Source organism: Leptolyngbya sp. FACHB-671 (genome assembly GCF_014695745.1).
Classification (GTDB): domain Bacteria; phylum Cyanobacteriota; class Cyanobacteriia; order Elainellales; family Elainellaceae; genus JAAUTN01.
In genome coordinates this window covers 1-57,671 of the sequence record NZ_JACJOV010000010.1, presented here as the reverse complement: position 1 = coordinate 57,671, position 57,671 = coordinate 1, and the positions used below count along the sequence as shown (strand labels likewise).

Sequence of the window (57,671 nt, the reverse complement as noted above, 5' to 3'; positions counted from 1 at the left end):
GAAGTAGTAAGTCATCGCGAAGGGGGAGATCCTAGTAGCCAACGCCATTCACCAGGCGCAACTAAATATGAAGCCATTACCCTAGAACGAGGTGTAACTCACGATAAAGAATTTGAACAATGGGCGAATAAGGTTTGGAACTATGGCTCTGGTTTGGGTGCAGAGGTGTCTTTGAAAGACTTTCGCAAGGACATCATTATTGAACTGATGAACGAAGCGGGACAAGTTGCGATCTCATACAAAGTCTTTCGCTGTTGGGTATCGGAATTCACAGCCATGCCGGAACTCGATGCCAATGCGAATGCGGTTGCCATTCAAAGCATTCAGTTGCAAAACGAAGGCTGGGAACGCGACTACGCCGTAAACGAACCAACAGAACCCAGTTTCCTCGAACCTAGCTAATCGATGCGTCCCTTATCTGCTCATCACATTCTGCAAATTTGGGAAATCGGGCAGAGTCAGCACCTTCTGGATCGAGCGCTGACTCTCCTCACCTTTGCTTGCTCAGACATAACGGCTACTGAACTAGCATCCCTCAGTATTGGACAGCGAGATGCTTATCTGTTGACAATCAGAGAGATGACCTTTGGTTCTAAGCTCAATGGGTTTGCCGAGTGTCCGCAGTGCTGGGAACGCTTAGAATTTGGCATGAACGTGGCAGATATCCGCATTGCTGAACCCGTTGCACCCCAAGTAGAAGAATATTCTTTGGCGGTGGAAGGGTTGGAGTTGCAATTTCGCTTGCCAAATAGCTGGGATCTGGCGGCTATTGTGGGGTGTCAGGAGGTTGGTGTGGCTAACTCCCAACTCATGCAGCGCTGTCTTGTCCAAGCAAGCCGGGATGGGGCTACGGTTGACTACAGAGAATTGCCACCGGTTGCAATCGCACAACTAGCTGCACAAATGGCAGAATGCGACCCCCAGGCGGAAATACTACTAGACCTCAACTGCCCGGCCTGTAACCACTCTTGGCAAGTCTTGTTCGATATAGTGTCATTTTTCTGGACAGAACTGAGTGTCCAGGCCAAGCGCTTGCTGCGGGAAGTCCATCTACTGGCCCGGTTCTATGGCTGGCGAGAGGCAGATATTTTGTCCATGAGTGCTATGCGACGACAGTTTTATCTGGACATGGTTTCCGATGGCTGATTTTCTCACCCGATTGGTAATGCGCCATCTAGGCTTAATCCCTGTGGTGCAACCGCTCATTGCTTCGATGTTTGCTTCAGAGGGAGTGCTATTAGGTAACGATTCGCTGGGCTTTGAGGCTCAAACGAGTAGTATTGACTCTTTCTCGGAGGAGGAGAGGAACTGGGAAGCTGGCAAGACGGGAGACGGGGAGACGGGGAAACGGGGAGACGGGGAGACGGGGGGAGCAGAATTTAAAGCTGATTCTATCCGTACTAAAACGGGCAAGATGCCCATCTTACAAGCAGAACTATATAGCTCTAGTAGGGTAGGCGTCTCGCCTGCCCAGGCTCTGAGTACAAGCTCTGAGATTTACATCAGCAAACAGGAAGATACCGAGATACAGAGGACGGGCAAGATACCCATTCCACGAGCAGAAACATCCAGCTCTGATGGGCTAGATGTCTCACCTGTCCAAGCTATGGATGCAAGCTCGTCTTCCCAACCCAGTAAGTTGGTGCCATCTCCAGAACCGTCGGATAGCTTCAGTGAAGCTATTTCTGCGATCTCTTCGGAGGCAACACCGATTCAACCAACGGCTGAAAACCAAGGAAATCGAGTTCAACCGTTAGTTGAGTTGGTAGGAGAAATTCAGCCAAATACTTTTCAGCCATTAGACACCATCATCTCTTCAGAGGCAACACCGATTCAACCAACGCCTGAAAACCAAGAAAATCGAGTTCACCCGTTGGTTGAGTTGGTAGGAGAAATTCAGCCAAATACTTTTCAGCCATTAGACACCAATCGATCGCCAAATATACATGAAATGCGATCGTACTTGCCAACTTCCTCTGAACAGCAAGACTCCTCACCGCTGACTGAACCAAGTTTCTCACAAACATCCAAAGTCAATACTCCTCAAAATCCCGTTGCTAACTTCATTCCCACGCCACTGACGCAGCCAACCGCCTCCCCAGGGGGAATAATTCAGCGGCAAGTTGATGCAAGTATGCGATCGCATTCCTCCACTGACAGTCCAGCCAATCCCCCGAACTTAGGTGAGTCCAGTAGTTTCGTGGTGGAAGACATCCCGCTTGAGCAACCGAGTCCGGTAAAACCAACTCTGCCTCTGGTGTCTCCTGAAGCAATTCCATCCGTTCAACCGACGACAATAAGCGTGCCAAGTCGAGTAGAACTATTGTTCAACGAGGTTTTAGAAACAGGACAGCCAAGGGAGCATACCCAATACGGTTCAGATCAAACAAGCTTAACCCCCCCCTACGAGGGCAGGAGAGAGTCTAGCTTCCCTAGCCTTGTAGGAGAGGAAAAGGGGGAGAGGTTAACGGAACCCGATTGGGATAATACGGAAGTGTTGGAACGCGATCGCTCAACCGCTCAAATGGATTTCCAGATATCCAACCTTGGACAACGTAATGCACCGGGGGAAACCCAGGCAACATCATCTCTTCAGGCATCCCCCGCATCGGAGATAATTCAGCCACTCAGAAGTGCCGAGTCCCCGATGTCATCGCCAATCCAAGCACCGGATAACCAATCTTCGCGCCGCCCTAATTCTGTGCAAGACGTTCCTTACACTGCACCCAGTTCCAAGTATTCAACAACACCGCAGGTACAGAACCAGGGAACTGTAGCGAATGTAAATTCACCAGAATTGCCGCTAGTCCGTTCTGAGATTGTCCTACCCTTCCATCCCTCTGGTGAATCTCAACCGAGTCGAGTTGAACCGCTAATTAATGATGTAGCGCCAAGTGTCCAGCCAACACAAAAACCGATTGAATTAGATTTAAATCAGTTCTACAAAACTGTGCAAGAGTCAACAAATCGGCAGCAAAACACTCCAACTGCACGGTCAAGTGAACAGGCGTGGGGAGGCACAGAGGGGCAGATGGGGAGACGTTTACAAAAGGATTCTTCGTCTCAACCGGCTCCTACAGTTCCCTCGCGAACCTTCTTTCAGCCACTAAAGACATCTACAGGCAGCAATCCACCGCTTCGTGCTACTGCACAGAGGCGAGAATTCATTCAATTAGTGCCACAGGGATCGCTCAGTGCGAGTCAATCGGTGCCAGTTTCGGGTATCGCTAACGGGGAGACGGGGAGACGTGGAGACGGAGAGAAAACAAGTGTAGGAAGTTTGACAACAGGAGAGGAAGGGATGTCTAAGCAGTCGTTTTTGCCACACCCCAACGTGGATGCTCCACCTAAATCCCCCGTAAACAGGGAGACTTTAAGCAATATCGTTCCTGCCTTAAACAGAAAGACTTTAAGCAATATTATTCCTCCCTTAAATAGGGAGGCTTTAAGCAATATCGTTCCTGCCTTTTTAACCGAAGCTTTAGTGAGAAAAGCTAAGGGAGATCGAGTCATGTCTAGCACTTTTGAGACACCCTCTGAGTCCTCTAGCGTTATGCAAGTACAGGTTCAGAGTGAGAAGTTGAGTTCTCTCATACGGCGATCGCTTTCTGTATTATCTGAGTCATCTTCTAGGGAATCAAGAGTTTATCCGAATACGAACGATGTGCCGGCATTCCCCTCTTCTAACCCAATCTATCGGCGCAACGCCGCAAATTTCAACCCAACAAATCAGTTAAATTCTGTAGAGACAACCCCAACGATTCAAATCAGTATCGGTCGAATCGAGGTACGGGCCAGCCAGCCGCCCACTCCCCCGCCACGAACTAAATCCGCTCAACGGGGGCCAACGCAGTCTCTGCAAGATTACCTCAAACAGCGTCACGGAGGGAAGTCATGAGTAACTCACTGGCGATCGCGGCTGTCACTACTACACTGCGAAACCTACTCGCTCGAAGTATTGGAAGTGAACTGGGAAGTGGTGTTGTTACTGCCCGTCCTCCAGATAAGGCGCGGGAAAATGGAGATAGCAGCAATCAGGTGAATTTATTCCTCTATCAAACCCTGCCAAATGCCTCCTTGCGGAATGCAGATGTAACAGGACGAGTGAGGCCGGGAGAAACGGGACGTTTTCCCTTAGCCCTGAATCTGTACTACTTGATTACAGTTTACGGTCAGGATAACGAAGACATTATTAGTCATCGTCTGTTAGGGGGAGCGATGCGTGTTCTCCACGACTATGCCATTCTCAACCCCGATCATATTCGTGCTGCCCTACCGGAGAGCGATTTGCACAATCAGGTAGAACGGGTGCGAATTACACATCAGCATCTAAATATAGAAGAGCTTTCCAAATTATGGGCAACGTTTCAAACTCAGTATCGAATTTCAGTGGCTTACGAAGTTTCGGTCATCTTAATCGATAGCAGTAGCCCGACAAAAGCTCCCTTGCCCGTCTTAATGCGGGGGTCTGATGATAAGGGGATGCTGGCACAGACGGGTTTGATTCCACCGTTTCCGACACTGCAACTGGTGCAAATTCTCAATCAGCAAGCAAGTGTGCGGTTGGGTGAACGGTTGATTTTGAAGGGATACCATCTCCAAAGTCAGGGGGATGTTATCGTTCGATTCCTGCATCCACGTTGGTCAAGACCATTCGATTTGACCTCGCAACCAGGGGCGGCGGATACGGAAGTGGTGGTTGAACTGCCGGCGCGATCGCAAGACTGGCCTGCTGGATTTTATACCGTCATGGTGCAGGTGCGGCAAGGGCCACAAGAGCGGGTGACGAATGAACTGTCTTTTTCCCTCGCGCCTAAAATTCTGCGGTTTGACATCAGTCCCCCAGGTACGCTGACTGTAACTTGTGAACCCCATATCTGGCCGGGACAACGAGTGGTTTTGCTGGTGGGTGATCGCGAATTGTTGCCGCAAGCCGATTTAGACGCATCCCCTCGGACTGAAAAGACGAATACCCTGGTCTTTAACCTCAGAGACATTCCATCGGGCGATTACTTCCTCCGGTTGCGGGTGGATGGGGTGGATAGTTTGTTAATAGATCGCTCCGTTCAGCCGCCAGTGTTTGATGGGAGTCAGAAGGTGCAGGTGCCATGACGCAGTTAAAACGCTGGCAGGTGAGCAACGATCAATATTTGGGGGCAGCGCTAAACTGGCTGCGTCTCCGCCTAAGATGGTTAGCGCAATCAGCGGAGATGGAACAAGAGAAGAACAGTGGGTCGTCTCAACCTGAGATTCGGTGGGAGGAGATTGAGCAAGCGGAGAATCTGATGGCAGCAGCGGATTGCGACCCACCGCCAGCACTGATATTGCTAAGTTACAAGTTGGGATTGTCGGAGTTTGAGCAATGGGTGTTGCTGCTGTGTGTGGCGATGGAGTTTGATACCGGTATTGCTCATCTTTGCGCTGAGGCTCAAGATCATCCTAATCGACCTTATCCGACATTTGCGCTGGCGCTAGCGTGTTTTGATCAACCGGAATGGGGTGTAGTGTTGCCGGAAAGTCCTTTGCGCTATTGGCGGTTGATTGAGATTCATCAGGTGGGGAATCAACCTTTAATGGCGAGTGCTTTGCGGGCGGATGAGCGGATTGTTAATTATTTGAAGGGGATAAATTATCTCGATGACCGCTTGGAGTCGTTGGTGTTTCCTCTCAATCCTTGGGAGAAAGGGGCGAAGGAGGGGATTTTACCGTTGCCGGCTTCTGGGCGCGAGGTGGCGGAAACTATGGCTTTGCAGATTAAAACGGCGGTTGAAGAGCAGGAGTTTCCGATTTGGCAGTTAACGGGAATTGATAAGGATAGTAAGGTTAGCATAATTCGGCAATTTTGTCAAGATTTGGGGCTGCGTTTGTATCGGTTGCCCTTGGAGTTGTTGCCGGCGCAGGGGACGGAGTTGGAAACGTTGGCGCGGCTTTGGGAGCGAGAAAGTTTGTTGTTACCTTTGGCGCTGTATGTAGATGTGCAGGGGTGGGATGAGGTGGCGAATGCGGGGGGAATGGCGGGATTGCGGCGTTTTTTGAGTCGCAGTCAGGGGATTTTCTTTTTGGATGTGCGGGAGAGTGGGTTGGCGCTGTCTCGTCGGACGGTGACGTTTGATGTTGCCAAGCCTACGCCTGTGGAACAGCGAGAGGCTTGGGAGTTGGCGTTGGGGATGCCCCCTGCGCCTCTCCTGGAAAGAGAGGGGAGTAATACAACTTCTCCCCCCTTCCCTAGCAGAGAAGGAGGGCTGGGGGGGTTAGGTCTGTTTTCGGCTAAGAGTATTTCGGGGCAACTGGCGAATCAATTTAACTTGAATTTGGTGGAAATTGGGCAGATTGCCGAGAAAGCACGGGGGGAGGTGGGGGAAGAACCTGAATTGCTGGCACATTTATGGCAAGGGTGTCTGGCTAGCACTCGTCCGCGTTTGGATTCGCTGGCGCAACGGTTGGAGGTGAAAGCGACCTGGGATGATATTGTACTGCCGGATGAGGAGAAAGGGTTACTGCAACAAATTGCCGACCAAGTGCGAAATCGTGGGGTGGTGTATGACGAGTGGGGGTTTCGGGGACGGATGAATCGGGGGTTGGGGGTGAGTGCGTTGTTTGCGGGGGAAAGCGGGACGGGGAAGACGATGGCGGCGGAGGTGATAGCGAATGTATTGCAGTTGAATTTGTACCGGATAGATTTGTCGGCGGTGGTGAGCAAGTATATCGGGGAAACAGAGAAGAATTTACGCAAGTTGTTTGATGCGGCGGAAGATGGGGGAGCAATATTGTTCTTTGATGAGGCGGATGCGTTATTTGGGAAACGCAGTGAAGTGAAGGATAGTCATGACCGCCATGCAAATATAGAGATTAATTATTTGTTACAACGGTTGGAAGCGTATCGCGGGTTAGCGATTTTGGCGACGAATATTAAGAGTGCAATGGATGTGGCGTTTGTGCGACGGTTGCGGTTTATGGTGGATTTTCCTTTTCCAGGGGTGAAGGAACGCAAGCAGATGTGGGAGAAAGTGTTTCCACCACAGACACCGACGGAGGAATTAGATTGGCAACGGTTGGCTCAATTTAATGTGACGGGGGCGAATATCCATAATATTGCTTTGAATGCGGCGTTTTTGGCAGCAAAGGCGGGGACTCCGGTGGGGATGGCGTTGGTGTTGGCGGCGGCGCGGACGGAGTTTCGCAAGTTGGGAAGACAGATTAATGAAGCAGATTTTCGGGTTACGGGAGGGAGGTAGGGGATGAAGATTGATATTCAGATTGAGCGGTTGATTTTGTCAGGGGTGGATGTGTCACCGAGTCAGAGGGTGAAGTTGCAAGGGGCAATTGAGGTGGAGTTGGCGCGACTGGTGAAGGTGTTTGGGTTGCCTGTGCATTTACAGGGAGGCGGGAGGATTCCCAAGTTGCCTGCGGATTTGAGTTTGACGAATACAAGCAATCCTGTGCAGATAGGACAGGAAATTGCTCAAGCTATTTATGGAGGAATGAAGTTATGAGTCGCCAAGTTGGTCGGGTTAATCAGCAGTCTAAGGGTGAAACTCCTTTGATGAGTGGGGTTTTACAGCGTGCGGCGGTGCGTGCGCTGGCGGATAAGGAGGTGGAGGCGACTGAGGATGTGGAGTCGGGAAGGTTGAGGGAGTCGCGGTTTCGGCAAGATTTTAGTCAGGTGGGGATTGATAGAGGAGGGTTGCCACCGATACAGGCAAAGTTGACCATTGGGGAGCCAGGGGACAAGTATGAGCAGGAAGCTGATCGGGTTGCATCCCAGGTGGTACAACAGATGAATACACCAACGGTTGTGCAGTCAACTCAAGGGCAGTCGGTACAGCGTCAGGAGGAAAGGAAAGAGGAACTTCAGGCGAAACGGAGGATTTCTGAACTACAGCGACGCCCCAACCAAACGGGCTTACCAGATGGCCTCAAAACAGGTATTGAATCCATTTCCGGCATCTCCATGGACAACGTCAAAGTCCATTACAACTCATCCCAGCCCGTGCAACTCAACGCCTATGCCTACGCACGAGGTAGCGAAATCCACATCGCGCCGGGACAAGAACGTCATCTGCCCCATGAGACCTGGCATGTAGTGCAACAGGCGCAGGGGCGGGTGCAGCCGACAATGCAAATTAAGGATGGGGTTCCGGTTAATGATGACGAGGGGCTGGAGCATGAGGCGGATGTGATGGGGGCAAAGGCATTGGTCAACGCCGCACAACTTCAAGGCGCGCCGGAGCAACAGGAATCGTTGCAGGGTAAGTTCGCACCGGTGCTACGCATGGAACCGGAGCAAGGAGAGCTTCACGAGAAGGAGTCCCCGTCGGCACCGACCCAATCAGACCCCGCTGATTTTTCCTATCGTCTGCACGTTGTACCAGATGCCAATGCTCCCCAAGAGAAAGCGACACCTTTGATACATACGCAGGACAGCCCGATGCAAATGCGCTGGATCATTCATAACGAGAAGCAAACTTATTTCTGGGAAGAAGATGGGAGCATCAGGGACAGCGCACCCAGCGCGCTACGCCAATTTACGGAGGAATCGGCACCTGAAAAATCGACCTACAATGTGGACAAAGGTCCTCGCAGCAAACCGCTTTACTACTCGCTGGAGGGATGGATAGCGATGAAGCGAGCTGGCGAGAGCACACGAGATCAGTCGGATTTCTACAATCCGTTCGGTCGCTTCGATTCCGGTGCCAATGTCGTCGCCTTTATTCCAGCCTCCTCCTTGCCACAGGACGCGAGCCAACGCGCAATTGCCCATCTGCGCGAAAATGTCCCCTATCTGGCCACTATCGCCAAGGCTAGTCAGGACACGCATAATGGGTATCCGCAATGGGTGATCACCACGGAAGGGGTTAAGTTAGCGATCATTTCAGCCACCCCCCTAGGCGCGATGTACAGTGATCGCGAGCCAGCACCACGGCGTGCCCAACAAGATCAAAGCCGCGCACAGGCTCCAATAATAAGCGGCTTGTCCCCGGGTTCGGATCGCGTAAGAATCGCGACGAATGAGCTGACGGCAGAAAGTTTGAAATACTGGTCGGGCGAAGATCGTTCCGAAAGCCAAATCCAAGTTATGGGAGGTAGTGCAGCAGATGCCGCGGAAAATGCGGGTTTTGATCGCAACGATGGGCAGGGTTGGGAATGGTTGCACCTCATCGCGCACAGCATGGGAGGGATGGAGGTCGTCGGCCCGCAGGTGGCGGAAAACCTGGTGTGCGGCACCTCCGAATGCAACACGGAGATGATCATTGTCGAAGAATTCATCAAGGATCTTGTGAGACGTGGTCAATATGCGCGCCTAGCCGTATTTGCCAGAATGACCGATCCGGAGCGACACATCGCTGAGAGCATTACTTATGATTTTCTGATTCTCGACCGCGAGAGAAGGCCCATCGAAGCCTTTCATTGGGAATTCGATCCATTAAGCAGAACGCAGCCGATTGTCGAGGCGAATCGCGGCTTGCGCTATGTCGCCCGTGAGCTGCTGGACAAACGCACTGGAACCAAATTGGGCAGTGGCGATTCAACGCTTGATCTGGACGAACAAATGGAAGTCAGTGAGGAAGCTCCAGGAGCGGAGGAAATTCTCAGGGAACGCGGACTGTATGTAGGAGATGCCGACGGCGTTGGCAATATGTGCCTATTGAGCACACTGGCCCAGTTGCTTGTGGCCAATAACCATCAAACGACGATTGACCATCTACTGGCCTTTTTCTTGGGAGCCAACCTCGTACAGATTGGTCAGATGATCGACGTGTACAACCCAGTGATTGCACAAAGTATAGTAGCCAACTTTAACATCCGCTTGCAGATTCACCAATGGAATGGTGCGGCCATGATCGATCATCCAGTGATAGGTCATGTCGGCAACATTCTCCATATTTTTCACTCCGAAGCTCATTTCATGCCGCTTTGGAATGGTATGTAATAAAATAGATAGGCTCAGGCATCATGGAATTACTTTTACCCAGCATTTTAGGATAGACGTGCTACTACACCCCCAAAGCTTAGGAGAGAGAGCTCGCCCAAAGAAGAGGTTTGGGATATGCGATCGCCTATATTGGCCACTGACTCGCCCCAGAGTGCGCTCGCCCTTTGACTAAATTTTAAGATATAGTGCGATGTTTTTCTCTGCAATACACGCGCAATCGTATCCTCAACTACAATCAGATTACCCAAGGTGAGAAGTGCGATCATACTTGCAAGTCGGAAGCAAATTCAGCAGCATCGCCCCCCATCCCAACCGACAACTGCCATCACCAAAGTACAAACCAACCCCACTTCTCACCCACCGCCACCACCGCCGAACGTATTCCTCAATGTGGTTCTCCCCCGCACCTTGCTCATAAAGCTGAGAAACCCGTTCAACAAACCTATCCACCGTCGCTTTGCTCCAATTCAAAATTCAAAATTCAAAGTTCAAAAGCTATTTTTTTTAATTCAAAATTCAAAGTTCAAAAGCTATTTTTGACGATTCTGCTTTTTTTTAAGGATAATTGCCGCTAGGATTTTAATTAACTCGTTCGCTTCTCCCAAAAACGGTAATAGGCGATTTTCAGAAATTACTTCAGCAGCGATTAATAGCTTTAACCAATATCGGGTTTCTCTTGCTTCCTTTAGCGCAATCTCTAGTTTATGAATAAAATCCGCTGTACTTTGTGCAGCTTGAGACTCCTCAACATTTGCACCTATTGAAGTTCCAGAACGGATTAACTGCTTGGCAAGTGTTTTACCAACTCCCGGTTGTTCATCTAAAAACTTGCAGACATTGACGACGCGAACCGCAAAATCAAAACTTCTCTCCGTAATTGGTATTAGATTATTCCCCATTTTGAACTTTCAATTTTGAATTTTGAATTGATTAATATCCGTATCCGCCGCAACTCCCGAAACCGATAAGTCCCCGCCAAAAGTTGCGCCTACACCAGCGCCGCACCTGCCACACATCATTGTTGAAGTAATAGTGAGTTGTCTGCGGCTAGCGCTGCGATAAATCAGCCTCTATTAACTTCAACAGCTTGCCATCCGACAGCAGCTTATCAATTTCTAAGAGTTCCTCGTCCAGCTCTCCAATAAAATGGAGGATAGCGCCAAAATCTGGGTCAATATTATATCGAATTCGCAACACCTGAGTTCAGCCTGAGTGAGAAGGTAGAAAAATTTATTCTTATCTCAATCACTGTAAGGCTTTCAGGTTTCGTATTGAGAGATAGCCTAAACTTTAGTTCATACAAGTGCGACTGTCGTAATAATAGCCGCATCTCTGATATCCATAGCACTGTCAGAAGAGCAAGTTCTCAACAAAGCTACAATTCATCATTACTTAAAGCACGTCCGCGAGCTGCCGTTGAACATAGACACTGGATCAATCCACAGCTTTAGCGTATTGGTTGGCATCCATCAAATCCAGTTTGTAAGCTTCTTTTAAGACGCAGCGCAGAGCCGAAGCATTTTGACTGCCGGTGCGGTCGCAATTTTGTCCATCAGCGCCACCCGCACCGCTGCCGTATGGTGATAGCGCAACTTTGACCAGTCGCTAGTGAACACATAAGACTCACCCCCAGTGAGCAGGGCGGCAATTGTATTCAAAGCGTAGCAAATCGTCGCCTGTAACCCCTTCCCCAGACTAGACAAATACACCGCAAATGGATGCCGCTGAACCGGCATCGGTTGATTGAGCTTGAGGTCATACTCAACACTCCCATCCAGCGCTATTGACATGATTACTCGTTAAAGATCCTCTTCTCAATAGTAATTCTGGCACTGAATGGGCGAGCTTAATCAGCAATTTACACGACACTTAACCAAAATCCTCGCTCAATAGTCCTGGGGCAAGTCCCCGACAATTCGTTTGTTCTCTGCGGCTATTGATATGCCGGCGTTTGTGTTGATAGCATATTTTAGCCCGTGAGTGTGCCGTCAGTCGTTACTAGGCTTGAGGTAAAGGTGTGTGACTGGTGGCATTCCTTAGCACGTAATGGCACACTTAAGGAATGGAATCACGATGTCTACATAGGAAGATAAATTAGATAATCGTTATATACCATCGGCCATTCAAATGAACAAAACGACCTACTCAAAGATTACGCTCGCATCTGACCGACTGCGGAAAATTCATCAAGACTTTGTAAAAATTCCTCTCCGCCGCTATAAATTGTGTTAAGTTAAGCTATTTTTAATCCAGATATATGAATGTTTTGGTAGTAATGGAAAGCATTCAACGGCAATAATTTGTTAAGACGACAATTAATATGTTATTTGACAGTAAGAATTATGCCTACAAGGGCACCTTAACGATATCAATTAGATAATACTGGGACAAACAATTTGTTACCAGAGATTGCTCCTAGATAGACAAATTTCCTAACGGGACACGTACTCTGACCGCCATGAATCGAGATGCGCTAGTGGTAGGAATTAACCAGTATCCCTTTTTGAAAGATAGCTCGACGAGCAAAGCGAAACATCTAAATACCCCCGCTAATGATGCCGAAGCGATCACCCTACGATTAGAAGAATATGGTGGGTTTCGAGTGCGGCGACTGCCGGAATCAATCCAAGAGGAGCAGCGTCGGGTCGATCCGAAAAAGCTAGTACAGGGTGATGCTCTGTATGAGGCGATTATCCAACTGTTCAACCCAGTCGGAGATAGCATTCCCCAGACGGCACTGTTGTATTTTGCGGGTCATGGGTTGCGCCGCAATCTAGGTGGAGTGACTGAAGGGTTTTTGGCAACGAGTGATTCTGACCCCCGCAAAAATCAGTGGGGGGTTTCTCTGAGGTGGTTGCGCGAATTGTTGCAAAAGAGTCCGGTACAGCAGCAAATAGTTTGGCTAGACTGCTGTAACAGTGGTGAGTTGCTCAATTTTGCGGAGGCGGATTTGGGAACAGCAGCTCAGGGTCGGACAAGGTTTTTTATTGCCGCAGCGCGGGAGTTTGAACCGGCTGAGGAGAATATCCAGGGTCAGCATGGGGTGTTTTCTCACGTACTTTGGGAGGGACTCGACCCCAGGCGACAACCGGAGGGTGTGGTTAATAATGATAGGTTGATTGAGTATATTGACCAGACGCTCAAAGGCACTCCCCAGCAACCGATTTGGTACAACCCTAACTGTGAAATTATCCTAACGGGCGCACGGGAGGAGGTGTTCGTTTCCACTCCAGACGGGATCTGTCCCTACAAAGGGTTGCGCTTCTTTGATGTTGAAGATGCTCCCTATTTTTACGGACGGGAAGCACTGACTCAAAAGCTTATCGAGCGAGTGCAGGTGGGTAAGGGAAATTTTCTGGCGGTGCTGGGGGTGTCTGGGAGCGGCAAGTCTTCATTACTCCGTGCTGGGTTGATATATCAGTTGCGGCAGCAGCGGAGGTTGCCGGGAACGGAGCAATGGAAAATTCGGATTTTTACACCAGGGGAACAGCCGTTGGTAAGTTTGGCGACGGCGTTTCTGGATGAGGAAGTAACAGATATTGAGCGTGCGGTACAGCTCAAGGCAGCAGAAGAAGCGATCGCACAGGGAGCAACGGGTTTGGCACGGTTGATTAGAGCCTCTAAATCGCCGCGTACTGTACTGGTTGTCGATCAGTTTGAAGCGGTTTTTACGGTTTGTCAAAGCCAGATTGATCGACAGCAGTTTATCTGTAGTTTGTTGGATGCCCTGAAACAAACGGGGGATAAGCTTTGCCTTATCTTTGCCATGCGCGATGATTTCCTGGGTAAGTGTGCGGCTTATCGGGAATTGGCTGATTTAATTCAAGCCAATCTGGTGATGGTAACACCGATGAATGCCCAGGAGTTGAGGCAGGCAATTGTTGAACCTGCGAAAAAATTGGGGCGGAAAGTTGAGGAGAATTTGATCTGTGCCATCCTTAAGGACTTAGGAGTTGAGGCAGAACCGCAGACACGGGAACCTGAACCGGGAATGTTGCCCCTATTGTCCTATACACTAGAGCAGCTCTGGCAACGGCAGACGCTCAACTGGCTGAAGCTGGATAGTTACAACAAACTGGGCGGAGTGCAAAAAACTCTAGAAAATCTGGCGGAACGAGCTTACAAGGAGCTTTCCGTCGAAGAACGGCGGGTAACTGACCAGATTTTTATCAAACTAACTCAGTTAGGAGAAAGGACACCGGATACTCGCAAGCAAGTTCCTCAACAAGATTTAGTTACCCATGTGCAATCAGCGAACTTGATCGAGCGGGTAATCCAAAAGTTGGCTCAGGCAAAGTTGATTGTCACCAGTGAGCAAAGGAAGGGTCAAGAGAAGGTGGCAGTGGTGGATGTGGCACACGAGGCGCTGATTCGCCATTGGTCGCGGTTGCGGGAGTTGTTGGATAATAACCGAGAGGCGATTAGAATTGAGCAAAGGATTCAGACGGCGGCGGTGGAGTGGCGAGATCAAGGAAAGTCTAAGGATTATCTGCTTACAGGGTTGAGATTAGCAGAAGCTGAGAAGTTTCTCCAAGATGAGGCTGATATTGTGCCTCTGTCAAGTTTGGCGAAAGAGCTTATTAAAGAAAGTCGGAAAGAGCGCGATCATTTAGTTAAACAAGAACAAGAACGTAGACAAAGAGAAACCGAACAGCAAAATAGAGCCATAAAAGGTGAAATTCAGGCTTTAACAGCCTTGTCTGAAACTTCCTTTTTAACAAACGACCAACTTGGTGCTTTGATAGCTTGTCTTAAGGCAGGCAGACAACTTACAATAGCAACCTGGATAACAGACAGTTTACGTATTAAAACGATAGAAGCTTTACGACAAGTTATTTTTGGGATTAAAGAGTGGAATCGTCTTCAAGGTCATAGTGATATTGTTTATGCAGTCAGTTTTAGTATTGATGGAAGAAAGCTTGTTTCAGCTAGTGCTGATAAGACCATAAAACTATGGAAAATTGATGGAACAATTATACATACTTTTAAAGGTCATCAATCTCGTGTTAGAAGCGTAAGCTTTAGCCCTGATGGTCAAACTATTGTTTCTGCTAGTGATGACAAAACTGTAAAATTGTGGAAAATTGATGGGACAATATTACAGAATTTTGCAGAGCATCAAGATCGGGTTTACAGTGCTAGTTTTAGCCCTGATGGTCAATTAATTGCTTCAGCTAGTGCTGATTTCACGGTAAAATTGTGGAAATGTGATGGCACACTTTTACATACTTTTAACGGTCATAATGACTGGGTTAGATGTGTAACTTTTAGTCCAAATGGTAAATTATTAGCCTCAGCCAGTTCTGATCAAACGATTAATTTATGGAATATAAATGGTACTCTAATAAAAACTTTCAAAGGACATCATAACGTAGTTTATGCTATAAGTTTTAGTCCCGATGGGCAAAAAATTGTTTCTGTGGGTTCTGACAAAACAGTAAAACTTTGGAAAATTGATGGGACAGTGCTACATACTTTTGAAGGACACAAAGATCGAGTATATGGTGTAATTTTTAGCCCTGATGGCAAAACTATTGCTTCGGCTAGTGATGACAAAACAGTAAAACTTTGGAGAACTGATGGGACATTATTATATACCTTTGAAGGACATAAGGATCGAGTATATGGTGTAGGTTTTAGCCCTAATGGTCAAACTATTGCTTCGGCTAGTTCTGACTTTACGATCAAACTTTGGAAATTAGGAAATACATTTTTGCAGACCTTCAAGGGGCATACTGAAAGAGTTTGGGATGTAAAATTCAGTAGTAGCGGTCATACAATTTCCTCAGTTAGTGATGATAAGACTCTTAGAATTTGGCAAGTTGACGGAACGCCAATAAGAATTTTTCCAAAACAGCCAGATAGAATATATGGAGTAAATTTTAGCTCTGATGGTCAACTAATTGCTTCAAGTAGTTTTGACAAGTTTCTGAGATTATGGACAGTAGACGGAAAACTTGTCCGAATTTTTGAAGGGCATACAGATAGAGTATATGGCGTAAGCTTTAGTCCAAATAGTCAATTTATTGCTTCAGGAAGTGACGATAGAACAGTCAGAGTGTGGAAAATTGATGGTAAGGTGGTTCAAACTCTTGAAGGACATACAGACAGAGTCTATGGAGTCTGCTTCAGTCCAGATGGTCAATTAATTGCTTCAGCTAGTTTTGATAAAACAATAAGATTGTGGAAAATTGATGGTAAGGTGGTTCAAACTCTTGAAGGACATACAGATAGAGTCTATGGAGTCTGCTTCAGTCCAGATGGTCAATTAATTGCTTCAGCTAGTTTTGATAAAACAATAAGATTGTGGAAAATTGATGGTAAATTGATTAGAATATTTTATGGGCATACTGATAAAGTTTATAGTGTATGCTTTAGCCCTGATGGACAGATGGTTGTCTCTGCTAGCACTGATAAAACAGTAAAGCTTTGGCGAATTGATGGTAAACTTATCAGAACATTCACTGGGCATACTGATAAAGTTTATAGCGCCTGTTTTAGTCCTGAGGGTAAAAGTATTGTATCAGCGAGTGCCGATCGCACAGTAAAACTATGGAGATTGGATAGTACAGACGGAATTTTAGATATTGATATTCTCCTGGAAATTCTACTTAAGCGTGGGTGTAATTGGGCGCGTAACTATCTTAGAACTAACCCAAACATTAGTAAAAATGAACGCCATTTGTACAACGAGACTAAAACTGAATAAAAATTTGCTATCTATAAGCTAAGATACTTGCTCAATTCATTTTACTGAATCGGGATTCACACAGGCTTGGTCATAACATAAGCTGCAAGCTTTTGATAGGTATCAAGTATCTCGTGAAGGGGTTTCAGTTCTATCCCCCGGCAAATTACTCAAACTGCGACTCGCCACATCCGCACTCAATCCCCAGAGTACTAATCCCAAGTAATCAGCAAACGGGTCAGCACCAAACGTTGCGCCCTTCTCCACATAAAGAGCACGAATCCCTACCACTGATAACCCAAACAACAGTGTCAACGACAACAAAGGTCGCACCACCCACAACGTTGCTTCGGCTCGCACCGCACTCGATACTCCAGATAGGAAAATCAGTGATCGCCTAAACTTCACTACCCACGTTGGCACAGCAGGCGCATGCCTCGCCTCAGCCTGCACAGCATGACCAACCGCCGCAGCAGCTTTCTGAGCTTCTTGAGCAGTTTCCGTCAGCGCGGCATCAGGCTGCTGATCTGAACCCATCATCGCCGTTCCCAACTTCACCGCCTCTGCCTGGATTTCTTCCAGTAACGTTTTCGCTTGCTCCAATCCTTTTTCATCCGATGACAATCCAATCAGCGATCGCGCTTCAGCAATCTTTTGCAGTATCCCGTTTTCTCCCCCAACCTTGGGATGCTGCTTTTTCGGTTCCAACTTTTGCTCCATCGTGCGTAACCGCTTCAAGCCGTTGAGACGGTCGGCGATCGCTTCTACCTTTGCCGTTACAGTTTCCAAGTCCATCTGATAAACTGACTTGCGGACTTCTTTGACCATTGGGGTGAGAATTTTCTGGTCTTCGGGGTCAGCTTCAGCAATCTCTTGTTCTAACTCGTTAACCTTTCCTAAAGCATCGGACTGAGGAATCCCCTTTTCCTGCATGTACTTAAACAATCTGCCTAAAGCAATTCCCACCAGTAAAACCAACATTGGCAACAACGGTCCAATCCGCATATTCAAATCGACTGGAATTCCCAGCCGCTCTTCTCGCCCTTCCAGCGTCAGGTAAACCCATCCCGTATAGCGGTCGGGGGGAATTTGCGATCGCTTCCATTTCAAGGGCAAGCTAATAATTTGATTAGCTGCTAACGGTGCTGGACTTGGGGGTGGCTCTACTTCAGCTTTAGTAATTTGGTAGCCAGTCTGCTGACCCTCTAAGACTACCTCAGTACTGGTAAGAGATACGGGTGCCTCAACGGGGTTGTCCAACTTGAGTTGCCACTGATTCTGAAACGCGCTAGCCGGAAGCAATAGCTGCGCCAACGCACAGTCTAGTCCCCAACTACACCGCACTAACTGACGCTGTAACTGTTCGCCACCTTTAACAGGTACCAAAGCGGGTTTAGCTTTGGCTATCACGGTTAGGGGAACGATCATCGCCTCAGACCGCTTTTGACCGGGTAATAGCAGCTCAATTTGACCTTCATAGGTTCCTGGCGATTTGATGCCATTCACCTTCACCTGAAAATCCTTCGGCACTTCCGCCGAGAGCGGAGGTTTTCCAACTAACTCCACCTGCTGCCGACCAATGACTTCATCCCCTTCCTTGCGCTTGAGGTCGGAGGGTAAGAAAGTAAACGCTGCTACATTTCCTCCTGAAGCCGTCAGCCGCATATTGCCGGTGAAAGCATTCTCAGAACCCAGCGACCCCTTGATTTGTAGAGGCTTGTCTCCAGCATCGACTTGAATCCCAACTTTAGTTTGAGCCATAGCTGGAGCAGGACAAACCAGTAAAATCAGCAAAGCAGCAGGAATCCAACGTTTCATTATCCGTCTTCAGGAATTAGTGATGGGCGACAGGAATGGTTAAAGCAATCTCGTGAGCAGCATACATTGAATAAACCAGACCCAACGGATTTAGGTTGTTCTGAAGTAGCTCTCGGCGCACTGCTAGCATAGCCTGTCCTAACGGCTCTCCCCGAAATAGCCTGCCCAATAAGGCAATGGCGTAGGGTTCGGCAAACATTTCCGGCACTGGACACTCTGTACCAATCACGCCACTAGCACCAGCCGCTCGAAAGTCATCAATCAAACTAATGTAGCTTTCGGGTCCGTAATCCCCTGTGCCACAGCCGTTGAGTAAGACCAAGGGGTGATGCTGCCAACGATGCTCAAAGTCTTCCAGAAAATTACTGTAAATTCGTTCTCCGCTGAGTGCTAGATAAGGTTGCTTGCTGGATTCTTCCACCCCACCGTGGCAATAAAAGTAAATCAGATCCAAGGTTGCACCATCGTTCTCCCAGATGAGTTCGAGTGCAGGAATTTCATCAGCCTCGAATAGTTCCACTGAACCGAGGGCTTCAATTTTCGGCAGGTGTTCCTGCCACAAGAGAAACTCCCGACAGACATTAAAATTAAGCGATAAGGGGCGATCATTCGCAATTTGCCGTATCAGTGCCAGGGGCTGAGGAAGTTCGTTACTTGTCCAAGCCGGAAGTTGCTCAATGGCATAGCGATACCCCCAGAATGCATGGGGACAGACGACTTTAGAATCATCTTTGAACGGGCAGCCCGTACAGTCTGTGTCACGTTCGACAAATTGCTCACACACGCGCACCCGTTGGCTGTATCTGATTTTGCGCTCGTATAGCAGCGCCCAAGGGATTGTTACCTTTCCTAAAATGGGGTTGACTTGGATAACGGTATTCGGGTGGAGAGCTGCTCGTAATGTTTCGCCTCGGTCTTCTCCCAAGATATTTCCTTTGTTTTCCGGGAGCATGACTCGATAGAGGCGGCGTCCAGCATCAGCTAAAGCTGGGAGCCAGGTATTAAGCAGTTCCATATCCCCTTGAGTTTTCCACTTGTATCCCTCATCGTTTGAAGCCATTAAGCTCAGTTGGTAGCGAACTGCCGCGATCGCTTCTCCCAGCGCGGTAGGCTGTAAGGTTGTGTCGTAGAAGGCGAGTTCTTGATTGCCTTGAGTGCGATCAAGGAAGCGAAAGTCAATGCTGCCATCGCGTCGGTCAAGCTCTACATCGACGGTTAGGACTCGTTCGGGGAGCAGTGCTAGCTGTTCGTTGGTCAGCAGGTCAGTGGTGGTGAACGTAATTCGGGCGGTTTGGGGAGGTCGCAGGGATTCTGGAATTTCAGCGCCCCCTCTAGGTAGAATTAGAGCTGCAATCTGCTTGGACTGGAGCAGGTAGCCGCGATAGAGCAACTCGACCCGGATATAGCTCCGACCTTCAAATAAGTTCGGCTTGACGGTGAACTGTACGCTGTCTGACGAGCCACGGCGAGGCAAGGTCAGTGGCTTGACGGTCGCATCAATGCTGAAATCTTTAGAGGTAACGACTACATCGAGAGATAGGGTTTCTTGGTCGTTCCAAACCTGAGCTAGAGCTTGGTCTGGGAAGGGAGTTGGCTCCTTGTCTAGTCCTTTTCGTTCGGGACTGATATCAATGAATAAGAAGTAAGGCTGTCCGTGGATCAGGGGTTCGCTGGGGGGAATGATGGTGCTGCGATCGCTGGGGTTGCCGAAGTAGCTGTTGAAGAAACGGTAGGACTGAACGTAGTCCGAGAGTTCTTCTAGAAAACTAAGCTCCTTAGCCGTTTGGTCTTGGTTGTCAGTCTTGAGAATTGTGCTGGTAAGACTGATTACCTGATTGGGTTGACTACTAATATCTTTAGGAAAGCCGTCAAAAGTTACGACTTCTCTAGTTTCTGTAAATAGTTCTTCCTCTAACTCAGCTAGGCTGGGCAAGATCTCTCGTGGGAGCTGACCGTCTAAAGCCTCTAGTTTGGCTTTGTTAAGCTGGAATAGATGATTTAAGGCAGCGTTCGCCTCAATCATTGCCATTAGACCTTCTTCAATCTCTTCCCAGTAATCAGGGTCAAGTTCCAACTGCCGTCCTACATTTTGCAGAACTTCTTGTTCATCAGTACTTAAGGGCACTTTCAGCTCTCTTAAAGCCAGTAAGAGAGCTAACAAGGTCTTGGTAGCGGAGGAATTCATCAACTTAGGGTAACTAGACGACAAAGTAAAGCAGTCGATCCGATGCGAATTTAGTTTCTATGACACGGGATGCACTTGTAGTTGGTATAAACCAGTATCCTTTTTTGAAAAATAGTCCGACAAGTAAGGCGAAGCATCTTAAAACTTCCGCAGCAGATGCAGAAGCGATTACGTGAGGGAGGAAATTGAGGAAACGTTGTTGTTGCCCATTGCTGAAATAGAGAATAGAAGAGGCAGACAGGCTGACTTGTGAGATTGAGAGCTAAATAGCAGACCAGTGCTGGCGGTAGCACATTAATCTTGCCCTGAGCAAAAATGTAGTAGCCCTTTTGCATAGGAGCAGTAACTGTGACTGTTCAGTTAAACCAGCCAGACTTCCGACGACTGACTCGTATTGTTCAGAATTTGCCCGACTTTGCCAACGTGCGCGATCGCAGACGCTTGGTTGCAGGGGCGTTAGAAGGTGTACCCCAAGTAGATGTAATCCTAGCAAGGCTAGATTTGGATGGTACCGCGATGGGAGCCTCGGTGGAAGTAGTACGCTTCTTGTCAAAGTTCGGGCAGGTGGCTTACGGAAAAGAAGCCTTAAGCGTCTTCCTCAACTACATTCAGCCTTTTACTGGCGATGAAGATTCAGACTTCATTTTGGAGCTATTTCAGAAGTATCTCCTTGATGTCCCAGCCACTCCTGACCGCTTGATTGACCGTTGGCGGGGAACCAGCAGTGTGGCTGATGTACAGGAAAAGATTATCGGAGAAGATACCCTACGCCACATTTACATTTTGAACTTGGCTCTTGAGGCAGCAAAAGCTGTGGTTTATCTGCGTGTTCCGAGAGAAGGAGGACGACAGGGGGCAGGTACGGGTTTCATGATTGCACCGGATTTGTTGATGACTAACAATCACGTCATCGCTAGTCGGGAACAGGCTGAACAGACGGAATATACCTTCAATTACCAACTGGATATCAACGGGAAAGAGTGCGATATACAGACAACTCAGGCATTACCGGGGGGGGCGTTTCACACGAATGCTGAATTAGACTATACGGTTGTATCCCTGAAAGATTTGCCTCCCTTTGGTAGCTCCCTTGTCCTTAAGAGTAAGCAAATGCGGCGAGACGAGCGCGTAGCAATTATCCAGCATCCAGGCGGACATCTGAAGAAAATCTCGATGCAGAATAACTTTGTCGCCTATGCTGATGCCAATATAGTGCAATATACCACGAGTACCTTACCGGGTTCTTCTGGTTCACCTGTGTTTGACGATAAATTTAAAGTAGTAGCAATTCACCACAGCGGTGGGGATTTGACTGAACCAAGTACAGGACGGCGTTATTTACGCAATGCAGGCACAAGTATGACAGCCGTGTTGAAGGATCTACAGACTAACGCGCCAGAAATCTACACTCGTTTGCCGAGCTAGTTGAGCGATGGCAATTAGTGGCGATACTGTGCAAAAAATACTGTCCCTTCTCCGACCACACATGATGTTTGAGAAGGAACGTCTAGCATATTTGATTAGGGCATTAGGTATCGATGCTGCTGTATTATATCGCTTAGAGTGGAATACACCTGTAAATGTTTTTATTCCTAATATGGTGAAGGAATTAGTAACCTGTGGAGAAATTGCTTTTGGCAAATCGGCACTTTGTGCCTTGCTAGAAGTAATTCGTGAAGATGTGGGGAAAGAGCAACAGTTAATAATAGATGAACTAATTAAAAAAGTTACAGAGGAACTGGAAAAGAAAAAATTGATAAAAAACTCGTTAAGCAATTCCAAATTAGGTAGTTTCGATATATACAGTATTAAATTCTTGAATATAGCTTTTCAGGCAGCTAAAGCCGTTGTGTATCTGAAAGTTTGGGCATCTACTACAGATACAGCTACAGGTTTCATGATTGCACCAAACCTGCTGATGACTTGCAATTACGTTATAGGTTCTTCTGAACAAGCGGAACAAACTGAATATATTTTCAATTATCAAGAGGATATTAATGGTAACAATTGTCCCATAAATACTGTGCAGGCGTTACCAGAAGGTGCTTTCTACACTAATTCAAAACTAGACTATACAATAGTCACCTTGAAAGAGGTGTCTGATATTGGGAAGCCTCTAATTCTGAAGAATTCACAGATGAAGGTAGATGATCGCTTGACAATCATTCACCATCCCGGTGGGGGTTACAAGCAAATATCAATGCGGAATATCTATGTTGCCTATGCTGATACAAACATATTGCAATATACCAAGAGTACTTTACCTGGTTCGGGTGGGTCACCAGTGTTTAACGATGAGTTCGCAGTAGTTGCCATTCATCAAAGTAGTGGAAATCTACTTGAACCAAACGCGGGTAAGCCTCATATGCGAAGTCAAGGTACGAGTATGATTGCCGTTTTAAAAGATTTGCAGGCGAACGCGCCGGAGATTTATGCTCGTTTATATGGGTAGTTGAGTCATGGCAATCAGTGGCGCGATTATTCAGAAATTATTGCTTCTGCTCAGATCCCATCTACAAGATGAGAAGGAACGTAAAGGGTATTTGATCAGGGCATTAGGCACCAATACTGATGCATTGAACCTAATTTGGAATCAACCTGTCAATATTTTCGTTCCAAATATGGTGCAGGAATTGGTAGCCTTCGGTGAAATTACTCCTGGTCAACCTGCCCTTTGTGCATTAGTGGAAATAATTCGTGAAGATGTGGGTGTAGACACCCAGGACAGTATAGATAAGTTGCTTCAACAAATTAGAGAGGAGCTGCAAAAAGCGGAGATTCCTAGCACCTCGCTCCCAACTACTGATGATCTTATTGAGCAAGTTGAGCAATATCTATCCAACCCCAACCGCTACACCTTCTTGAACAACCTCGTGTTACAAGAAGCTAGAGCTTTATCTGAGGTGATGCAGGGAGAAATTGAGGCTTGTCCTTGGGTGCTATCAAAACAAAGTCAGCCAAAATGCCAACAATGCATTGAATACTTGGAAGCCAAAAGTGAGCGCTTCGTGCGAATCTTAGCCACAATTGTTCAACATGACCAAAATGCACAATTTGTTACTTTAATAGCCAAAGCTTTCAAAATTTTAGCTAGACAGTCTGTACCTATTAACACCACTTTTACAGACGAAAGTCGGTTGGTTCGACTTTATCCATTAGCCCTAGCATTATATGGAGTATTCATCGTCGGGGTTCAAGAAGAAAGAGAGCAACTACTTAGAACTGTTCTAGGAATTCGGTGGAATCGGCAAGCCAACTCACTTCCAAACTTACCTATTGTTTATGTCTTAAGCTCCCTTGATGGCTACTCGCATTCAATATTTAATGCTGTACTAGGCGGTACTCCTTACTTTGCACCTGTTGCTGAACGAATTAAAAGAATTTTGCTTCCCTGGCTCGAAGAGCTTTTGCTGAATACTGATGTCGCCTTCTATCAAGGGGAATTTGTACTGGGACTAGCTGATATTGAAGCTCCTCCCTATTTATCAGATGAAAAACGCCTCTCCTTACAAGGGATTTACCTATATGCTTTTCAAGCACGTCCCATTCTTGCAGCATTTTTGAGCGATTCCTCTCAATGGCTTGTCAGTTTATATCCTTCATTGGAAGAACTGCTCTACATTTTCGATGCAACAGCTTCAACGCTGGATAGAGGGGGATTTAGTCGTATGTATGGCTTCTGTAGAGGAGCGCTTCCTGCCTTTAGGGGGGAGGTGTGGTATTAGAGCTTAGAGCTATACTACGCCAGATAATTGGTTGCGATGCTCCCATCTATTCCTAAAAAACACTCACCCTAATCAGCTATAACTTTACTCTCAATCTATGTGACGTTGTATGGTTCCAAATTTATTAAAGATTGTTAGGCGATGGCAATAAGTAGCGACATAATCCAAAAATTATTGCCTCTGCTCAGACCACTTATGGAGGAGGAGAGCCAGCGCCGAGGGTATTTGATGAGGGCGCTGGGTATGGATGCACCTGTGTTGCGTCGTCTCGTCTGGAATACGTCTATGGATGTTTTTATCACAGGTATGATGAAGGAATTGGTAGACTTCGGTGAAATTACTCCTGGTAAACCTGCGCTTTGTGCTTTATTAGCAGAGATTCGTCAAGATGTGGGTGTAAACATCCAGGTACACATTGATGAGTTAATTGTAGAAATTCAGAAACAAACGGATTTTCTACCGGTTCAAACGCCGTCTGGTTTACTTTTTGACTTACTGCTACAAATGGATTTTAAGCAGCAGGTGCGGTTAGTAGAAGATGCCTTGGAAAAGCACCGGACAGCGGCGTTCCTGGTTCACGGAGAACCTGGCTGCGGGCAAGAAATACTGGTTACTCGTTTATTTCGTATAAAACCGACATGGAGAAATAACTCACCTATTAAAAACGATGTGACGAATAATGCTGCTTACCGAAGTACTGAACGCTTGTGGAAACAACTATCTCGATCATTTTCACCACTAGATGCTAAAGGAGATCAGAGCATCGAAGAGCAGATTATCGATAAGATTTGCGATCGTTGGCAGACCCAAGATGTAATTCTCATCTTTGAAAAAGTTGACTGTATGTCACCCAATATTCTTTCAAGTTGGCTTAACCAGTTCTGGGAACCACTTGTAGAAAGAGGAAAGCATAATCCGCCTCAGAAAGAAACGCATTTGTTGATGTTTCTAATTGATAATGATGGCAGCGTTTGTAAGCAAAACATTATGATGGCACAGCATTTTGATGAACCAGAATATCCCCGAATTCCTCTGCAATTGCCACCCACTAGCTCGTTTCCCGCTGATGTTCTGAAGGATTGGCTTAGAGATATGAGGGGAATTCGCGATTTGCAGATACCTGCTGAATTAACATACCAAAGGTTGTTAGAGAAGTCTGAAGACGGTATTCCTGAATTTGTCTATGAAGAAATTTGCTGCCACTGCGGTCATGATTGGGAAGGAGGATTGGCAAAATGGCTAATTTAGCAGGTGTACTCGCTGCCAATGGGAAGCAGTTCTACAAGGGCAAACCCATCTCACCAGAAGAGTGTCAGCAGGACGGACTCGCCCCTTACTTGCCATCGCCGGAACTGATTAATGCTGTCAACCTCGCCATCTTTCTGGAGAAACGCCCCCTGTTGCTCAAGGGGGAACCGGGATGCGGTAAAACTCGCTTGGCGCAGGCGGTGGCTCACGAATTGGGTTTGCCCTATGAGCCTTGGTACATTAAGTCTACAAGCAGGGCAAGGGATGGACTCTACAGCTACGATGCTGTCAGACGGTTGCACGATGCTCAACTGTTTCGGATGGGGGAGGAGAGCAAATTCAAGGTCGATAATTTAGACAATTACATCGAACTGGGACCGCTGGGACGTGCGTTTGAAAAGCCACAGCTCACGGTGGTGCTGATTGATGAAATTGATAAAGCGGATATTGATTTCCCTAACGATTTGTTGCGGGAGCTTGACGAGCAGAAATTCACGATTGAAGAAACGGGAAAAGAAGTAAAGGCAAATTACCCTCCCATTGTGTTCGTTACCAGCAACGATGAAAAGGATTTACCGGATGCGTTTCTGCGGCGTTGTCTGTTTTATTACATTGAATTTCCTTATTCACAATTAACTGATATTGTCAAGGTTCACTTTCCCGAATCACCTCCTAATGTAGTAGAGGCAGCAGTGAAGCGTTTTACCGAACTGCGGCAGAAAATGGAGAAGGGCAAGTCGGGGAAAAAAGTTAGCACTAGTGAGTTGCTCGATTGGTTTGCGGTGCTGCATCAATTTCCTCAAGATGAGGTGTTGAAGCAGCTTGAGGAGGAACTGCCGTTCCCGGAAGTTTTGCTGAAGAAATGGGAGGATCATCTGCGGTATCTGAAGTATGAAGCTTGAAGAACTGCCACTGCTCGATATTTTTAACAGCCTGCGACAGCGGCATGGGTTGCCGTTGGGGGTTGATGAGTATTTGGCAGTTTTGCGATCACTTCAGGCTGGCTTTGGTATCGGCAGTCGTCAGGAAGTAGAGCAGCTTTGCTGTTTGGTATGGGCAAAGTCTGAGGAGGAGAGCCGCCTAATTCGACGGTTATTTGAGCAGATGTGGAAGTATTCTCTGGCTGAGCCAGAAAACGATGGCAAGCGCTCCTCAGATGCTACTGAAAAACCAGCACCATCATCTACATCAGCAGAGTTAGAGGATTTCTCGGCTGAAACACCAACATCTGAACTATCTTCATCGGATGAATCATTGCCAGAGTTAGAGACACCTCCCAGTTCAACTCCAGAACCCGTACAGGCTGTCCAAGCGGTGCGGAATAGTCGGCGGGATAGGGAGCTGAGACGCCCTCGCTACAGTCTGCTAACTGAGTATTTTCCGGTTACTCGCAGGCAGATGAAGCAAGGCTGGCGTTACCTGCGTCGTCCGGCGCGGGAAGGAGTACCGATAGAGTTGGATGTAGAGGCAACGGTGGCAAAGATGGGGCGTGAGGGCATTTTACTCGAACCCGTGCTGATGCCTCCACGTTCCAATCGGACGGACTTAGTGCTAATGATTGACCAAGAAGGCTCAATGGTGCCATTTCATGAGCTATCGCGGCAGTTAGTGGAGACGGCAGAGCGCGGTGGACGGTTGAGACAGCCCCGTGTATTTTACTTCCACGACTATCCTGATGAGTACCTGTATCGTCATCCCGCCATGCTAAATGCCCAATTGATTTCTGAGGTGCTGGAGGAGATTGGAGAACGGGCGGTAGTGCTGATTGTCAGCGATGGGGGAGCAGCACGAGGGAATTTTGACCAGGAGCGGGTTGAAAGTACTAAGGTATGGATTGAGCAGTTGCAGCAGTCGGTGCGCTATTGTGCTTGGTTAAACCCGATGCCGAATGAATACTGGAGGCATACCACAGCTGGTGAAATTGCCCGTTTGCTGCCTATGTTTGAGATGAGTCGTCAGGGAATGAATGTGGCGATTAGCGTTTTGCGGGGTCGATATATCGCTTGGGAGAGGATGTACTCATGGCTGCTGTAACATCTAACATTAACCAAGCCCGTGCGATGCGAGTTGCTGTTAGACGGATTGAAGGGTTTGCTAAGCAATTTGGGGAGGCACATCGCAACCTGGCTCGTCATGCGGCATTTCCCCTCGTACTCACCCCGGATTTGCTCTACCAAATTTGGGCAAACTTTGTCCCGGAAGCCCCTTGGACGGCGGTGGCTCATGTGCTGCTGTCACGCTTATGTCGGCAGGTGGGCTATGAAATGTATGAAATGGATATAGCGGATCGTAATCTCTTACTAAGAGAACTGAAAGACCAGTTTGGACAGGAGCGATTGGACGAACTGGGAGAGTTTTTGCTGGATTATGTCGGACAACAGCTTACCGACGATGATCCAGATACACAGGATTTGCGAGAAGCTCAGGAGTGGACAGCTTTAGCGTATACAAAACCTGATGAAGCGGCGCGTGAGTTAGCAGAGGCTCTCAGTTTGAGAGTAAAGCAGGAAGAGATGGCAGACGTACTTCGCCTAGCCTCGTTGGTAGAAACTTTTGCAGAGCCACTGGTAGAGGCGGGATTTGAGCCGCTACTGATTTACTCTGATGGCATTGCAAGCTTCGTTCGTGGCGAGATAAAGGGTGCAAAAGCTCACTTCAGTAAATTTTCTGAACAGATACACCAAGGAGAGGTTACTAAAAACACTTCAGAGAACTTAGAAAAACTCAAATTAATGGTAGTAGATGATGAACCTGACAAACTAGAGTTACTCTACCAAACGTTCCAGCAAGATTTTCAAGTGTTTAGGGCGAACAGCGCCCGCACTGCCCTAGAAATTCTCGAACAAGAAGGCGAGATGGCAGTGATTATCTTTGACCAAAGAATCCCAGAGATGAAGGGCACCGAATTCTTCCGCATTGCTGCCGAGCGCTTTCCCGATACAATGCGAATTTTGCTAACAGGCTATACCGATCTAGAAGATTTGGTAGATGCAATTAACTCTGGTCATGTATTCAAGTACATCACTAAACCCTGGAATCCTGAAAATGTGAAGGCAGTAGTTCTACAGGCGACTGATACCTACCGAGTTTTGAAGAGAAGAATCAACGAACTCCGCCGACTATTAGTGTTGAATGCTCTGATTTCCCCCAGCAAGATGAGTAACCCTGATGTCGTCGAGACCAGTTCAGAGAGTTCAAAAAAGCTTAAACTAATGGTGCTAGATGACGAGCCTGACAACTTAGATCTACTCTACCGCACGTTCCGACGAGAGTTTAGAGTTTTCAAGGCGGATAGTGCCCGCACTGCCTTGGAGATTTTGGAACAACAAGGCGAGATGGCAGTGATTATCTCTGACCAAAGAATCCCAGAGATGAAGGGCACCGAATTCTTCCGCATTGCTGCCGAGCGCTTTCCCGATACAATGTGGATGTTACTAACGGGCTATACCGATGTAGAAGATTTGGTGGATGCAGTTAACTCTGGTCATGTATTCAAATACATCACTAAACCCTGGAACCCTGAGACTATTAACGTAATAGTTCAACAGGCGGCTGATACATACCGAGTTTTGAAGAGAAGAATCAACGAACTTCACCGACAATTTCTGTTGAATAAGAATGATCCGAATTTTCTCAGTAAGATAATCGCTCTCTCCACAAAAAGCGATCGCTCCAATCATCCCTAGCCTTACGCTCCATGCACACTGTTATGAAACCGAATCAACTCCCCCCAGCCGCAGCTAGCAAAATCTGACCTATCGTAAAACTTAGAATAACCTTTAAACGGTGAGTAAATTGACAGCCCCTTTACACGAGATAATCTAAGTCCTGAAGTTACATTTGCTACAACTAACTTAGGCTCAATCTCAAGAGTCATTAAATTAATGACTTCATCTAAAACCGCTGTTAATTCGGTATTATTGCCAGCATATTCATCCCGTAATATCTTCAAAAAATCATACAAATCCACACAGTCTTTATCTCTGAAACGCACCACCTTACGCTTAGCGTAGGAGAGTGCATTCTCAACATCAAAATCTTTTTCAGCCAGCAATTGACGTAAAACTGAAGCTAATCGACCCACCGCCTCTGCCAGTTTCTCAACTACTGTCAAATTAGTCGCTGATTGGGTAATATGAGGTAAACTTCCCCGTGAATCTTCCTCGTAGTAGCGCCCGTACTCCTGCACGATTAACCTCGCCAGCCCTTCAGGTGTCATCCCCGAATCGCTCGTTAAACTGCCCAAAATCGCCGTATAGGGCCAACCCGATAGGGGTTCAACCTCTTGGGAACCCACCATGTAATTGGCATTTGCCCGCAACTGGTACGCCACTTCCACCATGCTCATCAGACAGGCATCCATGCCAATCAAACTCACCTTTTGCCCCGTCTGCTCCTGGGCTTCCCGAAATGCCTGCTGAAGTTTAGCATTGTCGAGGAAGTCCAACGATGAATCATCAAACGCGATCGCACGAGACTCCCCATCATCCAATTGCATCACTTCCACAATTGAGGAGAGGAAAAAGGCAGAAGACAAGCGGGTATTGCGACTGAGGGAGCGCACCTCATCGTCACTCGCCCTTAGCTGAACCCCACGATTTCGCGCAAAGGCATAGATATCATCTTCGTTCCAACCCGTGCCGTGATTCCAGAGGATGACAGCGTAGTGTTCGGCTGGATAATTCTCGATACCCCAAACGATGAAGTCCCGTAAGGAGCGAGGATCGCCCGTGTTCTGTTCGGGGATGTTTTCGATAACTCGTTCTTCGCTATTGGGACGGATATAGATGCGATAGGTGTGTTCGCGATCGCTGAGCGTATCAAACTGTGCCAGGATGGCTACCTCATCAGTGGAGCCAACTGCCTCCATTTCCTGAATATCTTGATAGCCTTGCTCCTCCATCGGAACAAAAAGCTGTTTTCTGCCCTTGAGTTGCTCGAAAACCTTACCGTTGTCCCCCGCCATGTAAACCATCCAAGTCCAGCGGCGATTCGTTTGGGTCATAGTTTGCTCTTCAGCTCGGCAAGCAGTTCCTCTGCTTGGGTGACATTCCGATCTTGGATGCTCAATTCCAGGTTGTCCAGGCTTTCCAGCAGCAGGGTATCAGATGTCTTTTCTTTGTTGATGACACGCCGCAGTCGGGTGAGTTCTTCTTCTAACTGGAACAGACGACTGGTGATGGTGTCTTCATCTCGATGCACAAGAGCTTCTTTGAGCTTTTGTTCTACTTCTTGCGGAGTCAGGCGGTAAAAGCGATCGAACGTCTTCTCCACAGGTTTGCCCTCGGTGCTGGCATCTTCTGCTAGAACGTGAAGGATGCCATCGTGGTCAACCTTGAACATACAGTTAACCCGAACCTCTCCAGCAGGACGGGTAGTGGCTAAGTTGAGAACGACTTCACCGACAAATTCATTATCCGCCGCGAGCGGTCGCTCACCTTGATAGATGCGGAAGCGGATGCTCTCTTGTCCATCGCGCTGGGTGGTAAACGCTTGCGATCCTTTGCGCCATTTGGTAACTGGAATCTGCTCGTTGGCGCGAATGATGGCATCCATCTTGCCATTGGCTAACTCCAGTCCCAAGGATAAAGGTGTAACATCCCACAGTTTCACTTCTTCCTTGAGATAGCCGCACAGCCTTGCCCCCAGAACGGCCGCTCCCCTAGCGACTGCCTCATCTGGGTTAACCGAATCATTGATTCTCCAACCGTAGCGATCTCGCAGTGCTGCTTTGACTGCTGGCAGTCGGGTTTGCCCCCCAACTAGCAATACTTGGTCAATGTCTGCTGGCTTCATCCCTGCCTTTTCCAGGGTGGCATCGCAGATGGCTAAGGTGCGATCGATGAAAGGCTGCACGAGCGTTTCTAGCTCTATGCGGGTGAGAGTTGCCTCCAGCCCCAAAGCTCGATTGTCCACCGTGAAGAGATTCGGGGTACTAATGGCGTATTCTGTGACTTGGGTGAGTTCAATCTTGGCGGTTTCGGCTGTTGTTCGGAGGAGCGATCGCACGCTAATGTCTTGTTCAAAGGGTAAGTCTACACCGTGCTGCTGCTGGAATGCTGCCTTCATCCAGCTCACAATTGCCAAATCGAAATCATCGCCCCCTAAGTGAGTATCGCCACTGGTTGCCTTGACTCGAAACAAACTCCGTTCAATCCGCAGAATCGAGATATCGAACGTGCCGCCGCCTAAGTCGTACACGGCTACTGTTTGCGGTTGGGCACCCAAGCCAAATACCAAAGCAGCAGCAGTTGGCTCGTTAATAATCCGGGGAACCCGCAAACCCGCCAGTTCTCCCGCTTCCTTGGTTGCCTGACGCTGGGACTCGCTGAAATAAGCAGGGACGGTGATGACGGCTTGGGAGATTGTCTTACCCAAGGTTGCCTCGGCATCTTCCTTGAGCTTACGCAGGACTTGAGCGGAAACCTGGGGTGGGGTGAGGAGTTGCTCTCCAACTCGGACGGCGACTTTGCTCTGCTGAACTTCTTCGATGCTGTAGGTGACTTGCGTTTGGTCGTCGCGTACTCGATCGTCGCGCAAGGTACAGCCAATGAAGCGCTTGACGGAGTAGATGACTTGACTGGGATGGCTGGTGATGCACGAGAGTGCTGATTTCCCGACGATGGGTTGACGGGTTTGGGGGTCGAACATCACAACGGAGGGAGTTAAGCGATCGCCTTCACAGTTGTGCAAGACTCTCGCCTGCCCTGTGTCTGGTTCCCAGATGGCAATGGCTGAATTGGTTGTCCCTAAGTCAATCCCCAGGATATCTACCTCGTTCACCGCTTGCGCCTCGATTTGGGGTCTGCACGTTTGCTTTCCTGCGCTAGGAAAAACGTATAGATATAGTAGGGATGGAGCACATCTTTTTGCATCGTCCGTTTTCTCATTCCTTCTATTGCGATTATGACACCGAGTTTTCCAGGGATGAACCCTTATCTGGAAAATCCTTCTTTGTGGTCGGAGGTTCACTCCTGGCTGATTGTCGAACTAGCGCCATCACTCAATCTGTTTCCCTTTGAAAGGGGTGTTAGGCTGAAAGAGTTTCCCCTTCACTGGACGATACACTGAAAATTTCCGTGTATTCATCTATATCAGCACAATATATATTTATAGCTACAATCTTGCATGAGTTCACTTCAGTCAGTAAGAATACAACGCTTCAAAAGGATAAACGATGCGTTATTTGACCTTGATGGCATCAATGTTCTTGTTGGTGCCAATAACTCAGGCAAGAGCAGTATTATTCAAGGCTTACATTTGGCTATTGGTGTTCTCCAGCCCTACCGCAAGCAAGGTTTTAAAGCCAAGCAGTGGGGGTGACTTCGCCGCTTAGGTAACTACACCTTAAAGTGATGGTGGACTGCGATCGCCAAGTGTGCAAAGGCTGAGTGAAAACTGTAGGATTTACGATAATTTATCCGGATCGCCGTAAACAAACGTTGTAATTAGCTGCAAGCCAAATAATCAGTTTTCAAACCCTTGTATGAAGTAAGGAGTCTTGGGCGAGGGGCGATCGCTAGATGACTACGCACTGTCTAGAGGCGTAATTGAGGGATGACTTACAGAGCGTATCTGACTTTATTCCGACTTTTCCTGACCTTGTCCGACTGACAAGGCAGTTATATGGAGATTAGGCTAAATTCCCTTTTATGGGTTAGCTTAGCAGGTAGTTATGAGGTGACTGTTGATGACAAGCGGTACAAGCACAATTTGGACTCCTCAATTCGGGATGAAAAACTGGACTTATGAAAGCTTTCTGGTATTACCTACCAAATCTGAAGAAGCTACTCCTCCTGGTTCTACTGTTACTGCAAAGAGATGGGCGCAAGGACATCTTTATCTAGAGGATAGTATTGATATAAGTAAACCTACTGCTGTAGGGTCTCTCATTTTTCCTACTCAGGTTGGAGAAATACGATTAGATGTGAAAGCGTCAGTAGAAGAAGGAACTGACTCAGCAAGATTTGAAGCGACTGGAGAAGTAAAAGATACTGTTCCAGCAAAAGGAGCCTTTTATACACTTGTAGGATGGGCATTCCGTGGCAAAGATGACAAAGTTGTAAGGATTCAGGGTTCTGTATTGGCTGTTCGTGGTTCTGATGCTCGTCCTGATGTAGAACTGGGTGGGATGCCAATTGGAACGGTAGGTGCATTCATAATTACAAGCAATTAGTTCAATTAATGTCTCTACTAACAAAGGAATTATGACATTTTCTGAATCAGCAAAGAAAACTCATGAAAGGCTAGAGAAAGAGGCTTGGGCAACTGCTCCTGATTTTATTAAACTTCTTGAGAAAGCACAGGCAAAACTCCAGAGGCTTAAAGACGGTTTTGGGGAAACAGTAAGAGATGAATACTCGTTCGTTGTTGATAGGATGGCAAACGACGTGAAGCCTGAAAGCATAATTGTGTCTTTAGCTAAAGATATGAATGAAACAGTGAACAATGAATCATTCAATAGGTTGTGTGAGTTTGACAAATTAAGCTCTGACCCTGCTCTTGGTGCAGTAATTCACATTGATATTATTGGACCTGACAATGGCTCAGTTATTATATCTGAAATTAGCCCCAGCGCATTCACTCTATCAACGATCGAGATAGAAAAGACGGGTTCGCATCCGGAAAATGGTTCTCGTGAATTTGGATTTGAAGTGAATAGCGATCAATCTATTCTTTTCTATACGAGAGGTGTTTCAAGACCAAACACAGCAATTGGCAAAGTTGGTGATCCTTTGCAAAGGCAAACTTGGACTTCTTTATTAGAAGGATTAAGTAAAGCGCTTGAGTTAAAAGGCTGTGCAATTCGTCCCGCATCTCTCAGAATAGAGGTCTCGCCCTGAAAACTAAAGCCTTATAAATTCAAGTTCAACAGAATGCTGTTAGCTCTCATAATTGTGAGTTGTAAAAAATGAGTGAGAAGATTAGGCAGATTGAGGAAAAGATCAGGAAATCGATAACGTTTTCTAATGAGCTTGCCTTTAATGAAGAATTGCTCAATGAATTAGATATATTTGATTCCTTTAGTAAAGTCTTTGAAAAACTGCCATTAATATTAGAGCAAACTTTAGTATCTTCATCAGAATCACAGGTTAAAATTGCGGGTAGCAGTTTTGTTTTTGGGGTGAAAACTTCCCTAAATATTATTTTCTTGGAAGATGGAGAAGATAATACATCTGTTGAGGTTTCTGGTAGATTAGTAGAAGGTGGTCAACTAATACTATCTAATCTAATCAGTCATTTTAATGAAATCTCTATTGACCAAATTAATGGATTTTCTGTTAAAAATTTTAATACAAACTTTGCAACTAACACAAATAATTTCAAAATTAGTATTTTTATTCAGGATACCTGGAGATTTTCTTTGGGTATTTCTCAGCTTGAGGTAAGTGATCTGCTTGTTATAGTCAATGGAGAGCCAGGTGGAATTACATCTGGTGAAATTCAGGGTACTACAAAAATCGCTAATGCAAGCGCAACTATTTCGGGAGCCTTAAAGTCTGATCTCTCGATAACGGGTGTTCTTAATTCGCTGGAACTATTTGAACTTTTGGAATATTTGAATGGCAATCTTTTAACCCTTCCTAAGGGTTTCCCTTCTATTAATCTTCCTGATACTGAGTTCCTGATAAACCTCAACGAATCATCTCCTAGCTTTACAGGACGTTGCAATCATTCTGACTTTGGTGAGATAAAAATTTTAGTCCAAAAAGTAAGTGAAAAGTGGGAGAGTGCTCTGATTCTTACCCCTGACAGTCTGAAATTCTCGCAAATTGCAGACGTATTAAAGCCTCTTGATGAACTGAATATTTCTTCGGTAACAGTTAGTATTTCATCCGTAAGTGACGAATTTGAAGTTCCAGATTTTAGCGGCGCTTTAACTAAAAACTTCCTCAGTGAAGGATTTAATCTTTCATCGGCTCTTAAGCTCGATGCTGTTGGATTAAACTTCGTTGCAGATCTGATTGGAATTAAAGAAATGCCACTCTCACTTGCACTTCCTAAAGATACAGTAATTCCCGCTGTGAGTGCTAATTTGGGTGATCGCAAAGAGGTTATACCGACTGTACTGTTCCTTGATAAATCCTCTTTAATTATTGAGCCGACAAATCCTCTTTCTATTCGGCTGTCCTGTGTTGCTGAGGTAAAAGTTCCAGGCAATTCAACAGATCTTCCTATATTTGAAGGAGCGGTTAACGTGATGCCTGCTGGTGTTGCTTTTTATGTAAAAACCAAAGAACCCTGGGTTGAGCCATTTGGAATTTCAGGAATGCCAACAATTAATGAAGTTGCATTTGAAATGTCCTCAGGACCACCACCTCAATATGGTGTTTATGGAAGCATAAGCACTGCTGAAGAAACTATTGAAATGGCTTGTAAACTTAGTGGTAGTATGCCTACGCTGCTTTATGGCAGTCTTAAAGGAGAGTTAACAGTAGTTGAAATTGCCAAATTTTTAGTTGATCCGCGAGTTGACTTACAGGGCATGCTACCTGATGACTTGATTGACATCAGTGTTTCTGATGCCAAGATTAGTATTGTTCCTAATCCTCTTGGAGAGACGATTGCTGGGATAAGATTTGAGCCGGGACTAACTCTTAAAGGAACTTTAAACACCTTTGGACTTGAAGCGCTCCTTGACATACGTGTTGATCCGACAAAAGGAATTTATGCTCATGGCTCTTTAAACAAGAAGGTGGATGTTGAGGATGTACTAACAATCTCTAACGCGACTGAAGATGGACCACCCTTCATTACGCTTGATACTACTAAATCGCCCTACTTGAGAATTTCAGGTATGGTATCTTTGCTAGGTTTGTCAACTACGGTTGATACTTCACTTGATAAATCTGGGCTTTTGATAAGGCTTGAACAAGCAGCTTTTAGGCAAGCCAAGTTTGATTTAGAGTCTTCAGTTTCTTCGTTAGATAATCTGAAACTGAGCAGCAAATTTAACATTAGTTTTGATGAGAAGGTAGGACCTATTCAGATTACGTCGGGAGGACCGAGTTTAGGCAGAGTTAACATCAAAGCAAGCTTTGATGGAACTTTTGACGCTCTTTACTTTAATGACAATTTTTCAGGCAGTATTAAAGGTTCTTGCTTCTTTCCATTTCTTGGAAATTTAGAATTTCTAGAAATTAAGATGGAGCAGAAGTTGACCTCGCTGGCTTCTGTTCTGGAAAGTGTTAAGTCAAAGTTATTTGATAAAGTGCTTCAAGGCTTTAAAGATCGGCGAACCTGGACACGCGCTGTCATATTAAGTAATTTAGGACCTGTTGGAATTATTGAAGATCCAAAAATAATTATTGATCTTGCTTCAGTAGATCCGATAGAGGCTGCAAAGTTCGTCCTAGATGGGGAAGATTCTGTGCGAGTATTCCAAGATGTAGCAAGTGTCTGGGCTTATGGTTTTAGATTGGACGATAAAAAAGTTTTTACCTTGCTAAAAGAATCCTTTAATATTACAAACCCGGCTCTGATTCTTAAAATATTAGGTGAACGAGATGCTATAGTGACGCTATTGAAAGAGAGCTTTAGCCTTGACCCAATGCAATTCGCCCAGTATTGGCAGGAATTCTTTGAATTTACCTTTGAAGGTGACTTCAAGGAGGGGCTGGCAAGAATTTGGAAGAATGTTTATGCCCTTAACTCAAATGAAATTGCAAACTTATTGAAAAGCTCTTTTAATTTAGATGCTGTAGGTGTTGCCAATATTCTACGATATGTTGTATTTGATGATGCTGCAATTACAAAAGCCTGGAAAGACATCTTTGATTTAGGTGTTATTGAAATTGCTAATCTATGGATAAGCAATTTTGCTTTCGGTCTTTTTGGCTTTGGTTTTGATGAAAGTGTTGTTACAAAAGCTTGGAAAGATGTTTTTGGGCTTGCACCTACTGATATTTCTACACTTTGGCGAGACAGCTTTAGCAAGGATGGTGGCTGGGTTGCCAATCAGTTACTTAACATTACTGATACTGGTTTTATTACTGCTGTTCTTAAAGACCAGTTCAACTTTAGCCCAGTTGATATTGCTGGCTTATGGAGAAATACGTATAACATTGATGCGACGGGTGTAGCAAACCTGTTGTTAGGTATTCAGGTAGAGCCTAATACAATCATAGCAATTTGGAAAAATACGTTTGGACTAGAAGCAGTCGAAGTTGCAAATTTATGGAAGGGAACATTAGGTGGTGATGAAAGTTTCATCACAAAGGCATGGAAAGATGTTTTTGGACTCGATTCCAATAACATTGCTCGACTTTGGCGGGATAACTTCGATTTAGACTCAGCATGGATTGCCAACCAACTACTTTATATTGCTGACACTTCTACAATTACAGCTACATTCTTAAACAGTCTGGGTATTAGTCCCACTGAAATTACCGATATATGGGCTAACGTCTATCATCTAACTGCAACAGATATAGCTCAGTTACTGCGACGTAATGGAGTAGATCCCTCAACCATTACTAAAATATTGCAAAATAAGTTCAATTTCTGGTCTGCTGACATCGCGAGGTTTTGGAAAGATTCGTTTGGCATGAGTTCTGAATGGATTGCTAACCAGTTACTTCAGGTTACTAATATCAGTGAGGTTGCTAGTACTCTTAAATGGATCTTAGGCGTTGAGACGGCTGACGTTACCAAGTTATTGAAGAACGTCTATAACCTCGATCTACCTCAAATATCAAATATTTTGTTATCTGCTGTTGTTCCAGATGTCTCTGCTGTTCAATCTGCTTTAGTTGGAGCAGGCTTTCCAGCTAGTGAAGTTGACAAAACCTTGCAAAGCTTGCCAATTTTAACAACAATCTCTGTGCCCTCGGTTTCTATGGATAACTCGCCGCTTGATGATTTTATTAAGAAGCTACCTTTTCCTAAAATATAAAGTTTGTCTAGCATCTATGAATTATTCTCGTTCTTCGTGATGAGCTTTAACTTCTCTTTTAGAGGGGTGACAAGCGCCCGCAAACCATTACAGCTTCTTGAATCTATTCTAAGCCTTCTGGCTTTGACATGAATAGCGCTCTAATTTTGCCTTACTATGGCGTTATAGCTGTAACAACTCAATCCGCAAGGCGTACCTACCCACAAGTTTGTCTCGCCAGTCTCACCCCTACTAATTGCGATTGGCTTCGCCACCGCCCAAAGGGTGATCGCATTCACTCGATTTGCGCCTAAGCCACTATTGTGGATGTTGAATTCATTGGCTATCTTCCAGCCATTATCCTGACTCACCACGCGGAATAGCCCCAAATCTGTCCCAACCCATAAACTGCTGGTATTGCCATCCCATACCAAGGCTGTAATCGTTCGATTCTCCAGATCGGTTACAGGCTCCCAGTTGTCGAACTTGCCCAGATACAGCCCTTGAGTAGTCCCAACCCAGAGCAGTTCTGACTCATCTTTGGGAATTACCAAAAGCGATCGCACATCAGCACTACCTAAAGTGCCACTGACTGTCGTTAGTTGCCCAGTATCGGGATTGTAGACCAACAATCCGGCTGAAGTCCCCAACCAAACTTGGTCTGTAGCGGCTTGGGCAACAGCTTGCAGCCACCCCCTCACAGGCAATTCTTTAACAGGAATTACCTGTACCCAGGCTGAATCTTTGTATTGATAGAGACCATCTAACCCAACTGCCCAACACTGGGAAGTTCCAGTAGTTATCGCCAGTATAGGTTCAGAAACTTTGGGCGTGGCTTCCAGTTCAGTTTGCTGTTTTAAGCCATGCAAACCGCTAGACCAACTGGCAACCCAAACCGTCTCTTGGTCTGGATTTGTGACAATAGCTCGAATATCCTGCGTCCCCAACCGACCGTAGCGCCGCCAATTCTCTGCAAACAGGTCTAAACGAAATAGACCGCGAGCAGTCCCAATCCATAAGATAGAACGCTCTGCCAATTGCTGCACGGATAGCGCCTGAACTAAATTGCTGAACGTGGCGGGAGAGCGATCAGCCTTTGGCTGGTGGCGAAGCCAATCGCCCGAAGGCAAGCCAATCACATCAGGGGGAGTATCAGTTAAATGCAGGCGTATCCCTTCTGTTCCACCCCGTAACAGTCCGTCGTGAGTGCCAATCCACACTTCATCATCACTTGCTGCTGCCAAGCTGGTGATGGGAGTGTTGAGCCGCTTTTCTCCAAGGGGTGTCCAGCCTGCTACCGTTGCTAAACCCACTCGTCCCCCACAAGCTGCCCAAACTCCTTGAGATGTGAGAGCCAGAGCAGTTACTTCGCCTTGGGTTCTATTATCAATGGGGTGCGGTTTGCCTGTTGTCAAGTCAATTCGCACCAGTCCTCTGAACGTGCCTAACCAGAGGTTCTCACCCTGACGAGCAAGGGTTATGATATCCGGTTGGACGCTATCGCTGGAGCGTACCCAGCGAGAGTCTTGGAAATGATAGACACCTTGAGCATTGCACAGCCAAATATCATTGTCGTTTGCGATCGCCATTGCTCTAGGAGGATGACCAGCAGGGGGTAGCTCGATCGCGGGTTTGCGGTCTGGACTATGGATGGCATAGATGCCGCTAGCCGTGCCAACCCAAAGCCGTCCGGTAGAATCTAGGGTGAGGCAGCTCACCTTTATTTCCCCTAGAATGCGGTAGGGTCGCCAAATATCGTTTTTCAGGTAGCTGAGTCCGAACTGCTCACTAGCTGCCCAAACTTGCCCCAACCCATCTACCGCTACCGCCACCACTGAGTTACCCGGTAAACCATGTTCGCTGGCGTAGCGGGTGAAGCGGTTTTCCTCCAACTGCCAGTGCAGCACTCCACCTCCTGTTGCCAGCCACAAATCCCCCTGAACTGGGTCTACGGTTAAATCTCGAATATGCCGTTGACTCGCCAGGTTAGACCACTCTAAATGAGCCTTATCGCGTGCCTTTTCCTCCTGCGGTCCCGCATCAGCGACGGGGATAGGTAAGTCCTCACCACCTACTGGCACGGGTAAGTCAAGTCGGTAGTCTTGGCTGCTCATAGGTTACTCGTGCTGGTTATCCGCTCCCACTCTTCTCTGAGGCTATCCAACTCAGCTTGTAATTCGTAATTTTGGTCTTGCTGCTGCTCGATACATTGATTGAGAAAGGTGCGCCAGTAATCGGTGCCTTTTTCGCGCTGCTGCCACAATCCGTAGCGTTGGTCTTTCTTCAAACGCTCGGTGGCTCGGTTTAAGTTCTCCATCTGCCGCTTGAGCGCTTGTTCCCAAATGGCGAGACGGCGGTGTTGGTCGGCTATGTTCTCTTGTAAGCTGCGCGTTGTCCAAACTAAGCCCCAAGGTAACTCTTCCAAGACATCAGCCAGACTGGCAGTGGTGTCACTGCATAATCCCTGGAGATTCGCCAGTAACTCACCATCCTCATCGTTCACCATCGGGTCTAAGACGCGGAACAGATGCTCTAGCAGCATATCTTTCTCAACGGCTTCAGGGTCTACCGAGGCAGAGTCTGCTGTTTCTTCCTCCTTGACATAGAGTAATTTCTCATTGCTCTCATCCTGCTCCAGGGTGTCGTCTTGGTCGTGAGTGAAGCGGTCAATTTGGGCGCGAAGCGTGGCAATTTCTGCTTGGAGGCGCATGGAGTGGCGACGCAACCCGCCGACAACTACCTGGAATTCGTCGTAAACCTCTGCCAGATTCGTTTCTAGTGGTGCAATCATTTCCCGTGCGAGCGCAATCTGCTGGCGCAGTTCTTGCAGTTGCCTTAGTAAGGCATCGACCTCAGTTTGAGTAATTGTAGATGCAGAGTTAGTCATCGAGCGACCCTCATTCCGGCGGGAGATTGGGCGATTCGATAGTAAGGAGAGCTATAGAGACCGTAGGCAAGCCCCAAGGGGTTATTGTACTCTTCTAGAAAATGGCGACGGGTCTGATACAGTGCCTTGCCAATCATCATCTTTTCGCCGATGAAGAAGTTATAGAAAACTTTAGCAAAGGCAGCAGCAAATAAATCGGGGACTGGGCAGGCAGTAGCAATTACGGCAGCAGCACCGTGCTGAATGAACTTTGCAGGTAGGTTGAAGGTCTTCCTCAATTCATCGACACCACCTGCTGACTGGCAAGCATTGAGGAAAATTAAGGGCTGACACTGGAAGCTACCAATGACATCGCTAAAATTATAGGTTTCTAATTCAATTTCTTGAGCCTTGTTTTCATCTTCAATGAGGGAGATAAGTAAAGCATCAACCTCACCTTCATATTGCTTACAAGGGCGACAGTGGCAGGCAAAATGAAGGATGTTGTGCTGAGTTTGATAGAGGTGGGTGACTAATGCTTCACCATCTAATTTTTGCAGTCCTTTCGTTAATTGCAGTAAGTAGAATTTACCAAGAGTTCTAACTACTTTTTCGATTTCCGGTCGTTCTTGGCGATGAGCTTGCTGGAGTCTGTGATGCAAGCAAAACAGCATATCTAACGGTAAAACTTGCTCTTGTGGAGAAAGTTTACCGGGAGCGAGGTTACGAGCAATGGGATAGCGGAAGCCCCAGAACATTTCCGAGTCGCCTTTTTGGTATTCTCCCTCATAGAGAACTTCCCAAGGAAAAGGAACCAACTTGGAAACAAAGATGGGAGCAAACTTCATTAGTGGAGAATACTGGAAGGTAGCTTTTTGGGCATCTTCATTAAAGAATTCTTGATAAGCTCGTCGCCCCCATTTCGCTAACTTAATTAAATAGTCTTTGCATTCTTCTGTAGTTAGCTGTAACTGCTTATTTCTATTAATCGTTCTTTCGATTTCTTTAAACGTCTGCAAGACATTTTTAGTAAAATCTAGCAATACTGTGTCTGTTGCCGTTCTAGAAAAATCATTAATACTAATGCGGTAATCGTTTTCTGTAATTAGAATATCTAAGGGGAAAAATTCGGATTGTGCCGGAATCGAACTGCTAATACCTCCCACGCTCAGCTCCCCTCATTCTCGATATTCAGCGAGAACATTAGGCTGTGAATGGGCTGCATTCCATCCATTAAGAAAACTTGCACCAAGGCAGAGTTACCTACCATTTCTGGAGGGGCGACTAGGGTAAACCAACCTAAATAGTTTCCGGTGGGAGCCAAACTCATAGCGATCACGGAATCTGGAGTAACCTGTAAACCGAAGGTTTTGACATGAGCTTGCAAGTTTTCAAAGGTAAGGTTTTCGGCAACTTCTATCACTCGTTCCTCGTGCCATACGGGAGGGGTGCGACGCAGGCTGAGACGGAAGCGGACGGGAACACCTGGAGGCAAAGGTTCATCGATTTCTCGACCAATCGGTTCAACCACAGCATAGCCTTTGCCTTCGACGGGACGGTAGGGACGCGCCATTGGATCGCCAAACAGAACGTAGGCTAGCCAGTCGAGGGAATCAGGGGCAACAGCACGCGCTAGCTGGCGGCTGGCATGGAACGCTTCACCCAAGGAATCACCAGTCCAAAGACGGTTGTAGAAGCCGCTAATAAAGGCAGCTTCGACGGCTGGATCGACTGCCCAGAGGGAGCCAGTAAAGGCGCTACATCCGGCGCAGATGAAGGCTGAAGCCCAAGTTTGTTCTAAGGTTGTCAATTCTGGTAAACTGCGTCTGACGTAACCCAAGCTAACCAAGGGTCGATTGCGACGCAAGTTAAGCTTGGCTGGACGCATTTGGCGTTCAATGTCCTGTGCGTTGTTGGTATCATCCAGAGTTACGGGTGCGTTGCGGCGGTTTGTGGCATCTGATGACTGGCTGTAGCGGATTAAATGCAGACCCCGCATCGCTTCGGTTGAGTCGAGATTGCTCAGTACGCCTTCTGGTAAGGGCAATGGGGGAGACGCACCGGGAGGTTCCAGCAGGGCAGCCCACAGTTCGGGTTGTTCAACATCGGCGTAGTGGGCGACGTTGATTGCACCAACTGGAAATTCGTGGGGTCTGGTGTCGTTCAATTCCCAGAACCAGCGTCCGATAATGAAGCGATCACTCAAAAATTGTTGACCGTCGTGCAAGAGTTCCCAAGGTAGCGAGGCATCTTGGTCAGCGAGGATTAGAAGAGTGAAGGTGCGCTCACGCGGGATAAGACTGCGGAAGTCGGTTTGGAGTTCGCGTGGGAGTAGGTGCTGAAATAGGTACTGACCGAGGGAGGTGAGATGAGATCGCCCGTCTTCAGGGAGGGCATCAGATAGGTTTTCGAGTGTAGTTCCCAACAACCCTCGCATTTGCCCTATCCAATTACTGGATAGTGTTTCTGAGTGATAGTTTGTCTCTCCTGGAAACAGCGATGGTAACCGGAAGCTTCTGAGCTGATAGTGGAACCTACAGGCTGAATTGGTTTCATTCCAAACAGTTTGTACTCGGAGGATGAAGTTGGGTTGAGGGACAGGACGGGGTTGGGTTGTGAGCCGCTTAGGAATGAAGCTAGCTTCGTCAAATCCCGTAACTTGTACCTTGGCTTCTAGATTTGTCTCGAAAGTATCTCCACGGTAGAGTTCGGCTGTTATTGTGGCTGTACCGGGTCTAAGTGCTGTTAGGCGGAAGTGAGCAGTTTGTATGGGCAGTTGGAAGGATATCTCACTTCCAGCCTTGAGATCGAGAGGCAAACTTGCAGTATTGTCACCATCAAACTGAAAACCGGAGGCATTGAGGATTATATTGAGTTCGCCTCCCATAGCTTCATTACGTGGGAATTCAAGTAAATAACTGTTGTCGCCATTCTCGGAATCACTCAAACGTACAGAAACTTCAGAAACTCTGCCAACTTGAACTCTCTTGGGTGACACGCTCAAAGATACATATCTGCGGATTGCAGTCGATAGCAGAACTAGTTTTCGACGAGTGCTTGACCAAACCTTGATAGTCGTATCTGCACTGCCACTGACTAGAGTTTGACTATCAGACCTGAAAGCAACACAATGAACTGGACCTAAATGCCTTAGTGTTTGAAGCAGTTCTCCAGTCTGATAATTCCAAATCCTCAGTGTATTGTCATCACCACCACTGGCAAGGAGCTTCCCATTGGGGCTAAACGTAACACAAAAAACTGTACCTGAGTGTTCCGTGAGAGTACGCACCAATTTTCCAGTGCCAGCATTCCATAACATAATTGGTTGATCGGAACCACCACTAGCAATCATCTGTCCGTCAGGACTGATAGCCACAGACCAAATTGCCCCAACAGAGGAATCGAACCAGGACACCCACGAACCAATTAAGTCTGAAGGTGAGGGTCGATTCAGGGTGTGTAGTAATTCCCTTGTGCGCCAATTCCATATTTTGATGGCACCATCCAAACTTCCACTGACGAGGATTTGGCCATCACGGCTAAAGGCAACTGAATTGACATCCCACCCATGCCCTTTCAGAGTGCTATGCACTTTGCCACTGTTCAATTGCCATAGCTTAATCGTGGCATCAATGTTTCCACTAGCAAGAGCTTGCCCGTCTGGGCTAAAGGTGACGCAGCTAACACGAAAACTGAGCAATCCTTTGCCAAGCGATTGCTGTAACGTTCCTGTCTCAACATTCCACAGTTTGATGTTGCCGTCTCCAACTGCCAGGTTACTGGCACTAGCAAGGGTTGTCCCATCGGGACTGAAGGCAACGGATATAACTGCACTGGAGTGTCCCTCAAGGGTGTAAAGTAGTTCGCCAGTCTCCAAATTCCAAAGCTTGATCGTCTTATCAACACTACTGCTAGCAAGTATCTGACCATCAGGACTAATTGCCACAGAGCGAACTAGATCTGAATGCCCTATGAAAGTTTGTACGTATTTCCAGATACTTTTGTTCGAGGCAACTGGTGTCGCAGGTTCTCTAATGTATAGCCTAACTAACTGGCATACTCTTTCATCAGAGTCATTATGGAGTAGTGTTAGCAGTTTATCAGCGCGATCATCCTCCAATCTGCTTACCACCTCGACAACCCTCGTCAGTACTTCTAGCCGTTTCTGTTTATCCGGGATTGCCTGTGCTGTAGCTAAAGCTTGGTCATAGTTTTCTATTTGAAGCAGATCTTGAGTTATGTAGCTCATAACTTCTGTTCTCTGATACTCATTGTCTATGCCCTCAGATACTACTAAAGCTTGAGCAAACTCTCCTAGGTGAGTACAGAGTTGTATGAGTTCAATCAGTACCTTGTTTCTATTTCCTGCATCTCCAAGTTTTTCCGTGACAGCCAGAGCTTGCTGATAGTTATCAATCGCTCGGTTATGTTGTCCCAAGGACTGGTAAACACGCCCTAGACTTGCTAGTGATGTGGCTTCACCTTGATTTTCTCCGATTTCTCTGAAAATACTTAAAGCTTGCTGATGATAATCTAACGCCTCTGAATACTTACCCAGATTAATGTAAACATCCCCAAACTGTTCAAGAGTTTTTCCTTGCTTTAAGCGATCATTAAATTCAGTGAATATTTCCAGCGCTTGTCTGTAGCTGTACCTTGCTTTCCCAAAATCTCTCAAGTCTTGGGCGACCAATCCTAACTGATAGTAAATGTCAGCTTGGAGATAACGCTCACCATGCTCAATACAAATTTGCAAAGCTTGTTGATAGTTATGCTGTGCTACTTCGTAATCTTGCAAGGCATGGTTAATATTTCCCAACTGACTATAGATCCTTGCTTGAGAGTAGCGATCACCGATTTCCTGTATAACCTGTAACGACTGCTGATAGTAAGCAAGCGCCTGCTGATATTGCTCCAAAGCTTGGTAAGTATTACCCAGGTTAATTAGGGTTTCTGCCCACTCTCGAGGAGATGATTCGCGAGTGTAAACCTGTAAAGCCGCCTGGAAACAAGTGATCGTTTGTTCCAAATTTTCTGCCCTTTCGCCCCAAATGCGGTTACTGTAGGCAGTACCCAGATTGTTTTGAATCTTTGCCCAGTCGGTAGGAAACGTCTCGCGGGTGTAAACTGCTAAGGCAGCTTGGAAACAGGCGATTGCTAGTTCTATATTTTCTGCTTTGATTCCTCGAATACGGTCAAGGTAGGCTACACCTAAATTGTTGCGGAGCATTGCCCATTGTTCAGGGAAGGCTTCGCGGGTAAAGACTTGAGCAACTATCTCATAGCCAACAATAGCAATTTCTATATTGCAATCCTTATTACCTAGTGGAAACTGACGAATAATGGTACTAAAATTAGCAATATTTGCTGCGGTGCATTGTACTTCATTTCGCGTTAATTTGGGTATGATTGTTATTGCCCAAATATGCAATTGTTGAGTTAAGGTGTCGTCCAGCTTATCCAGGTTAGATTCCAAAATTGGATACAGCTCTTGAGCATTGCCATCACTATCCTGGATTGCTTGCAGAATTTCAGCTAAAAAACCTAGTTCAATGTCAGATGATGAACTATATTTGGGGTCGTCCAATTTTTGCCAACCTTGTAACGCGGCAATTACAAAGCTAGCTGTAGGATGATTTAGTGCTTGCTCTAAGGCTTGAATGCCACTTACTTCCAAAACATTGAGTAAACGTGCTTTCAAAGTCGGGTTACTCTCAATGTGCTGAATGACTTCTGTTGCCACAGCTATTTTCTCAGCCGTAGTGAAAGTTGGGTGTAACTGCTCAAATTGATTGAGAAGTTGTTGAATTTCTCCGGCAGCCTCGGCTAAATTTTCTTGTTCAGATGTGTTGTAATGTTTGGAACCTTGACTATAGGCTCCTCTTAAATCCCTACCCGCTATGATTCTGTAATCGCCGCCACTGTTATTTATAGGACTATTTCCTGTCATATTCGTAAGTTTTTAGGTGACAATTTGAGTTAAAAGAAAGTTATTAAACCAGAAGTCCTTTAGCTGGCACTCTGCCCAACCGATAATGCGCCAGACTATAAAGCCCATAAGCAAGCCCCAACGGATTGTTATATTCCCTCAAAAAATACAAACGAGTTGCCTGCAGAGCCTCCCCAATTGTCATCAGTCTAATCGCTTTCTCCCCCGTCACCTCATCCACCACCACCAGCCCCCGCAGGAAGAACTCATAGAACACCTTAGCGAACGCTGCTGCAACCAAATCCGGCAGTGAACTGTCTCTAGAATGGGAATCGCTTTTCTGCTGCTTGCCCAGCGAAATGTACTTGCATAGCAACAGTCCAAAATGACCAGCAGGTGGTGGCACTCCAGCTCTTTCAGCGCGTCATGCAGTTCGCGCATCGACAGGAAAGAATCAGGATTCCCCTGTTGGGCCGTCTGAGGAACTAGATAGCCTGCCGGACCATCCTTACTGTTGCTAGGAATCCCATGACCTGCAAAGTAAAAGAGCAAACGGTCTGCCGGAGTTGGTTTCAGGTGATTCGGGAGAGTGTCAGTAAGTAATATCCGGAGTTCATCAAGTGTAGCTGGACGATAGGGCTGGTTCAGTGCCTTTAATGTTGCTTCGTCGTTCTTAGGGGAGAACAGACGGACAATGTGTTCGTCCTTATAACCATATTCATCTCGAAGCAGGTTGGCAATGGCGTTGGCGTCGCTGACGGCTGTTTGCAGGTTGTGAATTCCCCTGCTGTCGTAACGATCAATGCCGATGACGACTGCTAGATTGCGCTCGAAGTTCGTTCTATCGTTATCCCACGCCATTACTGACCTCACTAGGGCTTGAGTTGCCTCATCTAGGGCTAATAGTTCACTCAGCTAGCTCGACGTGAAGCAATCACCCCTCTATTTATTTTCATTCATAACCTATAGAACTGTAAGCATCTAGAATCCGGATAATCGAAAACATTTGCAAAGTTGACTTAAAGCTTATAAAGTAGGCGATTTTAGCGTAAGTTGAAGGCAGAGCAAAATCTGTTTAACCCATTTCTATTCCAGAATGTAGCAGTGTTGGAATCAGCTGCCGTAATAATTGGGCTACCAAAACTGAAATTAATTGTAATGATGCTTGGCTTCGAGGAAGTAGGCAATTTCTGTCGCATCACTGATGGCAGTTTTGAGTGAAGAAAGGCCGTTGCTGTAGTCGTTGATGCCAATGACCAAGATTTAGTCGTGTTAAAATTTGACATATTTAAGTAATCAATAAGTTTTTATTTAGTTGGATACTTTATCACCTTTGGGAAAACCATCAATGGGAGGCTCATTTAGTTGTTGCTCAGTTTCAGAATTATAAATACCCTTTTCTGGAAGTTTTGCCTCTGGATGATTCAAATTCCATAGTTTCTGGAAAGCTAGAATAGGAAGATGCTTAATATCGGAAATTTCGGAACGGTCAAAATCAAAGTGGGGTGAATCATCAGATCCTAACCATTTTCATCGGCAGAGCTGATGGCAGAATAATTTATGCCGGCTATATTGGCTGGAGCCATAGGGCTAGCTTGAATCAGGCGCTCTCGCAAATGAAAAGAGACTTGAGGTAAAGTGGATACGGTGGAAAGCAGACTGAAACTTAAAAATTAAATGTTCAAGCACTATCCTGCTCTTATTAAGAGCTAAAGGCAATCTAGCAGGTACTTAAAAACTAAATCATTTTTTAAAATTTTTAAATTGTGGTTGAATTTGATTGCCCGTGCTAGAATATTTCGCAGTAGATAAAAGCTTATAAGTATCCAGCTCCGGCTGCACCAAAAGAAGCAAGCACTACTATTCAAACTTATCACTCATAACTTTCTCTAGAGTTTCGACACTCACCTGGTCTGGCGAGCGCTTGATTTCTTCAACGCTTGACAACCAATAATTAAATAAAATGACAACCTTTACAAGGAGTTCCCCCGAACTCCTTTTTTTTTGTCTACTTTTACGTCGAATCCAATTGAAAGTTTGTTCACCGAATCAGAAAGGAGATTTTGACGTGGCTAAACCCAAACATAAAAGTATGCGAAATCAGCCAGAGATGTACGACGAACTCAAAAAAGCCTGCGCCTTTAGCCTGACGCCAACGGCTATCAAAAAACTGGATTTTTATGCTAAAAAATCTGGCATTTCTCGTTCAGAATTTATTGAGCAATTTGCTAGAGGACTTGAAGAGCTACAAGAGCAACCTCCAACTCAAACTAACCATTGATCAGAAACCCAAGCTTTTTACACAACCCAGACATCATTTAGGCTCAGTGATTGCACCATGAATCTTTCTATTGTTAGAAGCGCACTCCAGTATGTTGACTATCAAATGTCTAAGGTAAAAGTCGCTACCTTACAAAGGCCAGCTCCTCAACAAGAGCTAAACTTTTCTGATTTTGTCCAGTGTTGGGACTGGAAGCCGGTGTCAAATTGCTACCTTCTTAAGTATAGCAAAGCATTAGCTCTTATGGATGGCTTTCCTTTTTTTGAGGTTATAAATAGCTTCAAGCTTATTTATAAAATAAGCAGAATTGTAATGGCTACAAGTCTTGTAGTACAAGGCTTGTAGCCAATTAAAGCTAATAATAATAAACACAGTAAAATTATGATTTACTGATGTTTTTACTATAATCTTAACAAGAGGGAATTTTTGACGTGCCTCTTTTCAAGACTGCGTAGCACTTGCACAAGACCTAAACTTTTAAAGTTTTCACCAACCAGGACTTATAACTATGAAAAGCAATCTGTTTTTGGCCGATATTCTGTGCCTTTATACAACTCACATTCAGAGTCAGCACTTGCAAAAGAAAGCGCAAGAAATTATCGCTCAAACTGAAACAGCGATTAACCGTTACACTTTATCAGGATGGGGCTTAGATCCTTTCAAAGGCCGCAAGCCCACGCGCGTTGAAGTAGAGGCGGCAACGGCGTTTAAAAAAGGTATAACCATTGAGCAATTTACAACTGCATTGGAAGTTCAAGAAAAAGTTTTTGAGCGGCTGCAACCTTCTGCTAGTAGTCAGGAGGTTTATCGCTGCCGGCTCAAGGAACTTGTTTCTTGGTGCAGCCAGCAAGTGTGGTGGCCGGGAAATACCTTACCTGAGAAACCTGTTGATTGCTGTGGGGGTCGCCGTCGTCGTGGCTATGGAATGATGGCGAAGACGCTATTGACGAACCGTTCTGCCTTGTCGCCTTACGGCTTGCAACCTGAGCAAGTATCAGAGAAATTAAAAGCTGAAACTGAACATTTCTACAAGTTTCGCACGTCAGCCCACTGGCCGGGTAGGTTAGAAGACCCGGTAAAAACCAAAGCCTGCCGTAACCAAATTGGCTTGCTCTTTCACTTGCTGGGCTGGTTCCACTACCACCGAGGAGTACCGTTGCAAGAGCTGTCTTTGAGTACCTTAGTTCCGCCGGTTGAACTCAAGTATGCGGCTTCTAAGGAAGCTGCGACCGCAATGGCTGCTAAGGTTGGGGATTATGCAGATTGTTGGGTCTGCGAATTTTGCAACTTTTTGATCGAGGAACGAAATGCTAGAAGCCCCCACACTCGCAAGAATTACTTGTGTGCGCTGCTAGCGGTGGCAAAGTTTCAATACCACAATGAAATCACTTCTAGGGATTACAGGGAAGTGCCGGCTGTTGAGGTGTTGCGCCGACGGCTGTCACTGGCAACAAAGGAGTTGAAAAACCACGTCCCTGTGGCGGATATGGATAAGAAGTGGCTGGATTTGCCAGAAGTTTTGAAATTAATTGTTGAACCGCTGCGCTTGGAGTGCCAACCAAAGTTGGCGTGCGGCACTGAAAGGTCTCTGAAGGCGATTACTTACAGCTTTCAGCGCTACGTGCTCTGGGGATGTTTGACCTACAGTCCACCCCGGCGGCAACAGGAGTTGAGGGAGTTAAAAATGGCTCTGGAGTGCCCGGTGAAGCGGCCTGCGGATGTGCCGGCTGACGGTTTGTACCAGCCGCTGCCGACGGGTCGCAACCGCGACCGCAATTGCGGTTATCTGTACAGAACACCGGAGGGCTACTGGGTCAAGGATTTAACGCCAGAGTCCTATAAAACGGGTAAGACTTACGGACACCAAGGGTTGGAAATTCCTAATGTGCAGTTCGATGACGGTCGCTGTTTCTACGATTATTTGGAAACATGGCTTTATGGCTATTACAAAATGCCGGACGGGAGTTGGCGCTCCTGTGGCGCTGCTTTCAATCCAGGCGCGCAGAAGGTTGGCCGTTTGTGGCCGGGTCGCTTGCAGTTCGACCCAATTGGTGAATTCGTTTTCGTGCGGCACAATGGCACGCCTTTTGGTGAGGATAGTATGGCGAGCTTTATTAGCTCGGCTGCTCATGGTTTAACGGGTCAGCGGTTGACTCCTCACTTGCTGCGGGACATTTTTGCGACTCATTTTTTGGATAACGGAGCTTCTGACTCGGACATTGCTTCTCTGGCTTATGCGATGGGTCACAGTCCGCAGGTTCTGCGGGCGATTTATGATCGCCGTTGTCCGGCTCAGAAGCACCGCCCGATTCAATCGGCAGTTCTGGATTTAGTCAAGCAGTCTTTCCAGTAAGATTCAACTTTTACTGGTCAACCGTAATTTGCTCTCCCCTGCACACCCATGCAGGGGTTTTTTTCTGTTTTTCTGACTGTAATGAAATGTCATACCAATTTAAATTGAATACCCGACAGAAGTGGTAAACTGAGACTCGCGGTTTACCCCTCTCTAGCAATGGTTGGAGTCACCTCAATTGACGTGCCCGAAAGTTTGGACAATCTGACTCAACGGTTGCGTCAAGCCGAGACAGCAACCATCAAAGAACGATTACAAGTGCTCTACTGGCTCAAACAAGATAATCCACCTAGTATCAGTGCGATTGCCAAAGCCTTGGGGAAACATCGCAGCACTATCCAAACATGGTTATCGAAGTACCGAGACGGGGGAGTAGCAGCAATGCTGGAAATAAAGAAATCCCCTGGGGGTGTGCGAGTGATTCCGCAATGGGCAGAAGCGACGTTAGCCAAACGCTTACTTGACCCACATCATGGATTTAGCAGCTATGGGCAAGTACAGCAATGGCTTTTGGAAACTCTGGGGGTAGAAGCCCAGTATCATGCGGTGTACCAGATGACTCGTTATCGACTCAAAGCCAAACTCAAGGTTGCCCGTCCGCAAAATTACAAGCAAAATACTGAACAGCGCTCTGGATTTAAAAAAACCTTGCCGATGACCTTGAGCTGTTGAGCCTACATGATCTTCAGGTGCGACAGGAGCAACGACAGATTCGTTACTTTGCCCAAGATGAGACTCGCTTCGGACTGAAAACCTTATGCACACGATTAATCACAGCTTGTGGTGTCAAACCCATTGGACAGTGGCAATGGTTGTTTAAGGCATTCTGGCTCTACGGTGCTGTAGAACCGGCCACGGGAGAATCGTTTTTTCTACAATTTTCTCATGTTGATACTCAGTGCTATCAACGGTTCTTGGATGAGTTTTCCAAAGCCTATCGAGATAGTCTTAATATTCTTCAAGTTGATAATGGACGGTTTCACACAGGCAAAAACTTGATTGTGCCAGAGAATGTCATCTTGTTGTTTCAACCACCTTATTGTCCAGAGCTAAATCCTATTGAACGGTTATGGGAACATCTCTTGGCTAACCTCAAGTGGGCGTCGTTCCAAACCCTGGCTCAACTGCAAACCAAAGTGGATCAACTCTTAGGGCAGTTAACACCTGAAATGATTGTTTCCATCACAGGTTATTCCTTCATCTTGGATGCCCTATCTGTCGTTAACTCCTTTTAAATTGGTATCAGTTCGGGATGAGGAGGGGAAACTTTATGCCAATGGCGGAAGCGATTCGCTCAGGCTCCTGCATTTTGGTCAATCAAGCTAATCTCTGTCCCGAAGTTGAACTCAACCCGTTTAATGTGCGCGAATCGATTCCCAAATTCTTGGTTCCTCTACAGTCAGTAGATGAAGAACCTGTTGTAAATTTATCTGAGATTTTGAGACAGGTTTACTAGGAGGCAGCTTTAGATCTTGGGATTGATGATTCAGTGCAGCGTGTTCCCCCACTGAGTGAAAGTGATTTTCAATGGGTGCAGTCGTTGATGGAAGCGTAGGATGGCAGCAGGGAGTACGATCACTAATCGCCACAAAGACCAGACCATTCAAAAAGTCACGCAAATCTGCTGAGACTTACATCTTTCTAAGCGTTATCCAACGTTTAAGTTTTGCGTTGCAGATATGTGCATGACGGTAGACGAATCGGTAATGATGCCGGGACTAGCACTCGGATTAGTCCGGAATTTTTATGAAGAAGGATGTAGTTGATTTTATTGTCCGAAAAACTGTAACTAGCAAAGTGAAGTTGTTTTTCACAAGCTAGTTGACAATATAGCTTTGGCTAAGAGACAGTTTCATTCGAGTTTTTAGGAGTATTGAAAATGACTGATGAAATGAAGGTTTGTTCAGTGCCAGTATTTGCAGATGCTAATGAGTTTTATTATCTTGTAGGAATGATTCCATATCTATGGGAGACTGGTAAAACTTTGCGAGTCCGCTTCCTGGATGGAGATCCCATAATTCACGCTAAGGTCGAACAAGTTGCTCATCAATGGAGTAAATTTGCCAACATTAAGTTTCGGTTTGGCAATGATCCTGACGCCGAAATCCGAATCTCATTTACGCGATCGGGGTCTTGGTCTATGCTGGGTACGGGTGCCTTGCAAGTTGCTCGAAGTGAACCAACAATGAACTTTGGGTGGCTAACACCTACTTCACCTGATGAAGAATATTCAAGAGTTGTGCTGCATGAGTTTGGTCATGCTCTTGGATTCACTCATGAACATAAGCATCCTGAAGCTGGCATCAAATGGAATCGATCCGCAGTCATTGACTACTACCGCCGTACTAATGGATGGGATGAAGAAACAACCGTAAGGAATGTGCTTCAAGCAGACAGTAAAGATGAAACACAATATTCAAATTTTGATCGCGACTCGATCATGCTGTACGCAATTCCTGCACAATTAACAACTGACGGATTTTCTGTTGGGTGGAATACACAGCTTTCAGCAACAGACATGCAATTTGCTCAAATTCTTTACCCATTTGATGAGTCCTTCCTTACAGGTGATCTATTGTGGTATCAACATGACGGTTGGCAAGATAGCACTGGGCGCTGGAAAGGTACAAATAAAGTTGGAAATGGTTGGCAGGACTTTACGTCTGTTTTCGCTACCAGTGACGGCATCGTCTATGGCATTCTGCCTAACGGCGATTTGCTATGGTACCAACATGATGGTTGGCAGGACGGAACAAGAAGATGGAAAGGTGGCAATAAAGTTGGAACCGGCTGGCAAATTTTTAAGTCTGTCTTCGCTACCAGTAACGGCATCATCTATGGCATTCTGCCTAACGGCGATTTGCAGTGGTATCAACATGATGGTTGGCAAGATGGCACTGGGCTATGGAAAGGTGGCAATGGTGGCAATAAAGTTGGAACCGACTGGCAAATTTTTAAGTCTGTCTTCGCTACCAGTAACGGCATCATCTATGGCATTCTGCCTAAAGGCGATTTGCAGTGGTATCAACATGATGGTTGGCAAGATGGCACTGGGCTATGGAAAGGTGGCAATGGTGGCAATAAAGTTGGAACCGACTGGCAAATTTTTAAGTCTGTCTTCGCTACCAGTAACGGCATCATCTATGGGATTAACCCATAAAGATGTTGGGTAGATAACATCTTTATCTATTGGACTATCGCGATTGGCTTCGCAATCGCCCAAAGGGCGATTGCATTCACCCGATTTGCCCCTAAGCTACTGTTGGGAACGTTGAATTTATTGGCTATCTTCTAGCTTTTATTCTGACTCACCAGCGGAATCGCCCCAAATCTTTCTCCAGCCAAAAACTGCTGCCGTTGCCATCCCATGCTAAGGCTGTAATCGTTCCATTCTCAAGGCTAGGTACAGACTCCTAGTTGTCAAAATTGCCCATATACAGCCCCTGAGTAGTCCCAACCCAAAGCAGTTCTGACTCATCTCTAGGAATTACCAAAAGCGATCTCATCCCAATTCCCTAAAAGCCAACTACAGATAAGGTTGATAAGACATCATGCCTTCCAGTAATTGATGCGGAATTGGTGGCGTTAATTTTTCCAGTTCGACTTTGAGATGTTGTTGCAATTCCTTTAGATTTTTTGGCAATATATCAAACGCCAGGTTTAAGATATTACTAAACTTGTTCAATAACTGTTATGCCGACTATGAAGCCGTGGATATGTCAACAGCGTTTCAGCCAGTTGAAACAGTTGAATGCTTGACGTGCCAAGGGGGTAAAGCCGAGATACGTGCAAAAGAGGACACGAGATTAAGAAAAGTAACAAATCAGTTGTTGTATGGCCTCCTTGAAAGCTTGTAAGCACAAGAGCATCCTCAAATTGGCTGACTATTCAACCAAGCTTGACGAGGGCAGAGTATTAGTTATACTCTGCCCTCATACAGAACCCAAAAAGCGAAAGCCTTAAGTAACAAACACTTCAGGCGTTCCTGCTTTAAGTCATTTCGGATAACCTTTACAAAACTTTACGCCGTGTCTTATTTTGCAAGTATCTCGGCTGTACCCCAAATTCAGGTAACAAAACGAATCAATCCTGAAGCTTGAACTGGGAGCGTGTGAACCAGACAAAAGCCATCGCTACGCATCCAGGAAGGGTTTGCAAAGCAAGCGTTGTCCATTTCAAAGTCAATGCCCCAAAGATGCCAGCAATAATGACGCAAACCAGGAAAAACACCCGGAGTCGTACAGTATTGCTCTTGCCAAAAGCTGCCCAAATAAGTCCCGCTGCATGCAATAAAGCCATTGTACAAACCCGCATTTTGGACAATTGGGACAACTTGGTTAGCTACATCAGCAGGGAAATCAAGTCTTTGATAAACTAACGGATTTTGCCAGAAAAACATCTCTACAATTGAGATGACAACATGGATGGCAGCAACAATAACAACAGTAACAGTAGTCACAATTTTTAGATATTTCATGGCATTTCTTTTAAAGTTGGCTTCTATGCTCAACGTGTATTTTCTTCATTCATCTTGTTTACTTTTTCGGATATACGAAAATGAAGAATGATTGCATTGCACTTGGTAGACGGCTTAGCGTTTTCTGCTAGTATTTTCCAAAAAGTCTATTCTTTTATTTCACAGTCATAGCATCTGAACCGAAGTGTTCCTTAATGTACTGCTCAATGTCTTTAAGTAATTTGTCTCCTTCTTCATGGAAGGGATATATTTCAAATTTGTTTACAGAAATTAAATGATTCTTGTAAGAGTTAACAGCGTGGTAAACAGCTCTTGCTGCATTTTCGTTACCAGCATAGTCAGGAATAACAACAACATTGTTTAATTCAAGACCTGATCGATGACAGCCCAGAGACCTAACATCCTCAACAAAATTTTTAGCCGCCTCTTCAGAACCAAAAGATAGCGAGATACTCTGAAATGATGCTACGAGAGCCGAACCTTTGAATGTACTAAGGGACATTAGAACCATAGCAATTATAGGATTGCCGTTCGCTACATAGATTGTCATTTGAGATTCCTCTTGCTCTAAGATGCTTATAGTTGTTTAGGTTTTAAGGGTGATCGCAAAAACCGTCCCGGTTTCAAGGTTTCCAATTCTGCTGCTTGAGAGAAGTGATAGGCAAAAATGTCTTTGTGAGTTTGAATGACGTGAGCTGCTATCACACTTTTTTTTCGATTCCTTGCTCTCTAGCTATAACCAAAAATCGTTGGTCTTTTTGTTATAGCCAGTGGTCTATTTTATTAAGAACCCACGTTCGATCAATAAAGCCTTCTGCTAGTTGTTGGATATTGGAGAAGGCGAGCTTCTTTTAACTGAGCTGCAATCATTTTAGACATCACTAAGACCACCACTTGGCTACGTTTTGAATAGCTTGAGTTATTTCTGTAGCAGCAGCTTTACCACCCAAAGAAAAAATTACAGGCATCAGAGCTGTTATGTCGCTTAACAAGTCAGGTCGAGTTCGATATGAGAGAAAATGCAGTAAATCTTTCCAAAGATTAAAGCAGTTTGGGGCATTAACTAGGTGGAGAGCCAGTGCCGTCAATGCCCGAACCCGATAGTACTCATACTCAATGGCTTGAGCCGCTTCTAGCGCTTTGGGAAGTAGGTCTGGAGTCAGTTTTTCTGCCAGTGCCGTCAATGCCTGGGCACGAGAGGACTCAGACTCAATGGCTAGAGCCGCTTCTAGTGCTTTGGGAAGTGCCTCAGGTAGTTTTTCTGCTAGTGCCATCAATGCCTGGGCACGAGAG

At 46.2% G+C, this 57,671-nt stretch carries 43 protein-coding genes (1 of these 43 running past the window's edge); 26 read left to right on the top strand and 17 right to left on the bottom strand.

The window, feature by feature from the left end; all coding sequences use genetic code 11:
* The 7 genes in view from H6F93_RS00415 to H6F93_RS00385 are tightly spaced (at most 3 nt apart) and all read left to right on the top strand, a layout consistent with a single transcriptional unit that may run on beyond the window.
* On the top strand, positions 1–402 hold the 3' portion of the coding sequence (locus H6F93_RS00415; RefSeq protein WP_190678118.1) for a phage tail protein. Its footprint begins 123 nt before the window's first position; only the last 402 of its 525 coding nucleotides appear in the window; its start codon lies off the left edge, out of view; it ends in the stop codon at positions 400–402.
* 3 nt (positions 403–405) lie between these two features.
* Positions 406–1,146 carry a T4 family baseplate hub assembly chaperone gene (locus tag H6F93_RS00410; RefSeq protein ID WP_190678115.1) on the top strand — a complete coding sequence of 247 codons (741 nt, stop codon included), beginning with the start codon at positions 406–408 and terminating at the stop codon, positions 1,144–1,146.
* Complete coding sequence (locus H6F93_RS00405; protein ID WP_190678112.1) at positions 1,139–3,898, top strand: hypothetical protein; 2,760 nt, start codon at positions 1,139–1,141, stop codon at positions 3,896–3,898. Before H6F93_RS00410 ends, H6F93_RS00405 begins: the two co-directional genes overlap by 8 nt.
* On the top strand, positions 3,895–5,112 hold the full coding sequence (locus tag H6F93_RS00400) for a Pvc16 family protein (protein ID WP_190678109.1): 1,218 nt from the start codon (positions 3,895–3,897) through the stop codon (positions 5,110–5,112). The genes H6F93_RS00405 and H6F93_RS00400 overlap by 4 nt, the downstream gene beginning before the upstream one ends.
* Entirely contained in the window at positions 5,109–7,235 is a 2,127-nt protein-coding gene (locus H6F93_RS00395) for an ATP-binding protein (RefSeq protein WP_190678107.1), read from the top strand. The genes H6F93_RS00400 and H6F93_RS00395 overlap by 4 nt, the downstream gene beginning before the upstream one ends.
* A 3-nt stretch (positions 7,236–7,238) precedes the next feature.
* A complete protein-coding gene (locus H6F93_RS00390) occupies positions 7,239–7,493 on the top strand; it encodes a hypothetical protein (protein ID WP_190678104.1) in 255 nt (84 codons plus the stop codon).
* Entirely contained in the window at positions 7,490–9,931 is a 2,442-nt protein-coding gene (locus H6F93_RS00385) for an eCIS core domain-containing protein (protein WP_242043239.1), read from the top strand. Before H6F93_RS00390 ends, H6F93_RS00385 begins: the two co-directional genes overlap by 4 nt.
* A 243-nt stretch (positions 9,932–10,174) precedes the next feature.
* Here H6F93_RS00385 and H6F93_RS00380 read toward each other — a convergent pair whose 3' ends face one another.
* From H6F93_RS00380 to H6F93_RS00365, 4 genes are all read right to left on the bottom strand, one after another.
* Positions 10,175–10,384 carry a hypothetical protein gene (locus H6F93_RS00380; RefSeq protein WP_190678101.1) on the bottom strand — a complete coding sequence of 70 codons (210 nt, stop codon included), beginning with the start codon at positions 10,382–10,384 and terminating at the stop codon, positions 10,175–10,177.
* 80 nt (positions 10,385–10,464) lie between these two features.
* Entirely contained in the window at positions 10,465–10,833 is a 369-nt protein-coding gene (locus H6F93_RS00375; RefSeq protein WP_190678097.1) for a four helix bundle protein, read from the bottom strand.
* A gap of 148 nt (positions 10,834–10,981) precedes the next feature.
* Positions 10,982–11,131: a hypothetical protein gene (locus tag H6F93_RS00370; protein ID WP_190678094.1), complete on the bottom strand. Its 150-nt coding sequence runs from the start codon at positions 11,129–11,131 to the stop codon at positions 10,982–10,984.
* A 296-nt stretch (positions 11,132–11,427) separates the two neighbouring features.
* Positions 11,428–11,724: a hypothetical protein gene (locus tag H6F93_RS00365; protein ID WP_190678090.1), complete on the bottom strand. Its 297-nt coding sequence runs from the start codon at positions 11,722–11,724 to the stop codon at positions 11,428–11,430.
* Between the two features lie 668 nt (positions 11,725–12,392).
* Between H6F93_RS00365 and H6F93_RS00360 the strand changes: the two genes are divergently transcribed.
* A complete protein-coding gene (locus tag H6F93_RS00360) occupies positions 12,393–16,643 on the top strand; it encodes an nSTAND1 domain-containing NTPase (protein WP_190678087.1) in 4,251 nt (1,416 codons plus the stop codon).
* Between the two features lie 102 nt (positions 16,644–16,745).
* Here the strand turns inward: H6F93_RS00360 and H6F93_RS00355 are convergent, their stop codons facing one another.
* Together H6F93_RS00355 and H6F93_RS34935 are read right to left on the bottom strand one after the other, a co-directional pair.
* The gene (locus H6F93_RS00355; protein WP_190678082.1) at positions 16,746–18,440 is read right to left on the bottom strand and encodes a hypothetical protein; all 1,695 of its coding nucleotides are present in this window, start codon (positions 18,438–18,440) and stop codon (positions 16,746–16,748) included.
* A gap of 16 nt (positions 18,441–18,456) precedes the next feature.
* Positions 18,457–20,565, bottom strand: a complete 2,109-nt coding sequence (locus tag H6F93_RS34935; RefSeq protein ID WP_199313397.1) for a CHAT domain-containing protein — start codon at positions 20,563–20,565, stop codon at positions 18,457–18,459.
* A gap of 408 nt (positions 20,566–20,973) precedes the next feature.
* On the opposite strand from H6F93_RS34935, the gene H6F93_RS34930 reads away from it, so the two are divergent.
* From H6F93_RS34930 to H6F93_RS33725, 7 genes are all read left to right on the top strand, one after another.
* Positions 20,974–22,050, top strand: coding sequence for a trypsin-like peptidase domain-containing protein (locus tag H6F93_RS34930; protein ID WP_190678077.1), 1,077 nt, complete (start codon positions 20,974–20,976; stop codon positions 22,048–22,050).
* 7 nt (positions 22,051–22,057) lie between these two features.
* On the top strand, positions 22,058–23,077 hold the full coding sequence (locus H6F93_RS00340) for a trypsin-like peptidase domain-containing protein (RefSeq protein WP_190678074.1): 1,020 nt from the start codon (positions 22,058–22,060) through the stop codon (positions 23,075–23,077).
* Between the two features lie 7 nt (positions 23,078–23,084).
* Complete coding sequence (locus H6F93_RS00335; protein WP_190678071.1) at positions 23,085–24,350, top strand: hypothetical protein; 1,266 nt, start codon at positions 23,085–23,087, stop codon at positions 24,348–24,350.
* A 141-nt stretch (positions 24,351–24,491) separates the two neighbouring features.
* Positions 24,492–25,598, top strand: a complete 1,107-nt coding sequence (locus H6F93_RS00330) for a hypothetical protein (RefSeq protein ID WP_199313396.1) — start codon at positions 24,492–24,494, stop codon at positions 25,596–25,598.
* The gene (locus H6F93_RS00325; protein ID WP_190678068.1) at positions 25,586–26,500 is read left to right on the top strand and encodes an AAA family ATPase; all 915 of its coding nucleotides are present in this window, start codon (positions 25,586–25,588) and stop codon (positions 26,498–26,500) included. The genes H6F93_RS00330 and H6F93_RS00325 overlap by 13 nt, the downstream gene beginning before the upstream one ends.
* Positions 26,490–27,632, top strand: coding sequence for a hypothetical protein (locus H6F93_RS00320; protein ID WP_190678065.1), 1,143 nt, complete (start codon positions 26,490–26,492; stop codon positions 27,630–27,632). The genes H6F93_RS00325 and H6F93_RS00320 overlap by 11 nt, the downstream gene beginning before the upstream one ends.
* Entirely contained in the window at positions 27,620–29,284 is a 1,665-nt protein-coding gene (locus tag H6F93_RS33725; RefSeq protein WP_242043238.1) for a response regulator, read from the top strand. The genes H6F93_RS00320 and H6F93_RS33725 overlap by 13 nt, the downstream gene beginning before the upstream one ends.
* Before the next feature lie 2 nt (positions 29,285–29,286).
* Here H6F93_RS33725 and H6F93_RS00305 read toward each other — a convergent pair whose 3' ends face one another.
* Both H6F93_RS00305 and H6F93_RS00300 read right to left on the bottom strand, forming a co-directional pair.
* Positions 29,287–30,603, bottom strand: a complete 1,317-nt coding sequence (locus H6F93_RS00305; protein WP_190678062.1) for a clostripain-related cysteine peptidase — start codon at positions 30,601–30,603, stop codon at positions 29,287–29,289.
* The gene (locus tag H6F93_RS00300; RefSeq protein ID WP_190678057.1) at positions 30,600–32,381 is read right to left on the bottom strand and encodes an Hsp70 family protein; all 1,782 of its coding nucleotides are present in this window, start codon (positions 32,379–32,381) and stop codon (positions 30,600–30,602) included. The genes H6F93_RS00305 and H6F93_RS00300 overlap by 4 nt, the downstream gene beginning before the upstream one ends.
* Positions 32,382–32,504: 123 nt before the next feature.
* Here H6F93_RS00300 and H6F93_RS35560 point away from each other — a divergent pair, with 123 nt between their 5' ends.
* From H6F93_RS35560 to H6F93_RS00275, 5 genes are all read left to right on the top strand, one after another.
* Positions 32,505–32,669, top strand: coding sequence for a DUF4058 family protein (locus H6F93_RS35560; RefSeq protein WP_199313395.1), 165 nt, complete (start codon positions 32,505–32,507; stop codon positions 32,667–32,669).
* Between the two features lie 57 nt (positions 32,670–32,726).
* On the top strand, positions 32,727–32,921 hold the full coding sequence (locus H6F93_RS00290) for an AAA family ATPase (protein WP_190678054.1): 195 nt from the start codon (positions 32,727–32,729) through the stop codon (positions 32,919–32,921).
* A gap of 367 nt (positions 32,922–33,288) precedes the next feature.
* Entirely contained in the window at positions 33,289–33,774 is a 486-nt protein-coding gene (locus tag H6F93_RS00285; protein ID WP_190678051.1) for a hypothetical protein, read from the top strand.
* A 31-nt stretch (positions 33,775–33,805) separates the two neighbouring features.
* Positions 33,806–34,441, top strand: coding sequence for a hypothetical protein (locus H6F93_RS00280; protein ID WP_190678048.1), 636 nt, complete (start codon positions 33,806–33,808; stop codon positions 34,439–34,441).
* Positions 34,442–34,509: 68 nt separating this feature from the next.
* Positions 34,510–38,493, top strand: coding sequence for a hypothetical protein (locus tag H6F93_RS00275; protein WP_190678045.1), 3,984 nt, complete (start codon positions 34,510–34,512; stop codon positions 38,491–38,493).
* Between the two features lie 140 nt (positions 38,494–38,633).
* Here the strand turns inward: H6F93_RS00275 and H6F93_RS00270 are convergent, their stop codons facing one another.
* From H6F93_RS00270 to H6F93_RS00245, 6 genes are read right to left on the bottom strand one after another with little or no spacing between them, the layout of a single operon-like run.
* Positions 38,634–40,586: a ligand-binding sensor domain-containing protein gene (locus tag H6F93_RS00270; protein ID WP_190678042.1), complete on the bottom strand. Its 1,953-nt coding sequence runs from the start codon at positions 40,584–40,586 to the stop codon at positions 38,634–38,636.
* Positions 40,583–41,359: a hypothetical protein gene (locus tag H6F93_RS00265; protein ID WP_190678038.1), complete on the bottom strand. Its 777-nt coding sequence runs from the start codon at positions 41,357–41,359 to the stop codon at positions 40,583–40,585. The genes H6F93_RS00270 and H6F93_RS00265 overlap by 4 nt, the downstream gene beginning before the upstream one ends.
* A complete protein-coding gene (locus H6F93_RS34920; protein WP_190678036.1) occupies positions 41,356–42,504 on the bottom strand; it encodes a CHAT domain-containing protein in 1,149 nt (382 codons plus the stop codon). The genes H6F93_RS00265 and H6F93_RS34920 overlap by 4 nt, the downstream gene beginning before the upstream one ends.
* A gap of 2 nt (positions 42,505–42,506) precedes the next feature.
* Positions 42,507–47,288 carry a tetratricopeptide repeat protein gene (locus H6F93_RS00255; RefSeq protein WP_190678032.1) on the bottom strand — a complete coding sequence of 1,594 codons (4,782 nt, stop codon included), beginning with the start codon at positions 47,286–47,288 and terminating at the stop codon, positions 42,507–42,509.
* 43 nt (positions 47,289–47,331) lie between these two features.
* Entirely contained in the window at positions 47,332–47,472 is a 141-nt protein-coding gene (locus tag H6F93_RS33210; protein ID WP_199313394.1) for a hypothetical protein, read from the bottom strand.
* A gap of 23 nt (positions 47,473–47,495) precedes the next feature.
* Positions 47,496–48,128: a caspase family protein gene (locus tag H6F93_RS00245; protein ID WP_190678029.1), complete on the bottom strand. Its 633-nt coding sequence runs from the start codon at positions 48,126–48,128 to the stop codon at positions 47,496–47,498.
* A gap of 1,207 nt (positions 48,129–49,335) precedes the next feature.
* Between H6F93_RS00245 and H6F93_RS00240 the strand changes: the two genes are divergently transcribed.
* The 6 genes from H6F93_RS00240 to H6F93_RS00215 all read left to right on the top strand — a co-directional run bounded on the left by H6F93_RS00240 (position 49,336) and on the right by H6F93_RS00215 (position 55,061).
* Complete coding sequence (locus tag H6F93_RS00240; protein WP_190678026.1) at positions 49,336–49,548, top strand: hypothetical protein; 213 nt, start codon at positions 49,336–49,338, stop codon at positions 49,546–49,548.
* 508 nt (positions 49,549–50,056) lie between these two features.
* A complete protein-coding gene (locus H6F93_RS00235) occupies positions 50,057–51,901 on the top strand; it encodes a site-specific integrase (protein ID WP_190678023.1) in 1,845 nt (614 codons plus the stop codon).
* 159 nt (positions 51,902–52,060) lie between these two features.
* Entirely contained in the window at positions 52,061–52,573 is a 513-nt protein-coding gene (locus H6F93_RS00230; protein WP_190678020.1) for a helix-turn-helix domain-containing protein, read from the top strand.
* The gene (locus H6F93_RS00225) at positions 52,570–53,136 is read left to right on the top strand and encodes an IS630 family transposase (protein ID WP_190678017.1); all 567 of its coding nucleotides are present in this window, start codon (positions 52,570–52,572) and stop codon (positions 53,134–53,136) included. The genes H6F93_RS00230 and H6F93_RS00225 overlap by 4 nt, the downstream gene beginning before the upstream one ends.
* A gap of 17 nt (positions 53,137–53,153) precedes the next feature.
* Entirely contained in the window at positions 53,154–53,357 is a 204-nt protein-coding gene (locus H6F93_RS00220) for a DUF4058 family protein (protein ID WP_277882807.1), read from the top strand.
* Positions 53,358–53,780: 423 nt separating this feature from the next.
* Complete coding sequence (locus tag H6F93_RS00215; protein WP_190678011.1) at positions 53,781–55,061, top strand: tachylectin-related carbohydrate-binding protein; 1,281 nt, start codon at positions 53,781–53,783, stop codon at positions 55,059–55,061.
* A gap of 906 nt (positions 55,062–55,967) precedes the next feature.
* Here H6F93_RS00215 and H6F93_RS00210 read toward each other — a convergent pair.
* The 3 genes from H6F93_RS00210 to H6F93_RS00200 all read right to left on the bottom strand — a co-directional run.
* On the bottom strand, positions 55,968–56,411 hold the full coding sequence (locus tag H6F93_RS00210) for a DUF1304 family protein (protein ID WP_190678008.1): 444 nt from the start codon (positions 56,409–56,411) through the stop codon (positions 55,968–55,970).
* Positions 56,412–56,532: 121 nt separating this feature from the next.
* Positions 56,533–56,928 (bottom strand): hypothetical protein, encoded by a 396-nt coding sequence (locus tag H6F93_RS00205; protein WP_190678005.1) that lies wholly within the window; start codon positions 56,926–56,928, stop codon positions 56,533–56,535.
* 331 nt (positions 56,929–57,259) lie between these two features.
* The coding region (locus H6F93_RS00200; RefSeq protein WP_199313393.1) for a hypothetical protein at positions 57,260–57,671 on the bottom strand (412 nt) is incomplete at its 5' end.

What these genes read in the sequence shown, in the direction of transcription:
- H6F93_RS00290 (WP_190678054.1), top strand. Translation starts at nt 32,727, where the DNA reads ATGAGTTCACTTCAGTCAGTAAGAATACAACGCTTCAAAAGGATAAAC.
- H6F93_RS00230 (WP_190678020.1), top strand. Translation starts at nt 52,061, where the DNA reads ATGGTTGGAGTCACCTCAATTGACGTGCCCGAAAGTTTGGACAATCTG.
- H6F93_RS00385 (WP_242043239.1), top strand. Translation starts at nt 7,490, where the DNA reads ATGAGTCGCCAAGTTGGTCGGGTTAATCAGCAGTCTAAGGGTGAAACT.
- H6F93_RS00375 (WP_190678097.1), bottom strand. Translation starts at nt 10,833, where the DNA reads ATGGGGAATAATCTAATACCAATTACGGAGAGAAGTTTTGATTTTGCG.
- H6F93_RS00280 (WP_190678048.1), top strand. Translation starts at nt 33,806, where the DNA reads ATGACATTTTCTGAATCAGCAAAGAAAACTCATGAAAGGCTAGAGAAA.
- H6F93_RS00365 (WP_190678090.1), bottom strand. Translation starts at nt 11,724, where the DNA reads ATGTCAATAGCGCTGGATGGGAGTGTTGAGTATGACCTCAAGCTCAAT.
- H6F93_RS00235 (WP_190678023.1), top strand. Translation starts at nt 50,057, where the DNA reads ATGAAAAGCAATCTGTTTTTGGCCGATATTCTGTGCCTTTATACAACT.
- H6F93_RS00340 (WP_190678074.1), top strand. Translation starts at nt 22,058, where the DNA reads ATGGCAATTAGTGGCGATACTGTGCAAAAAATACTGTCCCTTCTCCGA.
- H6F93_RS35560 (WP_199313395.1), top strand. Translation starts at nt 32,505, where the DNA reads ATGACACCGAGTTTTCCAGGGATGAACCCTTATCTGGAAAATCCTTCT.
- H6F93_RS00405 (WP_190678112.1), top strand. Translation starts at nt 1,139, where the DNA reads ATGGCTGATTTTCTCACCCGATTGGTAATGCGCCATCTAGGCTTAATC.
- H6F93_RS00265 (WP_190678038.1), bottom strand. Translation starts at nt 41,359, where the DNA reads ATGACTAACTCTGCATCTACAATTACTCAAACTGAGGTCGATGCCTTA.
- H6F93_RS00215 (WP_190678011.1), top strand. Translation starts at nt 53,781, where the DNA reads ATGACTGATGAAATGAAGGTTTGTTCAGTGCCAGTATTTGCAGATGCT.
- H6F93_RS00395 (WP_190678107.1), top strand. Translation starts at nt 5,109, where the DNA reads ATGACGCAGTTAAAACGCTGGCAGGTGAGCAACGATCAATATTTGGGG.
- H6F93_RS00255 (WP_190678032.1), bottom strand. Translation starts at nt 47,288, where the DNA reads ATGACAGGAAATAGTCCTATAAATAACAGTGGCGGCGATTACAGAATC.
- H6F93_RS00410 (WP_190678115.1), top strand. Translation starts at nt 406, where the DNA reads ATGCGTCCCTTATCTGCTCATCACATTCTGCAAATTTGGGAAATCGGG.
- H6F93_RS00305 (WP_190678062.1), bottom strand. Translation starts at nt 30,603, where the DNA reads ATGACCCAAACGAATCGCCGCTGGACTTGGATGGTTTACATGGCGGGG.
- H6F93_RS00220 (WP_277882807.1), top strand. Translation starts at nt 53,154, where the DNA reads ATGAGGAGGGGAAACTTTATGCCAATGGCGGAAGCGATTCGCTCAGGC.
- H6F93_RS00285 (WP_190678051.1), top strand. Translation starts at nt 33,289, where the DNA reads ATGACAAGCGGTACAAGCACAATTTGGACTCCTCAATTCGGGATGAAA.
- H6F93_RS00390 (WP_190678104.1), top strand. Translation starts at nt 7,239, where the DNA reads ATGAAGATTGATATTCAGATTGAGCGGTTGATTTTGTCAGGGGTGGAT.
- H6F93_RS00360 (WP_190678087.1), top strand. Translation starts at nt 12,393, where the DNA reads ATGAATCGAGATGCGCTAGTGGTAGGAATTAACCAGTATCCCTTTTTG.
- H6F93_RS00325 (WP_190678068.1), top strand. Translation starts at nt 25,586, where the DNA reads ATGGCTAATTTAGCAGGTGTACTCGCTGCCAATGGGAAGCAGTTCTAC.
- H6F93_RS00400 (WP_190678109.1), top strand. Translation starts at nt 3,895, where the DNA reads ATGAGTAACTCACTGGCGATCGCGGCTGTCACTACTACACTGCGAAAC.
- H6F93_RS00245 (WP_190678029.1), bottom strand. Translation starts at nt 48,128, where the DNA reads ATGGCGTGGGATAACGATAGAACGAACTTCGAGCGCAATCTAGCAGTC.
- H6F93_RS00275 (WP_190678045.1), top strand. Translation starts at nt 34,510, where the DNA reads ATGAGTGAGAAGATTAGGCAGATTGAGGAAAAGATCAGGAAATCGATA.
- H6F93_RS00330 (WP_199313396.1), top strand. Translation starts at nt 24,492, where the DNA reads ATGGCAATAAGTAGCGACATAATCCAAAAATTATTGCCTCTGCTCAGA.
- H6F93_RS00205 (WP_190678005.1), bottom strand. Translation starts at nt 56,928, where the DNA reads ATGACAATCTATGTAGCGAACGGCAATCCTATAATTGCTATGGTTCTA.
- H6F93_RS00355 (WP_190678082.1), bottom strand. Translation starts at nt 18,440, where the DNA reads ATGAAACGTTGGATTCCTGCTGCTTTGCTGATTTTACTGGTTTGTCCT.
- H6F93_RS33210 (WP_199313394.1), bottom strand. Translation starts at nt 47,472, where the DNA reads ATGACAATTGGGGAGGCTCTGCAGGCAACTCGTTTGTATTTTTTGAGG.
- H6F93_RS33725 (WP_242043238.1), top strand. Translation starts at nt 27,620, where the DNA reads ATGGCTGCTGTAACATCTAACATTAACCAAGCCCGTGCGATGCGAGTT.
- H6F93_RS00320 (WP_190678065.1), top strand. Translation starts at nt 26,490, where the DNA reads ATGAAGCTTGAAGAACTGCCACTGCTCGATATTTTTAACAGCCTGCGA.
- H6F93_RS00270 (WP_190678042.1), bottom strand. Translation starts at nt 40,586, where the DNA reads ATGAGCAGCCAAGACTACCGACTTGACTTACCCGTGCCAGTAGGTGGT.
- H6F93_RS00335 (WP_190678071.1), top strand. Translation starts at nt 23,085, where the DNA reads ATGGCAATCAGTGGCGCGATTATTCAGAAATTATTGCTTCTGCTCAGA.